Source organism: Lysinibacillus antri, from assembly GCF_003977595.1.
GTDB classification, from domain to species: Bacteria; Bacillota; Bacilli; order Bacillales_A; family Planococcaceae; genus Ureibacillus; species Ureibacillus antri.
The window spans coordinates 114,661-172,331 of the sequence record NZ_RYYR01000002.1 but is presented as its reverse complement, the minus strand read 5'-3'; the positions used below and the strand labels follow the sequence as shown (position 1 = coordinate 172,331).

Here is a 57,671-nt window from a genome sequence, read left to right as displayed (position 1 = left end):
ACTATTTTTTTTTCAAATCCTCATGTAAAATTAAAATAGTGGTAGTAGAGGATAGGGGTGTTTTAATTGGCTCAATTAGTAAAACTTCAAGATTATATTTCAAGATATCAAATCGATTTAACACGGTATCCAACGCAATTTGTTCGCTTAAAGAAAAATCAATGGGATCGAGTGAAGCATCAATGGCAAACAGGTGAAACACTTCCGGATTGGGAGCATATTGAAACGCAAGAGGATGTTGTCGAACCAAAAGAAAAGGACCGTTTTTCCTTCTTTAAAAAACTAATATTTAAACGTGAAAGCCCAACAATTGAGGAAGATCTTGAAGAAATGGATGTCTCTAATGAATTGACGAATGAGGATGAAATACCAGAAGAAGAAACGACACTATTTTTTGAGCCAAAAATAGTGTATCAACCTCAAACATTAGACGAATTAAAACGAATGTTTATCGATCAATTTTTTCATTTTCAACTTAAGTGGGCGAGTTCAACATTAAGAGAAAAATCCTATGTTGATCCTAGATTTCTAAGAGATTCCCTTTTGAGAAATATGCTGCAGCAATTACCGGATAGTTATCTTGTTTTTTATTATCCAATTATCAAAGTGAAAAAAGCACCGGTTGAATTAGATATTGTCCTATTGACGCCAACCGAGTGTATCTGTATTACAGTAGTGGAACAAGAAAATATGGCAGTTTATGTTGGGAATAGTGAACGTTTTTGGATTAAAAAAGTGGGTAAAGAAGATAAAAAGATGTTAAATCCTTTAATCCAGTTAAATCGAATGGAATCCATTATTTCGCAAACGTTTGTATCGAACAATGTTGAAATGCCCATTCGAAAAGTACTTCTAACTAGAAATGGCTATATCGATTACCCAGGAACGGTTTATAATATCCAATTTACAGATAAACGAGAATTTCCTAAATGGTTTATGCAATTAAAACGATCCTCATCCCCAATGAAGCATATGCAAATACGTGCTGCTCAAGCGATTTTACAAACGGTGCAAACAACATCCTTTAATCGTGACATTTGGAATACAGAAAAACATGAGGAGTAATTGAATTGAATTTACAGTTCATTGTGAATGAATTTGCTGGCAATGGGAAGGGGAAGAAAGTTTGGCAAGAGATTCAAAAAAACTAAAAATCCCTTTTTCGTATCATGTGACGCAATATAGTGGCCATGCAACGGAAATCGCCCAAACAGTATCACAACATTCCCGATTAAAAAATGAAGATTTACTTATTATTGCCATTGGTGGGGATGGCACAATCCATGAAGTCATCAATGGTGTCATCGGGTTTTCTAATGTTTTTGTGGGTTCTGTCAGTGCAGGCTCCGGCAATGATTTTTCACGAGGATTTGCTACATTTCACGATGTAAATCAAATCGAACAATTTGTATTAAATTCAAACAGAACCATACAACAAGTAGATAGCGGTGTCATGGTTTTAAATGAAACGATACAAAAAAGTTTTATGAACAATAGTGGAATCGGATTCGATGCTTTTGTTGCCTATCAAGCCAATCTTTCTAACTTCAAACGTCGCATGAACAAAATAGGGCTAGGAAAGCTTAGCTATGTCTATTATGTAGTATATAGTTTGGTAAATTTTAAATTATTTGATTTAAAAGTGAGCGTAGATGGAACTATAAAACGTTATGAAAATGTTTGGTTTGCTACAATTAGTAATCAACCGTATTTTGGTGGAGGTATGAAAATATCACCGAATTCCATTACGAATGATGGACTGTTGGAAATGACAATCGTGTCCAATCTTTCAAAAGTTAAGTTTTTATTATTGTTTCTTTCTGTATTTTTCGGTGCGCATACACGATTAAAAGAAGTCCACCAAATAAATGGAGAAAAATTTATTCTCCATGCACAGGGAGAAACGATGTGCCATACAGATGGCGAAACAATTACGATGGAAACAAATGAAACTACCGTCGAATATGAAGTACGTAAAAAAAGCTGGAATTTAGCAAATTAATAGAGCAATTATGAAAAATCTAGATATTTCAGATATAATAAAAGAAAATTTTCAACAAGTGCAGAAATGAGGAGACAGCAAGTGAGATTACGAAATAAACCATGGGCAGATGAATTTATTACAAGTCATCCAGAAATCATTATTCCAAACCCAGAAGAACATAAAGGCAATTGGCAACAAGTTTTTGGTAATGACAATCCATTACATATTGAAGTAGGTACAGGAAAAGGACAATTCGTCACAGGTATGGCACAAGCAAACCCCGATATCAATTATATCGGAATCGAATTATATGATAGCGTGATTGTATGTGCGTTAGAAAAAATTTTAGAAGCAAATACGCCTCCGAATTTACGTTTATTAAAAGTAAATGGAGCAGATTTAAATAAATTTTTCGCTAAAAACGATGTAAGTCGTGTTTACTTGAATTTCTCAGATCCATGGCCAAAAACGAGACATGCAAAGCGTCGTTTAACACACGAAGGATTTTTGAAATTATATGAGTCAATTCTAATTGATAACGGTGAAATCCATTTTAAAACAGACAACCGCGCATTATTTGAGTATTCATTAATCAGCATGTCTGAATATGGGATGTTGCTAAAATACGTATCCCTTGATTTACATGCGAATATGCCAGAAGATAACATTATGACCGAATATGAAGAGAAATTCTCCGCAAAAGGTCAGCCGATTTATAGGTTAGAATCTCAGTTTTTATCTAAGTAGTATTATACTAAGGGGGAGAAATTTATGGATCAACTACAATTTCACAATATGTCATTTACATGGCTTGATGGGGGCGTTACATCACTAGATGGCGGAGCAATGTTCGGGGTCGTACCAAAACCATTATGGTCACGGAAATACCCTGTAAATGACAAAAATCAAGTGGAGCTCGCTTGTGAACCTATCCTTTTACAATATGAGGGGAAAAATTATTTAATTGATAGTGGCGTTGGGTTTAATAAGTTAACAGAAAAACAACTGCGCAACTATGGGGTAACAGAAGAGTCAAAAGTTTTAGAAAGCTTAGAACAGCTAGGATTAACAACAAATGATATTGATGTTATATTAATGACGCATTTGCATTTTGATCATGCAGGTGGACTAACACGTTGGGAAGGCGAAGAACTTGTTTCTACTTTCCCAAAAGCAAAAATTTATACAACTGAAATTGAATGGGAAGAAATGAGAAATCCAAATATTCGTTCAAAAAATACGTACTGGAAAGAAAACTGGGAGCCAGTACAACACCAAGTGGAAACCTTTACGGACGCGATTACGATTGCTCCAGGTCTGGAAATGATTCATACAGGCGGCCATAGCAATGGGCATGCAATCATTAAATTCGTACAAAACGGAGAGACAATCCTTCATATGGCAGACATTATGGCAACACATGCTCACCAAAATCCGCTATGGGTAATGGCATATGATGATTATCCAATGTCAAGTGTCTTTGCTAAAGAGAAAATCATGAAAGAGGCCCTTGCGAATAATTATAAATTTATTTTTTATCATGATGCTTATTATCGTATGATTCAATGGGCACCAGATGGTAAAGAAGTGGTGGCATCATTAAAACGTAGTAAACAAGCAGAAATTCAATTCCAAACAAATGCATAAAAAAATGGAGGCAAAGGGAAATTCTTTGTCTCCATTTTTATTTTCCATCTTACTTAGGATTTAATTAATTCGACAATTACCCCTGAGCGTGCGTCTGCGGCAAACTCGAATGTTTCCATCTCGCCTTCGATGACTCTTGAAATTCCTCCTCGATATACAGGAATGGTTGAAATGCCATTACTAAAATCTTCAGGTTTCATATAAATCCACGAGCCATCAATAGGAGTTTCTTTTTTAAATTCTAATTTTACATTATTTAGTACTTGATTAGCAGGTATAAATGGTGAAATTCTCTCTGAAGCTTCTTTAATAACTACGGCTGCAGCAAGGCCTGTCGCTACCCCAATTAAAAAATCTCGTAATTTCATGTGCCATCCTCCTTTGAATTATTCCTTATTTTAACACCAAATATAAAAGAAGTCTTGTACTTCAGTAGGGTTTTACTTACATATTCATGAACGTAGAAGATGATCTATACAATTGAAAGTGATAAATTAAATCTCTTTTTGATGATTTTCAATATTGTAAATTTATACTATATTAATTTTATATAGTAGATTTTTATATTATAATAGATAACAGTTGAAAGTAATATAATTTTAGGATTTTAAGTAGAACTTACGAATACACTTTTTATACAGTCTCTTTGTAAATAACATGAGCGAGGTGATTGAATGACTATTAAAATTGGAATTATAGAAGATGATATAAAAACGATTGAAATATTGAAACTATATTTGGAGAGAGAACAATTCAATGTAAATGTTGCATTAAATGGACAAAACGGTTTGGAACTAATTCATAATATTTTGCCAGATGTTTTAATTTTAGATCTTAATTTACCTGATTATTCTGGCTTTGACCTTGCGAAAAAATACCGTTCACAATCAAATGGTATTTTATTTTTTATTACGGGCGAGAAATCTAAAGATAAATTAATATACGGTTTTGAAGTTGGGGGTGATGACTATATTACGAAGCCTTTCGATCCTGCTGAAGTTATTGTAAGAATTAAAGCGAATTTAAAAAGGTTAGAAAATAGTAGTTTTGATATTCTGAAAATTGGCAATTTGATAATAAATTTTAATGATGCGACAGTGACAAAAAATGGACAACTGCTCGACCTTTCAGTAAAAGAAAAAATGCTCCTGTTTTATATGGTGAAACATAAAAATCAAGTTTTGTTAACCGAATCGCTTTATGATGCAATTTGGGGATATGATGCTGTGTCAGATCTGAAGACAGTAACAGTTCATATAAGTACGCTAAGGAAAAAAATTGAAGAAGATAAGAACAATCCAAAATACATTCAGACAGTTCGAGGATTTGGTTATAAATTTGTAATCGAATAGAACTGAGGGGAAAATTATGAAAAAACAATGGATAATATTTATGGCGGTAGTCGTAGTAATAGTAATAATTTTCTTACCGCGATCTCCCGTTGCTTATGGCTCTTCTAGTAACGCTGAAAAAGGTGTTCTAGATCTTTCTAACAATGATGGAGGACCTTATAAATTAAACGGTAAGTGGGAGTTCTATTGGAATGAGTTGTTAACCCCTGAAGATTTTCAAAATAGATCAGTGTCCAAAATGTATACACAGGTTCCTCATCAGTGGAAGGATGTTGTCCATAACGGAAAACAACTTTCGAGCTTTGGATTTGCTACGTACCGGTTAACAATTTTACTTTCGGAAAGTTCAAAGGGAAGGGTAAAAGCGATTGCGCTCCCCAATATTGCATCCTCCTATAAACTATGGATTAACGGAAATGAAATGGAGGGATCGGGAACGGTTGGGACGACTGAAAAAACATCAGTCGCTTCAAATTCATTAAACCTAGTTACCTTTATCCCGGAGCAAGAAAAGGTTGAAATTGTCATTCAAGTATCAAATTTTTCACAAAGAAAAAGCGGGATTTGGTCAACTGTTGAATTTGGAGATCAACAAGCGTTAGTAAATAAAAACAAGAATTATTATATTACAAACGGTTTAATTGTTGGTGGATTGCTCTTTATAAGTATTTACCATTTCGTTATGTATTTCTTTAGAAGAAAAGAAAAAATAAGTTTATTTTTCAGCCTATCCTGTTTTGGATTAGCAGTGAGAATGCTATTTTTAGAAGGGCATATGACGAGTTTTCTCCTTACAAGTCCTTCGTGGGAAGTAATGCAAAAGGTAGAATATATTAGTACGTACTTTTCTTTAACTTGTTTTAATTTTTATCTGTATTATTTCTTAGGATTACAACATAGAAAAAAATATTTATATTTAGTTGTTGTCATCCATACTTTACTAACGCTTTTCGTATTAATGACTCCAGGTAAAATTCATACATTAATATTTCCGTACTATTCACTCATCATTATTTTAATCTTTCTTAATTTAGCGATAAAATCATTTTATGCAATAAATCGACAAGAAAAAGCTTATATCTATAATTTTATTGCGATCTTACTATTTTTTATTTTAGTAGTAAATGACATATTGTACTATTTAAATTTTATACAAACGATGGATTTAACGCCACTCGGTTTACTAATCTATGTATTTTTACAAGCGCTATTATTATCAGCTAGAATATCGTTTACATTTAATCAGGAAGAAATGTTAAAGGAACAACTAAAAAAAGCAAACGCAAGCTTAGAACAAAAAGTAGAAAGTCGTACGAAAGAAATTGTTCAAATAAACCATCAATTACAACATGCTCTTGATGCGCGGTTAGAGTTAATTAGTACAATTTCCCATGAAATGAGAAGTCCTTTAACGACCATTAAGAGTTACTCTAAAGGAATGATTGATGGTGTCATTCTAGATGAACAAAATAAACATACAAAACTAATCTATGATGAAACAACTTTTATGGAAAGAATGTTGGATGATTTATTTGAATTGTCCTTGTTAGAACTAGGCCAATATAAATTTTATTTTGAACAAGTAGAACCCGTTTCATTTTTTAGGAAATTATTTCAAAAATATCATTATGAAGTGACCCAATTAGGACTAGAATTTTTCTTTAAAGAAACAAATTGCGAAAACGTCCTTATACAAATTGATCCGATTCGAATAGAACAAGTATTTATTAATTTAATTCGCAATGCAATGAAAAATACAGCGACTGGTCATATTACCGTTGAAGTTAATTGTGAGCCATATGTATCAGTGTCGATTATTGATACTGGTAGAGGAATCGAGCCGCATCTAATTCAGAACTTATTCACAAAATTTTTTAAGGGGAATGACAGTACAAATAGTAAAAGTACAGGCATAGGATTATCTATATGTAAAGAAATCATTAAAAGTCATTACGGGGAAATCTTTGTTACAAGTGAAATAGGGAAAGGAAGTACTTTTACTTTTACTATCCCGACAACTCGTGCAATGGGAATTGAAAGGGATAATGCGTCTAATTTAGAACATGCTTAAAGGATAAGTTAGAGGAAGATAATTCGTGTTCCGAACTTTATCTATGGTAAAATAAAGAACATATTAAACTTGGAATAGGGAGTGTTCTTCGTGAATACTGAAACTTTACAATTATTTAAGACATTAACTGAATTACCAGGTGCGCCTGGGGATGAAGGCGTAGTACGACAGTTTATGCGTCGTGAGCTTGAAAAATATTCGGATGAAATTATTCAAGATAACCTTGGTGGTATTTTTGGAGTACGAAAAGCGAAAGATGCCAATGCGCCTAAAATTTTAGTTGCAGGTCATATGGATGAAGTTTCTTTTATGGTATCAAACATTACCGAAAATGGAATGATTCGTTTTCAAACGTTAGGTGGCTGGTCTAATCAAGTATTGCAGGCACAAAGAGTAACAGTTTATGCAAAAGAACAAGAAATTTCTGGTGTGATTGCGTCAATTCCACCTCACTTATTAAGAGGGACTGACAAAAATAAAACAACCGAAATAAAGGATATGTTAATTGATGTGGGTGCGGATAGTAAAGAGGATGCCCTAAAAATGGGAATACGTCCAGGCCAATCCATCATTCCAATCTGTCCGTTTACGATTATGGCGAATCCTAAAAAAATTATGGCAAAAGCATGGGATAACCGCTATGGATGTGGACTTGCAATTGAATTGTTAAAAGAATTAAAGGATGAAGAAGTAGTAAATCATCTTTACTCAGGTGCAAATGTAATGGAAGAAGTGGGACTTCGGGGTGCGCAAGTTTCAGCGAATATGATCAAACCCGATATCTTCTTTGCCTTGGATGCATCAGCGGCAAACGATACAACTGGAGATAAAACACAATTTGGTCAGCTAGGAAAAGGACCATTATTACGAATTTATGATCCAACGATGGTGACACATAGAGGGTTACGTGAATTTGTCCTAGATATAGCTGAATCAAACGACATTCCATACCAATATTTTGTATCCCAAGGTGGAACAGATGCAGGACGTGTACACGTATCGAATGAAGGGATTCCAAGTACAGTGATTGGTATTTGCTCTCGCTATATCCATACGGCGGCCTCTATTATTCATGTGGATGATTATGCAGCTGCAAAAGAATTACTGGTAAAACTAATCAAATCCCTTGATCGAACAACGGTTGAAACAATCATCAAGAATGCTTAAAATAGAGAGAGTAAAAAGATGCCGTAACTGGCATCTTTTTTATTGCGGCGGACGTCCTATTATACGCTTATTAAAAATATGAATAAGAACGTATGCTTTTTAAAATTTCAATGAGGCTTTCTAAAAAGTAAATAAGTTTACCATTAAGTGTCAAAAGGCTAATAATTTTTTGCATTACAAATTTGTTTAATTTAATAGGAAACAGTAAAATACGTAACGCTTAGGAAGTCAACTAAAGTTAGAAAACGCGACCTACCACTGTAAGCCGCGCACTAGGCAATACTTTTTAAAGTACTAATAACAATTATCTGTCTACGTAATTGGAGCAGTTCATTATAAGGAGATGAATGTTTTGCAAGTAGCAATTGGAACGAAAAATAAAGCAAAAACAGCAGCTATTCAAAATATAGTTAATACATATTTTGATCATGTTCATTTTGAGCAATACACAGTCTCGTCCAATGTTTCCGAGCAGCCCTTTTCAAATGAGGAAACGCGACAAGGAGCAATCAATCGTGCGCGAAATACATTACAGGTTGCTCGGGCAGACTTGAATTTTGGATTAGAAGGTGGCGTCCATGAGATTGATGGATTAATGTATTGTTGTAATTGGGGGGCTATTGCCTTAAAAGATGGTACAGTCTTGACATGCGCGGGTGCACAATTTTTACTGCCAGAAGAAATCGCGAACGAATTGCGGTTAGGCAAAGAGTTAGGACCGGTTATGGACGAATATACAAATAAAACAGATACAAGACATCATGTTGGCGCAATTGGCGTGTTTACAAAAGGGTTAGTGGACCGTACAGAAATGTTTGAGCATATTGTCAAACTGCTAATTGGACAATATTTATTTTATAAAAATATATGATGATCGTATTGATTGAAAAGTAGAAAGAGAGGACGAGCTATGAAACATAAATGGTTATTAGCATGTACGATGATGGTAATTTTTGTTCTTAGTGGTTGTGGTAAAACGGTTGAAGAACAAATTGATAGCGGTATAGCAAATGCAGAAAACGTATTTAAAGCAGATGCCGAAGAAACAAATAAAACGATTGGCGAAATAAAACTATATGTACCAACAAGATATAATGTCAAACAAAGTGATGATTTAAATGATTCAAATAATTTAATTCTTACTAAGGGGAAAGACCAATATCTTCTTTTTGTCAATGAACACGAAAAAGCAGATAGTAAATTGCATTACGAGCTACTAAAAAAAGACCAAACGAAAAAAATAATAAAAGAAGAAATTATTGAAGAAGACGAGGCTTTTGGATTTACTGCTATTGTAGAAGCGGATGAAGAGCACTATGAACTCATTGTGTCTAGTGGTGGGGCCAAAATATCTACCATTACGGAACAGAAAAAAATCGATACAAAGCTTGAGGATATGATGGCCATTGTTCGATCTGTTCAGTTGAAAGAGTAAGATTTCTAAAAGCAAGCTAAACTAATCGACGAAAAAAGAAATGTTTTGGTACAATGATTTACATATATAGTTTCCATGCGGTTCACTTTTTCGTGTGAGCCGTTTATTTTTGAGTGTAAATTTAAACAGTGTATAGCTACAGGGGCTTTCGCTTTTCTTTAAGAATAAGAAATTATAAAATTTTGGACTTAGAACAGTGTCTAGCTTCAGCACCCTAGCCCCTCGGAAATTTCAACTTCCTCCTACGCATGCAAGCATGCTTGTCGGAAGTCTCCAATTTCTTTCGGGGCTGAGCGAGGGTGCTTCCGCTTTTCTTTAGAAAGGAGTGAAATAATTGAAATTAAAACAATTAGTTGAACAATTAAAATTAAGACTAGGTACGGATCATTTTGAATATATTTTTGATAAAGAAAAAGATAAATTACGCTTGGAATTTAAATCGTTAAACAAAGGCATGGACATTTCTTTAGCAGATATTTTAGCAAAATATCACTCCATTAAGGAAAAGGCAATTGATGAGGTAGTTTATACAATTGGACAAACCTTTGAGGCAATGAAAAAAGAACAAACTGAAGGGTTCCAGGATTTATCGCATGTCTTTCCGGTCATTCGTTCTACGTCATTTCCATTAACATCAAATGAAGGACAACCTTTTCTTACGTCAGAGCATACAGCAGAAACGCGAATCTATTATGCATTAGATTTAGGGACAACTTATCGATTAATTGATGAGTCCATGCTTCAAAAATTATCTATATCTGAAAATCAAATAAAAGAAGCTGCTCGATTTTCTGTACGGAAATTACCAACTAATACGAAAAAAGATGAAGTTGCGGGTAATATGTTTTATTTTATTAATGAAAACGATGGATATGATGCCAGTCGAATTTTAAATGAGTCTTTCCTAAAAGAAATGGAATCTAAAATTGAAGGGGATATGACCTTGTCGGTTCCTCATCAAGATGTATTAATTATTGGTGATATTCGGAATGAAGTAGGGTATGATGTACTAGCCCAAATGACGATGCACTTCTTCTCAGTAGGTGCGGTACCTATTACATCGTTATCATTTGTATATGAAAAAGGCGAATTAGAGCCGATATTTATTATGGCAAAAAATAAAGTAAAAAAGGAGCAAGATGAAAAATGATGATTTCATACAACAAGCAATTCGTTGGGGACGTATTACTAGTTCAATTAGCTACAGAAAGTATTGTTAATACAGAGGTTGAACAAGTTGGCGATTTTGCCATTTTAAAAGAAAAAGCTACAGGTGAAGTAAAAGCATTTAATCTATTTAATGCGAGTAAATATGTAGATTTAGATGTACAAGGGAATGTTGAAGTTAGCCCTGAGTTAGTTGAGAAAATTGAAGCGGCTATACAAGAAAATGGTGTTAATCTTTCATTAGATATCGATTTCACACCGAAATTTGTCGTTGGTTATGTAGAAGAAAAAGAGAAACATCCAAATGCTGATAAGCTAAGCATTTGTAAAGTAAATGTTGGGGATGAAATACTACAAATCGTTTGTGGCGCACCGAATGTAGAGGCGGGACAAAAAGTAGTCGTTGCAAAAATCGGTGCCGTTATGCCATCTGGATTGGTAATTAAACATTCCGAATTACGTGGAGTAGCGTCAAGTGGAATGCTTTGCTCAGCGAAAGAATTAGCCATTCCAAATGCACCTTCTGCAAAAGGCATTTTAGTACTAGATTATGATGCAGAAGTTGGTACACCATTCGAAATTCCTTCAAAATAAAAAGGTAGGGGATGTCCAGAAAGCACTACACTTTCTGGACATCTAAGCTTCTAATAATAAAATATCGCTAAAAAGCTGTGCTCCTGCGGTAGTAACAATAAATTGTCACGACCCTCGTCGCAAAGGAGCCGTCCAAAATGACTTTTTGGATGGCTCCTTTTTTATGGACTAAATTTGGAAAATGACTCTTTTCTTAAGGAAATGTCGCATCATTGTTATAATATTGCAATGTAAGTGTGGTATTATTTTGCTATATAGTTGAAATTTAATAGAAGACGATAGAAAATAGTAAATTTATGAAACGAACATACATATAATTTAATAAATGCAAATGTCATGTTTAATAGAAAAGAGTGATATAAATTGAATTGGTTTAAGAAACAGTTTAATAAACTATTTAGTAGTGATATAGAAGAGGAAGAATATTACGAGGAAGAACAATTTGACGAAGTACCAATTAATGAGCATACCAAAGAACAAAAGCGTTCCAGTTTCCGTTTTCCATTAATTGAAGATGGTGTAAGTGTAAGACAGGACCTTCCACCAAAACAAACCGATGTAATCGAAACATATGAAGAAACAACAAAAAGAAATAGACAACAGGAATCATATTTTTATCAAAAAGGCGCAACGTCGAAAGTGTATGATGTAGAATCATCTGGCTTACGCGAACTATTAGAAAACCGACAACGTAATAAAGGGCGATCAACAGACGTAAAAACCTATCCATCCCCAATTCGAAAAAGTGAAAAACCGAAAGTAGAAGCACCTGTTCATAAAATAGAAACTAAATCAACGAGCCGAGTACAACAAAAGGAAACAACAAGTGTACAGGTAAGTAAAAGAAGATTTGTTCCTACTAATGTTCCGTCACCAATTTATGGCTTTCATAAACCTAGTAATATAAATGATTTATTATCAAAAAAGCAAGATCATGTAGAGAACGAAAAGAGTCAATTAGACGTTCAACAAAGTGTGACAGAAACACAAAATGAACAAGCTATAGAGAATCAGGCTCAATTGGAGATTGAACAAACCTCTAAAGAAATTGCCGCTACGGCTGAAGTGATTGAAGTGGTTGAAGAGGCATCGTTACCTGCAGAAAATCCTACTGAGAGCCAAATAACACAAGAGGACAAGCCTAAAAAAGTAGATGAAAGCGCGTCATTACCTATAAAAATTTCAGGCAATTTCATCCTAGAGATTGAAGAGATTGACGAAGGAAAAATAGAGGAACGACCAATTGAACTAAAAGAGGAACTTTACAGCAAAGTTGAAGATTTTCCGATTCTAATCGAGGAAACAGCTGAAATAGTAGAAGAAAAATTGGTGAATGATGAAGACGTAAATGACCAAGCTACAGAACATACAGAATTAACCTTAGATTCAAGTCCGCATGTAATCGTGAATCCACAGATTGTTGAAGAAAAAGTGGAAGAAGTTGTTGAAAATGTAAAAGAAGAAAATGATGAAGAACCATTAAACAATGTAGAAGTAAACGAAGTGCAAAAGGGTGGTATCTTACCTTTTAACGTACTAATGTTAAAATCCGATAAAGAAAAATACGCAGCAAAATTAGCACAAAAACAACTGCAGCAACATAATGATGATATTAAGGGAAATTCTAGTCATTCAAATAGTATTGAAAAATTAATTAACGTAGCGGAATCCGATGTGGATGAGACTCAATTGGCAGAAGAAGAAAAAGAACAAAAAACATTACAAAATGAAAATCAAACTGGTAGTGAACCTATAAGCGACAAGCAACCTGTTGAAATAATTCAACATGAAAATGGATCGACTCCTGTAGCAGAAATAGAGGGAAAACCGGTCCGACGCTATGTCAAACCATCCTTTGATTTTTTATCACCGCCGGAAGAAAAAACGCAAGATTATGAATGGATGGAATCACAGGCTGATATCTTAGTAGAAGCATTATCCCATTTCCAAGTAACTGCCCAAGTCGAATCCATTATGCAAGGTCCAGCCGTTACACAATTTGAAATTACAGTGGGTCATGGTACAAAAGTAAGTAAAATTCGGAATTTGGCGGATGATTTAAAATTAGCTTTAGCTGCGAAGGATATTCGTATTCAAGCTCCGATACCAGGGAAAAGTTCGATTGGCATTGAAATACCAAATCGGATTTCACGGGCAGTTCAGTTATCGGAAGTAACAAATAGTGAATCTTTCATTGAGTCTGAATCCCCGCTTGAGGCAGCATTGGGACTCGACTTAACTGGAAAGCCAGTTACAATTGATTTGCGTAAAATGCCCCATGGTTTAATTGCGGGTGCTACTGGTTCAGGGAAGTCCGTATGTATTAACTCCATTTTAGTCAGCTTGTTATATAAAGCAGACCCACATGAATTAAAACTCATGCTCATTGATCCAAAGATGGTCGAACTGGCACCATTTAATCATATCCCGCATTTAGTTAGCCCAGTTATTACAGATGTAAAAGCGGCTACTGCAGCATTAAAATGGGCAGTTGAGGAAATGGAAAGACGCTATCAATTATTTGCCCATGCAGGCGTTCGTGACCTTCCACGATTTAATAAATTAGCAGAGTCGAATGGAGATTATGGTCACAAACTACCGTATATATTAATTGTTATTGATGAATTGGCTGATTTAATGATGATGTCGCCTGCTGATGTGGAAGAAGCGATTTGTCGTATTGCACAAAAAGCACGAGCTTGTGGTATCCATTTAATTGTTGCAACACAACGCCCTTCAGTGGATGTAATAACGGGGTTAATTAAATCGAATATCCCGACAAGAATTGCATTTGCGGTCTCTTCACAAGTCGATTCAAGAACGATTTTAGATAGCCAAGGTGCAGAACGACTTCTTGGAAGAGGGGATATGCTTTATTTAGGTAATGGCATGAGTGCGCCAATTCGTTTACAAGGGACATTTGTAACCGATGATGAAATAGAAGAAATTATTGAACATGTTCGCGGGCAAGGGGAGCCAGATTATTTCTTCCAGCAGGATGAATTGTTGAAGAAAACAGAAATGATTGAGGAACAAGATGAACTGTTTGAAGAAGTTTGTCGCTTTGTCTATGAACAAGGCACAGCGTCTACATCCTCTATCCAACGAAAATATCATATTGGTTATAATCGGGCAGCACGTTTAATTGATCTGTTAGAAGGTCAAGGATTCATCTCCGAACAACGTGGAAGTAAGCCGAGGGAAGTGTTCATTACAGAGGCGGACTTATCTAATTTATTTGATTAGTTTACTTCTTATCAAGATTACATTGAGGGGGAGGGTCCCTCTCATTTTTTTTCGATGAATAGAAGGGAAAATTATTCAATTTATACGTGTTTTGTTTTTTAAAATTAGTGCTATAATGGGGTAGGTTTTAAAAAATGGCACAAACTAACTAAAATTACAATTGATAATTCAATTTCTCTTTCCTTTCATAAATTGTGGGGTTAGCCACGTATATAGAAGTTTATTTTATTGGGATTAAGTGATCCCGGGAGGTTTTTAATTATGGCATTTTATCATTTTACTGGAATAAAGGGCTCAGGTATGAGTTCGCTTGCTCAAATTTTATTTGACTCTGGAGAACAAGTGCAAGGTTCGGATGTTGAAACATATTACTTTACAGAAAAACCTTTACGAGACCGAAATATCAATATATTCCCTTTTAATGCAGAAAATATTAAAGAAGGAATGACTGTGATTGCAGGAAATGCGTTTCCTGATGAGCACCCAGAAATCGTACGTGCAAAAGAAATGGGTGTAGAAGTTATTCGTTATCATAAATTTTTAGGGGATTATATAAAAAAGTATACGTCTATTGCCATTACAGGGGCTCATGGGAAAACGTCAACAACAGGGTTAATGAGTCATGTTGTTGGAGGGTTTATGCCAACTTCTTTCTTAATTGGGGACGGAACAGGTTCGGGAGAAGAGGATGCAGCCTTCTTTGTGATGGAGGCTTGTGAATATCGCCGTCACTTTTTAGCATACCACCCAGATTATGCGATAATGACAAATATTGATTTTGATCATCCAGATTACTTCCAAGATGTAGAGGATGTGTATTCTGCCTTTCAACAATTGGCTTTACAAGTAAAAAAGGCAATTATTGCATGTGGTGATGATGAACATTTACAAAAAATACAAGCAAATGTCCCAGTCGTCTATTATGGATTTGGTGCTCATAATGACTTTGCAGCTCGTAATGTAGAAAAAACAACAGACGGTACAACTTTTGAAGTGTATGTACGAAATGAATTCTATGAAAAATTCTTCATACCGCTATACGGAGATCATACGGTGTTAAATTCATTAGCCGTAATATCCTTATGCCACTACGAAGGTGTACCTGCTACGATCATTCAAGAACGATTAAATACGTATAAAGGTGTAAAAAGACGTTTTACAGAAACAAAAGTTGGTAATACTGTACTTGTAGATGATTATGCACATCATCCAACAGAAATTAATGCGACAATTCAATCAGCAAGACAAAAGTACCCAGATCGTGAAATTGTAGCTATTTTCCAACCGCATACGTTTAGCCGCACACAAGCCTTTATTCAAGAATTTGCAGATAGCTTACAAAAGGCAGATGCCATTTACCTTTGCGATATATTTAGCTCAGCGCGTGAAAAGCAAGGCGATTTATCGATTGAGGATTTAGCAAAGCTAATAGAAGATAGTAAAGTGATTCAGGTAGAAAAAGTCGAAGTATTAAAAGATCATCAAGATGCAGTATTCTTGTTTATGGGTGCAGGTGATGTTCATAAATATCAAGAGGCGTTTGAAAATAGTTTGAAAAATGGTGGAAAAACAGCTTAAACGCCAAGTTTAGGCTGTTTTTTCTAAGCAATTGGGAAAGATAGATTTATAAAAGAACTAAAGGTAATCATTTCTGTTTTTCATTATTAAAAGAGGATTTACCATGTTTTTGTCGAATAATAAACTAAACAAGGCGCAGGAGGTTTATCATCATGGAAATCGTATTATATATCGCCGCACTTATTGCAGCTATTGGGTTTTTAGTTCTTTGTATAAGTGTAGGAATGACATTATTCTCGCTAAAAAATACATTGAATAGTATTGCCGGAACAGTTGCGGGAATTGAAGGGCAAATGGAAGGAATTACGCGTGAGACAACCTCCCTTTTAGCTAAAACAAATACATTAGCTGAAGACATTACGGAAAAATCTGAAAAGTTAAATTCCGTTGTAGATGCAGTAAAAAATATCGGTACTTCCGTGACAGGTTTGAACAATTCCATTAACCAAATTACTTCATCCATTACAAAAGAAGTTAGTAAAAATGAAGAAAAGATCGCACAAGTTGTACAATGGAGTAATGTGGCGATGGACATTGCTGAAAAATGGAAACAGCGAAAAGTAATTAATCAAGATGAACTTGAAGAAGAAAATGTATCGAAAATGCGAGGGAAGAAATAAATAATTATACAAAGGGGATGAACGAATGAGCGGGGAAAAACAAAATTATAACGAAGTAAAAAATGAAGTAATGCAACATTTACCTCAAGTATATACAGGAACTCATGATGCGATTTACGAGGAGGATACTTTAAATATGAAAGATTTTGTTATTGGTGCTTTAGTTGGTGGTATTGTTGGAGCAGCAGCTGGTATGTTGTTAGCGCCTAAAACAGGAAGAGATTTACGCAGTGATGTGGCAACACAGGCTGTCCAATTGAAAGATAGAAGTGTCACACTTTCTTCTACTGCGAAGGAAAAGACAGTCCAAATTTCGAATCAGTTAAAGGAACAATCTACTCAGTTAGTGGATAAGGTGAAGGCGAAAACTACGAAAGTACCACCTGTTTTTGATGATGGTACGGTTAACTATGAAGGTGAAGAACCGTTAGAAGACACATATGAAGGTGTAGATATGGCGGAAATTGCACGACCATCTTCTATCTAAATAAAAAATGGCTTATCCTATTTAGGACAGGCCATTTTTTTGTTGTTAAAAGATATCTTAGGGAGATTTTAATGGTTATTCTTATTAGAGTATTGTTTAGTGAGCGGGCTTAGCACACAAGCCGCAAAGCCACGTTGTACGTGTCTTTACGACTTGTCTTCGTGCTTTGTGAAAGGCCCGCTCACATTAGTTAATACCATTAAAGGGTTCTAGATATAGTACGCGGCTTACAGTGGTAGGCCGCGCCTATTTAGTTTGGGTGTACTACTGTATGTTTATCAAAAGGTCCATGGAAAAACAGTTTAGTAAATAAATTACTATATCGTTATTTTTATAAGATATAGCTGAAAAAGCAGTTTTTTTAAAATCTATTTTTTTGAAGTGGGATTCACGTAGACTCCTACGGGAACAGCTTGAGCTGAAGACCCCGCAGGAGCGTAGCGACGAGGAGGCTGAAGCCAAGCCCGTGGAAAGCAAAGTGAATCCCACTTCATAGTTAAGTGCTTGGGCAAATTTAAATTTGTTCCGGATATTCAGACAAAATAATCTGTAATTGATCGCCACCGAATATTTCTTCATCAAAGGAGGAAGGATTTCCGTTTTTTAGTATTGTAAAATGGCCTTTGAAGTTGGTTGGTATTTGCCAATTTGAGAATCTAAAGACATCTTGGAAGATCCAGCGATTTGTATCTTTTTCGACTATTTGTAGTGTCGATCCATTTAATACGGTCGTTGTTGGTTGCACCACGACCCCGTTAATTAAAACTTCTCGACATACTTTGTTTAATTCAATTCGTTCATTTTGGAAGGTTACCACCACTTTTTCTTCCAGTAAAAGATCTAAATTATTTGCAATTGCTTGAACAGTTGGTAAGGATGCATCCTCTATTGTTAACGTATCCCCGTTATGAATTGGGTATTGAAGTTTACCAAGCTTGCCATTAATGAATAATTTTGCACTGAATTCTGGTAAAAACATAGGTTGTCCATTGATGTGTACGAAAAATGATTGTAATTTATGCAGTAAATCTAACCGATTAATGGCTTTTAATAATTCGTCAACTGTTTCTACGGTTTCGATTTGGATATGATCTCGATCTTTCAATTCTAAATCTAACGGTGTCGTTTCTCCATTGACTTTTACTTTTGGTTCGACAATATACATTGTGGAACAGATCGTTACCGTTTTAACAGAAGCACCATCTACAATATCGCGAACAGTCGCTTTTGCATCTGTTCCATCAATGCCCTCTATTAATGAAATACTATCTCCATGATGGATGATTGTTTTAGTAGAGCCCACTTCACCATTAACAAGAATCGTTGCGGCTTGTCCATGCTCACCAGGAATAAAAATATCTTGGTTATTGACTGTAATAGAGATGCCTTGTCCAGGTTTGCCGTATAATTGCTTTGCGCGAATATTTGCAGCTAAAAATGCATCGGCAACGGTCATTTCTTTCATTTCAAATAACCGAACGATTTGTTCATTGACTGTTACGGTCATGTATTGAATAGGTGCTTTTTTTGCGGCAATGGCAATTCCAATCGGCGTAACGAGCTCTGGTGTTGCAGGAATTGATTCTTCTCTTGTTAACTTTTGAATGGCATCTAAACCACGTACTGCCACACGATTAGCAGGGATTTGCAAAACATCACAAAGTTCTGTAGTTAAATTCGGTGTTAAACTACCTCCACCTACTAACATAATGGCTTTTGGAGATATGTTGTTATTTAATCTTAATATTTCATCACCAATCGCTACGGCTAAAGTGTGGATTGCTGGTCGAACAGCTTGTAATACTTCTTCTTTTGACAATTCTTGATCAAAACCTAAAATATCCTGAATTGTAATCGTTTCTTCTGTATTTAATTGGCGTTTTGCTATTTCAGCAATGGGGAAATCCAGTAAAAAGTGATCGCTTAAAGCTTCTGTTATTTCATCGCCAGCAGTTGGAACCATTCCATAAGCTACAATTGTCCCTTTGTCTGTTATAGCAATGTCGCTTGTTCCAGCACCAATATCCACAAGGGCGACGTTAAGTCTTCTCATAGTGGGTGGAATCAACACGTTTATAGCAGCAATGGGTTCTAGGGTTAAAGCTTCCATTTCTAAATCTGCTCGCTTTAACGCTGCGATGAGGGATTCTACAACAACGCGCGGTAGAAATGTCGCGATAACTTCAATCGTTGCCTCTTCTCCTTGTTGATCTAAAAGACTTCCTATTTCTTCGCCGTCCAGTTTGTAATAAAGAACAGAAAAGCCTACGCAATAATAGTGACTTAATTTGACATCATCTTTATATTGAAGTAACTTCTCTTGCGCCTTTTGAACAGCCTGTAATTCAAGTCGACTAATGTCTTCTTCCGTTAAAATGGGACGATTTCGAATATTCACTGTGATACTAGCTTGTTCTGTTTTTAACGCACGCCCTGCAGCAGCGACACTCACTTTTGTTAAAGGACCATGTTTTTCTTCAAGTTCTAGTTTTATTTCCTTTATTAATTCTGCTACGTATAAAACATTATGTATTTGACCATCGACCATAGCACGTTCTTTATGTTCTTTTACGATAATATCTACCACATGAAAATGATCATTTTGCTCTTCTAAAATGATACCTACAACTGAACGTGTACCAATATCTAGAGCAAATAGTTTAGAACTCATGTAACCGCTTCCCTTCCGAAAGATATACTAAAACACTTTAGCGAGTTGAAGCGCTAAATTAAAATGCGTGACATTCTGAAAATTCTTTATTATAATGTGTTTATTAACTTAAAATGTATCACAAAATTCAGTGTTCTGAAAGAGTCGGTACGATGGAGAGGGGAAAAGGGAATGAGTGAGCAAAATTTAGAAGTGTTACGTAGCCAAATCGACGCTTTAAACTTAGAAATTTTACGTCTAATTAACGAACGTGCTGAGGTTGTCAATGAGATTGGTAAAATAAAAGAAAAGCAAGGGGTTAACCGATACGATCCTCTTCGTGAACGACATATGTTAAATTTATTAAAAGCAAACAATAAAGGACCGTTAAACCAAATGACGGTCGATTATATATTTAAACAAATTTTTAAAACGGCTCTTAAACAATTAGAGGCGGATAAGAAAAAAGAATTACTTGTATCTCGTAAGAAAAAATCCGAAGATACAGTAATTGAAATAAACGGAGAACAAATCGGAGCAGGTGCACCAACATTCATCTACGGTCCATGTTCAGTAGAATCCTATGAACAAGTAGCAGCAGTAGCAGCATCTATTAAAGAAAAAGGTTTAAAAATTATTCGTGGTGGGGCATATAAACCACGTACGTCTCCTTACGATTTCCAAGGATTAGGATTAGAAGGATTAAAAATTTTAAAACGAGTTTCTCAAGAATATGGTTTATCAGTAATCACTGAAATTGTAACACCTGCTCATATTGAAGAAGCATTAGATTATGTTGATGTTATTCAAATTGGTGCACGAAATATGCAAAACTTCGAATTATTAAAGGCTGTTGGTGAAACAAATAAACCGGTATTATTAAAACGTGGTTTAGCAGCTACAATTGACGAGTTTATTCACGCGGCTGAATATATTATGTCTAAAGGTAATGAAAATATCATGCTATGTGAACGTGGAATTCGTACTTACGAAAAAGCAACTCGTAATACGTTAGATATTTCTGCTGTTCCTATTTTAAAACAAGAAACGCATTTACCTGTATTTGTGGATGTTACGCATTCTACAGGTCGTCGCGATTTACTATTACCATGTGCGAAGGCTGCAATCGCAATTGGTGCAGATGGGGTAATGGCTGAAGTACATCCAGATCCATCTGTCGCATTATCCGATTCACAACAACAAATGGATATTCCACAATTCAATGCTTTCTATGATGAAATTCAAAAATTCATGAAGCAATATGAGTTAAAAGCGTAAACGTTCGAGCCGATCAGTATACTGGTCGGCTTTTTATCTTCATTCAGTGGGGGTTCAAACCCCGACTGAATGAAGATAAAGCCCAAGGCGGATGTCATAGATTTCGTAAAGGAGTGGACTCGTGTAAACACGAGTCCGAAATCTGGACGCAATTACGCCGAGGCGTAATTGATTAATTATTGTGGTAAATTTTGTTAACTAGATGTATACTTATTTGTAAACTTTAAGACAAATAATGCTTTATATTGAAATAGAAATAGGAATTGTCGTATGATGAAAAAAGAATATCTAAAAAGGAGGCATATCCTTTGACTGTAACGATTTATGATGTAGCACGTGAAGCAAATGTTTCAATGGCAACGGTATCACGTGTAGTTAATGGAAATCAAAACGTCAAACCAGCTACAAGAAAAAAAGTATTAGAAGTAATTGAACGTTTAGAATATCGTCCTAATGCTGTAGCTCGTGGACTTGCAAGTAAAAAAACAACAACGGTTGGAGTTATTATTCCGGATATCTCAAACAATATTTATGCGGAAGCAGCACGTGGAATCGAGGATATAGCCACGATGTATCGCTATAATATTATTTTAGCTAATTCAGACCAAAATGAGGATAAAGAAATAACATTGCTAGACACAATGCTTAGCAAACAAGTAGATGGTATTGTCATGATGAGTGATGAAATAACGTCAAATATCCATCAGGCGATGAACCATTCCCCAGTACCTATTGTACTTGCCGGTTCAGTCGATGAATCAAATCAATTTGCCTCCGTTAATATTGACTATTTTCAAGCATCCTATGAAGCTGTCCAAATGTTACTTAACAATGGGCACAAGCGAATTGCTTTTGTATCAAGCCCATTAAACAATACCGTTTCGAAATATAAACTAAATGGTTATAAAAAGGCGTTAACAGATGCTAATATTGAAATTGATGAACAATTGATTCTTCCAGAAGAGGGTTCTTATGATAGTGGAATGGAAGCATGGGAAGCAGCGAGCGCACTTGAACAACCACCGACAGCTTTCTTTGCAGGAAGTGATGAGTTGGCTATAGGAATTATCCATGGTGCACAGGATAACGGGAAACATGTACCAGAGGAAATCGAAGTGATTAGTTTTGAAAACTCGAAGCTTGCCCGCATGGTTCGCCCTCAATTAACGAGTGTGGTATTGCCGCTATACGATATTGGTGCTGTGGCAATGAGGTTATTGACGAAACTAATGAATAAAGAAGAAATTGAGAATCAAGAAATCATTATTCCACATCGAATTGAAATACGAAATTCGGTAAAATAAAATTAGATAAATATTAAATGGAAAAGTCGCCTCAATCATTAGTTGAGACGACTTTTTTATTGCCACTAAGTAAATAATAAATTTCGGTCTGTAGATAGCACTTTAAAATATACTAAATAAATGTCTTAAAAAGAATTGCTTGGCGAGCGGGCTTAGCACACAAGCCGCAGAGCCAACTTGTAGTTGTCTCTACGGCTTGTCTTTGTGCTTTGTGTAAGGCCCGCTCACAGATGATAGTGCCTACTAAATTTCTTTGGATATAGTACGCGGCTTACAGTGGTAGGCCGCGTCTTCTTAATTTGAGTGATGCTACTAAAACGAGTTATATCCTATTATTTTTATTATTTGTTAGCTGGAGCTATGCCTTGGATATGCGTCTATCTGAATGGGAAACCACTAGCCTTTTAAATACAATATTTTGGAGCTGGGCGAGCGCCTTTTACTTTTCGTTATTTCCGTTCATTTCGAATTATATGTAATGCTTTCGTAAGCATTTGTGCATTCTTTTCTTCAATTTCTGCTTTTCTTGGTATTGCTTCGTAAAGTGGATTTGGATCTTCCCAAGTTGGGATAAAGGGAACCGGAGCTTCGGTTTGCCACTTTTCTAGCCATTCTTTTGGTAGTGGGCCTGTTGGTAAGGGCAGATCATTCATCTCCGTCCAAATGAGGCTCCAAGCGCGCGGTACGACTCTCCATATATCATAGCCACCACCGCCTACCGCAATCCACTTACCGTCACAATATTCATGGGCAAGCTTATGGGCAAGTTTCGGAATCTCTTGATAGATTTTCATCGTTCCATATAAATGCGTTAAAGGATCAAAATAATGGGCATCTGCACCGTTTTGTGTGAAAACCACATCAGGTTTGAAAAATTCAAACACTTCGCGCATCGCTTGTTCATAAACCTCTAGAAAACTTTCATCCTCTGTAAAAGCATCTAATGGAAAATTAAATGACGTACCGTATCCTTGTCCATTGCCTCGTTCGGTTACATTGCCGGTGCCAGGAAATAAATAGCGCCCTGTTTCGTGAATGGATAATGTACATACGTTTGGATCGTCATAAAAAGTCCATTGAACGCCATCACCGTGATGAGCATCTGTATCCACATATAAGACACGGGCATTATATTTTTTCTGCATATATTTGATTGCTACACTACTATCATTGTAAATACAAAATCCACTAGCTCTACCATGAAAACCGTGATGCAAGCCGCCGCCTAAATTTAAGGCATGGCGACTTTTCCCTTGCATGACATAGTCTACCGCTTGAAGGGTACCGCCTACTAATAGACTACTAGCTTCATGCATATTTGGAAATATTGGTGTGTCTTCTGTACCTATGCCGTAGCTTTCACATTGCGCAGGAGTGAGCAGACCATGACCAGCCTGTTTTACAATATCAATATATTTTTCATCATGGGCAAGAGCAATTTCTTCATCTGTGGCCATTCTTGCAGGAACTATATCGTCGTCGCTTATGGAATCAATTTTTCTTAATAGGTCCATCGTGAGTAATAGTCGTTTGTGATTAAATGGGTGTGATTCTGAAAACTTATAGTCGAGTTGTTCTGGTGAATAAACGAATACTGCATTTTTAATCATAAATCGACTCCTGGTAGATGTGGCCAAAGTACATCAAAGCCTTCATTTCGTAAATCATTAATAATTGAAAGAGGATTCATCATTTGAACTCGAATACTTAGAATACGACTATTTTCGTTTTTAGAATCAGGAAAAACTAAAACACTTAATACATTTGCTTTATGCTTTTTAATAATTGTTGTGATGGTTAATAACGTGCCCGGTTTATCTGATACGCGTATGTCGAGTTTTGATGATGGCTTATGGGCACCTGTTAATTCAATATACGTATATAATAAATCCGTCGTTGTGACAATACCAATAAGTTGTCCACCAGATACAATTGGAAGGCAACTAATTTTAGATTCGTAAAAAGTAACAGCAACTTCTTCCACAAAATCAAGTGGATGCCCGATAATTGGGTCCTTTATCATAATGTTTTCGATGGGTGTACTATTGACGGCAGAGCTTTGTTCTTCTATTAAACAAGAAGGAAGAGCATTTTTTATGTCATATTCTGTCACAATTCCTACTACGCTTCTATTTTCATCGACAATCGGTAAATGGCGTATTTTCTTTTCACGCATCAATTTTACTGCATCATTTACAGTATTCGTTGGCAATAGTGAATACACTTCACTATTCATAATTTCTTCCACAATCATTACAATGTCCTCCTAGCTAATACATAAATCGGTTTCTGAAACGGAGCTTGTCGAACCGTTCAATGGTGTCACTTTCTACACGGCTACCTACACGAGCCATTAAACAATTTGCCGGGTGAGAAGTGATTTCGGGATCATCGGTTGCGTAATATTCAAAGCCTACAACCTGCATCATTTTTTCCATCATTTTACGATAATCCCAAACATTTAAGCCAGTTCCCTTCAAATCCCAGTGCCAATAATACTCCGTAGTGATGACTAAATAATCTTCCATTGCGTCATCCATAAAAGAGACTTGTAATAGTTTTTTTCCTACACCACTTCCACGATAATCGGGGATAACCTCGATAGCCCCAAGTTCAATCATATTTTCAATAGGATCCTCAGCCCATCTTTCGAGAGGATCCGGATACAAATAGGTAACGTATCCAACAACGGTTTCATTATTTCGAATGATAATGATACGGCCTTCTTCAAGTTTTGCAATTTCTACTAAAGCCTTTTTTTGCTGCTGAGGTGGCCTAAAAGCTACTAAATCATCATGAAAATCATATTGTTCTAACTTTTCAGAAGAAACGGGACCTTCAACATTGACTAACCCATGCCTCGTTTCTATTTCGATACTGTGATAGGTTTTCGTATGCTTCATTTTTATCGCTCCACTGTTATATAATAATTCCATTATATTATATTTTATGTAAAAAAAAGCTCTTTTTTGCGACAATTATGTTAATTTTTAAAATATTAAAAAATTTATATTTAAAATGTTTTGATTATTGTAGAATGTATATATGTTTTAATTATAAACTGTTGTATGACAAGTTTATAGTTAAAGTCTCGGTTGAAAAATTGGATTAATAAATGTAAATTAATAACATACAATTTTTCTTGTTGTATAACACCGAGTCTTATTTGATTGAAGGGGGTAATTTTTATGGGGATGAAAATTGCAGAGAAATTAGCAGTTGTTACCGGGGATCATCATTTAAAGAGTTATGATGAAACAGTTGCTACATTTAGTTGGGAAGAGACGGAAAAAGCTTTTAGTTGGTATACTACGGGGAAAGTAAATGCCGCATATGAAGCGATTGATCGTCATGCAGAATCAAGTCTCAAAAATAAAGTCGCACTTTATTTTGATGATGGCGAACGAAAAGAGACGTATTCATTTTTCGACATGAAACGCAAAACAAATCGAGCTGCAAACGTCTTTAAACAAAATACAAGTCTAGAAAAAGGCGATCGCTTATTTATTTTTATGCCACGCTCACCTGAACTTTATTTTGCTCTATTAGGAGCAATTAAAATGGGTGTCATTGTTGGTCCTTTGTTCGAAGCCTTTATGGAAGGGGCAGTTTATGATCGCCTTTCAGATAGCGAAGCAAAGGTTTTAGTAACGACTCCAAGTTTACTAAGTCGTGTGCCAGTCGACAAGTTACCAAAACTAGAGAAAATTTTCTTAGTTGGCGAAAATATTGAAGAAACAGATAAAATTATTGATTTTAATAAACAATTAAAAGTGGCATCTAATAAGTTCGAGATTGAATGGGTAGACCGTGAAGATGGCATGCTACTGCATTATACATCAGGTTCTACTGGTGCTCCAAAAGGTGTTTTACATGTTCATAATGCCATGATTCAACAATACCAAACTACAAGATGGGTACTAGATTTAAAAGAGGATGATGTATTTTGGTGTACTGCAGATCCAGGTTGGGTGACAGGTACAGCATACGGTATATTTGGTCCTTGGTTAAATGGTGTAACAAACTTAATTGTGGGCGGTCGCTTTAGTCCGCAAAGCTGGTATGGCGCTATTGAAAAATATGGTGTAACAGTTTGGTATAGTGCACCAACAGCGTTCCGTATGTTGATGGGTGCGGGTTCAGGCAGTTTAGAACAGTTTGACCTTTCTACTTTACGCCATGTACTATCAGTAGGTGAACCGTTAAATCCAGAAGTAATCCGTTGGGGAATGGATGAACTTGGCTATAGAATCCATGATACATGGTGGATGACGGAAACAGGCGGTCATATGATTTGTAACTATCCAACAATGGAGATTAAACCGGGTTCAATGGGGAAACCTGTACCAGGCGTTTATGCGACAATTGTTGATGATGAAGGAAATGAAGTGCCTCCGTATACAATGGGGAACTTAGCAATCCGTCGAGGCTGGCCAGCGATGATGCGTCAAATCTGGGGCAATCCTGCACGCTATGAATCTTACTTCTTAAAAGGTGAATGGTATGTATCAGGAGACTCAGCATATATGGATGAGGATGGATACTTCTGGTTCCAAGGTCGAGTAGATGATGTAATCATGACGGCAGGGGAACGTGTAGGACCATTCGAAGTTGAAAGTAAACTTCTTGAGCATCCAGATGTTGTTGAAGCAGGGGTTATTGGGAAACCAGATCCTGTGCGCGGTGAAATCATTAAAGCATTTGTTGCGCTTCGAGAAGGTGTAGGACCAAGTGACGCACTAGCTGAAGATATTCGGAACTTTGTAAAAACAGGTCTAGCAGCACACGCAGCTCCACGTGAAATTGAATTTAAAGATAAACTTCCAAAAACACGAAGCGGTAAAATTATGAGACGCGTATTAAAAGCGTGGGAATTAAATTTACCAACGGGTGATTTATCAACAATGGAAGACTAAAAGCTTAATATATAGCTCAGTAGAAAAAGGGGGTGTTCAATTGCTAAATCGATTGAGCATCCTTTTTTAGCACATTTCAGTTTTCTATTAATATTTTGTAAAAATCTTAAAATTATATAAAAATACAGTTGACTAAATATTTATGCAGTCTTATACTAGCGTTATCTTATTTTAGGGGTGAAGGAATTGAAAGTTGGAATAATAGGGGCAACTGGATATGGTGGACTAGAATTAATTCGTTTTTTGCATAACCATCCAGAAGTAGAGAAACTGGATTTATTTACATCCTCGGATGAAGGCGCAATCTTTTCTTCAAAATTTGGCCATTTATTATCGATTCATGACACAGCGTTAAAGAAAATTGATACTGAAACGCTATCAAATTTTGATGTCGTGTTTACAAGTACTCCATCTGGGGTAACAAGTAAATTACTTCCACCTTTAGTAGGGGTTGGACCGAAGTTAATCGATTTATCTGGTGATTATCGCATTAAAGATTTAAGTGAGTATGAAAAATGGTACAAAAAAGATCCAGCACCAGAAGAAATTGTAAATATGAGCGTTTATGGATTAACGGAATGGAATGCAAAAAATATAAAGAACGCAAAAATAATTGCTAATCCAGGTTGTTATCCTACAGCAGTATTACTTTCGATTTTACCTTTAATCAAGGAACGTTTAATTGATCCGCAATTTTTAATTATTGATGCGAAAAGTGGTGTTTCTGGAGCAGGAAATAAGCCTTCACAAACGACACACTATAGCGAAATGAATGAAAACTTCTCAATCTATAAAATGAATGAACATCAACATATTCCTGAAATCGAACAGGCGATTGCAATGTTCGCAGATGCCAAAACAACGATAACATTTAATACACATCTAGTACCTATGACTCGAGGAATTTTAGCTACATCTTATGCACCAGTAACACCAGGTGTAACAGAGGAACAATTATATAATTGTTTAAAAGAAACATATAAAAACCACCCATTTGTACGTGTGGTAGAAAATGTGAATTCTTTAGGAACAAATCGAGTAAAAGGTTCTAATTTCTGTGATATTTGCATAAAACTAGATGAACGAACAAATCGTGCAACCATTGTGGGTGTCATCGATAATCTCGTAAAAGGTGCAGCGGGACAAGCAATCCAAAACATGAACGTACAATTTAATCTACCAGAAACTATGGGACTTGACGTAGTACCGTTATTTATTTAAGGGGGAAAAGGAACCGTGTCAAACATAATCTATGAATTAAGAAAATTATCAAGTAAAAACATAGTATCACCTAAAGGATTTTCAGCTGCAGGAATCCATTGTGGTATTAAGCATAAAAAGAAAGATTTAGCAATTTTAAAAAGTGAAGTTCCTGCGAGTGTAGCGGGTGTTTTTACAACAAATGCAATTCAAGCGGCTCCATTAAAAGTAACAAAAGAAGTCGTTTACAATACGGGTAAAATGCAAGCGATTATTGTAAACTCTGGAAATGCCAATGCATGTACAGGGAAACAAGGGATTGCCGATGCTTATGAAATGCAACAATTAGCAGCTGCTAAATTTGATATCGATCCATCTTTAGTAGGCGTTGCGTCAACAGGAGTTATTGGTGAAATTATCAAAATGGAGCCAATTCGCACGGGTGTAACTCAATTAAATCTTGGAAACGCACTTGAAGATGGGATTGACTTTGCCCAAGCGATTTTAACAACAGATACGGTTATGAAAAATACAACGTACAGTACGATTATCGATGGCAAAGAAGTAATCATCTCTGGTACTGCTAAAGGTTCAGGTATGATTGAACCAAACATGGCGACGATGCTTGGATTCATTACAACTGATGCAAACATTGAATCAGATGTATTGCAAAAGGCATTATCAGAAATTACAGACTTAACATTTAATGCCATTACAGTAGATGGTGATACTTCAACAAATGATACTGTGATTGTCATGGCAAATGGCTTAGCTGGAAACGAAACATTAACTCCTGCACATCCAGAATGGTTTAACTTCTTTAGCACATTACAAGCAGTTGCTGAAGACTTAGCGAAAGCAATTGCAAGAGATGGTGAAGGTGCGACAAAATTAATCGAAGTAGAAGTAAATGGAGCTGTTTCTGATGAAGAAGCACGTAAAATTGCAAAAACAGTTGTAGGTTCACCATTAGTAAAAACAGCTGTTTTCGGTTGTGACGCAAACTGGGGACGTATTATTGCAGCAGTTGGTTATAGCGGTGCAACGGTGGATCCAGAAAAAATTACAATTAAAATTGGAAATGCTCTAATGGTTGAAAACGGGGAGCCAGTTCGTTTCTCAGAGGACGAACTAATTAAAATATTAAAAGCGAACGAAGTAAAAATTGATGTGTCACTAGGTCAAGGTGAAGGACACGGATTAGCATGGGGGTGTGATTTAACTTATGACTACGTTCAAATCAATGCATCCTACCGCAGCTAAAAAAATTGTCATTAAACTTGGTGGCAGCACATTAGAAGGCTTGAATAAAGCCTTTTTTTCCAATTTTAAAAACTTACAACAACAAGGGTACGACATCATCATTACGCATGGTGGAGGACCTGCTATAAATCGAGAACTTGAAAAACAAAATGTAACATCAAGTACTATTAATGGTATACGCGTTACAAGTGAGGAAGCAATAAGTATCGTTCAATCAACATTAATCGGCAAGGTGAATCCTGCTCTTGTTCATGAATTAAATGAAGCTGGAATTGCGGCAATCGGCTTAAATGGCTTTGATGGACAGTTGCTTCAAAGTGAATTTTTAGATCAACATACGTATGGATACGTTGGGAAAATTAAAAAGGTGAATACAGACCTTATTCATCTATTAACTGAAAATAATATTGTTCCAGTAATTGCTTGTATCGGAGCTACAGAAGATGGACAGGCATTAAATATTAATGGCGATACGGTTGCAAGTGAAGTAGCTTTAGCTGTAGGAGCAGAAAGTCTACTACTCGTAACAGATGTTTCGGGTATTCGTATTGAAGGGGAATATCAGGCGCAAGCGACAGAAGAATTAATTCATCAATGGATTGAAGAAGAGCATATTTATGGCGGCATGATTCCAAAAGTACAAGGTGCTTTACAAGTCCTAAATGCTGGGATTCCTTCTGTGCAAATTGTAGATGATCGTTTATCTGGAACAACTATTTTATCTAAGGAGTTAGTCAAATGAACGCACTTTTTAATAACTACGCAAGAAGACCAATAAGCATTATTGAAGGTAAAGGTACAATTGTAAAAGATAGTAATGGCAAAAGATATTTAGATTTTACAAGTGGAATCGCGGTTTGTGCTCTTGGACATAGCCATCCTGCTTTAGTTGAAACAATTAAAGAGCAAAGTGAAAAGATTTGGCATACAAGTAATCTTTTCGAAAGCCCTGGTCAGGTAAAGTTAGCTGAAAGTTTAATTCAAGATAATCATTTAGCCCATGCATTATTTTGTAACAGTGGTGCAGAAGCAAATGAAGCAGCAATTAAACTAGCACGTAAACATACAGGAAAACACCATATTATTACTTTTGTAAATTCATTCCATGGACGTACATTTGGGGCAATGTCAGCGACAGGACAGGAAAAAATTCACCAAGGATTCGGTCCATTAGTAGATAAGTTTACGTATTTACCATTTAATGATGTGGAAGCCCTAAACAATGCAATTGATGATTCTGTTGCAGCGATTATGCTAGAGGTCATTCAAGGTGAAGGTGGAGTGAATGGTGTAACAGACGAGTTTGCTAATGCTATTCAAGATATTTGTGACCAAAAAGGCATTTTATTAATAATTGATGAAGTACAAACGGGCATTGGCCGTACTGGTACTCGCTTTGCATTCGAACAAACTCCTTTAAAACCCAATATTGTGACAATGGCAAAAGGACTTGGTGGAGGATTCCCGATTGCAGGGATTCTTGCAACTTCTGAATTGTATGAAACATTTGGTCCTGGTTCCCACGGTACAACATTTGGAGGCAATCCATTAGGGGTAGCCGTAGCGCAAACCGTCATTGATCTAGTTTTCCAACAAACATTTTTAGATGAAGTAAATGAAAAGTCAGCGTACTTAGTCGAAAAGCTAAGCGAAGTGTTACCAGCTGATCAATTTACTATTCGAGGTAAAGGTTTACTGCTTGGTATTGATTGTGGAACAGAGGTTGCGTCGCTTGTTGCAAAAGCGGAAGAAGAAGGATTACTTTTAGTGGCAGCAGGTCCTCAAGTTCTTCGATTATTACCACCATTAACTGTAACAAATGAAGAAATCGACGAAGCTGTTGAGATATTGAACAAAATATTAGTAAAAGAAAGAGCAGTCTCTTAATGAGACCGCTCTTTTTTTACTGAATAAGAAAGTATAAGTTTTTAGCGTTAGAATAGTGTCTAGCTGCGAACGCTAGCTCCTCGACAACTTCGGTACTGCCTACGAGGACAAAGAGCGTCCTCTTTTCAGTCCCTCCAGTTGTGTTCGGAGCTAAAAGGGCGTTCTTCGCTTTTCTTAGTTACTGTTGATTTTCATTTGGTAATGGAATTGGGTTGATTGGTGGATTTTCACTACCATTCCCGTTGTTGCCATTTCCATTATTACCACCGTTTGGATTCCCGTTTGTACCATCATTCCCGTTTTGAGGATCGCCATCAGTTGGTACTTCAGGTTCAGTCGGAATAACTGTATTTCCAGATATCGTATTAGAATGAGCAGATTCCAGACCAGTAATATCTACGGCAACTACCGTAAAGATACCAGCAGGAGGTAATGAAATTTGGCGACTAGCTCCATCTCTTATTGTGGCAATTAGTGAACGACCATTCGAAATGTCGTATACACGATAGCCGATTACATCGTTAGATCCGGATTTTGACCAAGTGATTGCATTGCCTTCAACGGATGCTGCAACTGCTTGTGGCGGGCTTCCATCTGCATTGAAAGCTGTAGAGGAAATGACTTTGCTTGAATTTAATAATTTCGAAGCATCCCCACCTAATCTACCTAACATCTGTTTAGCAAATTCAGCTTTTAGACCAATTCCACCCGCCGTTATAAATTCACTTGGAGTAGAACTTAATGCTTGATATGCTTTTCCATCGATCAAAACAGATGAAGAAGTAATTAAACTATCATCCGGTTGAGAAGGGACAAACACATTTCGATTGAATAAGTCTGAACGTACATATCCGGCATTTGAACAAGCTGCTGATGGTGCAAGTCCTGAGATTCCACAAAATGAAGCATTGATGACATTTTCAGGTCGTTTAAATTGTTCCTTTGTACCGATTAGTTCAGGATCCACATCATAAATGGAATTCATAAGGTTCGCCCATAACATGTTAACACGTGTACTTGGTTGATAGTACGTATTGTTAAATTGGTAAAGTGTTCTAGGTTTGTCGTATCCCATCCATACACCTAACGTAACATTAGGGTTATACCCTACAAGCCAAACGTCTTTGTAATCTTGAGTTGTACCCGTTTTAGCTGCAAAGTCTGATGAGAATTTAAGTGAACTTTTTGCTCTTGTACCCGTTCCATAATCTAAAACATCTCTCAGCATATCTGTTACGATATAGGCTGTTTCTTTTGAAAATACTTCTACTGGTTCAGGTGTATGTTCATATACTATATTGCCGTCTAAGTCGACAATTTTTTCAATCATGTAAGCATCGATAAATTGACCACCGTTTGCAAAGGTTGCAAACGCATTTGTGTTTTCTTCAACAGTTGTTCCATTTGTTAAACCACCAATGGATGTTGCTAAATTGACATAATCTCCTTCAGCTAATTTAGAGAAGCCCATCTTTTCTAAAAAAGTAGCAGGTCGTCTGTCTAATATCGAATCATATAATCGTAAAGCAGTTAAGTTTTGAGAATGGGCTAACGCTTCACGTGCAGGCATTAGTCCTCTTTCTTCACTTTCAATATAATTGGAAGGGCTATACCCATCAAAACTACGTCTAAATTTCACATCGACAACTGGGCTACCTGCACCGATGACACCATATTCTACAGCGGGTCCATATGCTAGTAACGGTTTCATCGTTGAACCATTTGGACGGTAAGCTTGTGTAGCGTGGTTCACTTGTTTTAAGGCAAAGTCTCTACCACCGACAAAACTTAAAATTTTCCCTGTTGTATTTTCAATGACGATACTACCGACTTGAACAGGTAAATCAACTTCTTTTTCTTCTTTTGTTTCAGGGTCAATTTCGGTCCCTTTAAATGTATGTCCATAGTATTGGAAGTTTTTAGCGGCTTGTTGCATTGCTTCATACATTTCTTTATCAATTGTGGAATAAATGCGATAGCCACCTGAACGAACGTTACGATCTGCTAAAATCATATATTTTTCTTTTAAGTTTTCTTCTTCTGTTAAGCGTTCTTTATCAATTCCGTCTTTTTCCGCTAAAATTCCTGCAATAATTTCTTTTGCGCGGTATTCTAGCTCAAAAGTTAGCCATGGATAATTATCAGTAGCCAATTCTTCTGGTTGGCGGAAATCCTTTGTAATGTCATAGGTTACTGCTTCATTATACTCGGCTTCCGATATGTATCCTACTTCTAACATTCTACCTAAGACAGTTTTCATTCGGTCAATTCCTGGTTGTAATCCGTCTTGATCTTTTAACACACCCTTATTAGTAAAAGGTGTATGTGCAAAGGGCGCTTGTGGAATCCCTGCAATATAGGCAGCTTGCGATAAATTTAAATCTGCAGCCGATTTACCGAAAATCCCTTGTGATGCAGTTTCAACACCGGCAATATTTTTACCCGATGCATTTCGACCATAAGGAATAATATTTAAATAGGCTTCTAATATTTCTTCCTTCGTCATGAATTTCTCTAGACGCAATGCGAGAAGTATTTCTCTTGCTTTACGCTCATAAGACACTTCATTCGTCAAAATTTGATTCTTAATTAATTGTTGTGTTAATGTCGAACCACCTGTTTGAGTGGAAGAGTTTGTAAAGTCTTGTAACAGCCCACGTAAAACCGCTTTTGGAACAATTCCATTATGCTCACGGAAATATTCATCTTCTGTAGCGAGTACAGCATCTAAAAGAATGGGAGATACAGCATCAAGTGAAGTTTCTCGTCGCTCCAAGTCTGTTCGAAGCTTCCCAATATAGATATTATTGGCGAAGTAAATCTCACTGGTTTCTTCATAGCTATAAATTTGTTCTCTCATTGCTTCTTTTGATGCTAGAGGATCTTCTCTCACAAGAGAAGCGAAATAACCTGCACCGATAGCTCCTACAAACACTAAGGATGTAACTATAAATATTAAAAAAACTAGCGTTAGATTCCATAGCACACTACCAGTAATTCGTAGTTTACTATAACGTTCTGAAGAGGCTAATTTTTCTATTTTTTCATTAAAGTGTACGATTCGTTGCTTTAATTGCTCTAACCTTTCTCTCACTTAATCGACCTCCTAAAATCTCGTCTATTATAGCATATTTCTCTCTTGTACGAATATATTTATTGACATTGAAATTAGTTCAAGTACAATAATCATTATAGTTTTTCGAGTGTTGAAAAGATTGAAGTAGTGTTTTTCATTCCCTGTTTAGAGAGCTAGCGGTTGGTGCAAGCTAGTCATAGTGAAACACGAATTACGTTCTTGGAGCTTGAACGTTCGTCACGATAGACGTTAAACGAGTGGAAGGGTATTTGTATACTCTTCAAGCTGGGTGGTACCGCGTTAATCATTAACGTCCCTGCATGCATTTATTTGTATGCAGGGACTTTTTTATGCAAAAAATCGGCCTTGTATGCAAATTTTAATATTTTTATAATAGGAGGATTTTTCAATGACTAATGCACTAATAGAAGATTTACAATGGCGTGGTTTGTTATATCAACAAACAGATGCTGAAGGAATGGAAAAATTATTAAACGAAGAAAGTGTATCTTTATACGTTGGCGTGGACCCTACTGCAGACTCGATGCATATCGGGCATATTGTACCGCTATTAACGTTGCGACGTTTTCAACAAGCGGGGCACCGTCCAGTTCTTTTAGTTGGTGGAGCTACTGGGATGATTGGAGATCCATCTGGTCGTTCATCAGAGCGTAATTTACTTAATGCAGAGCAAATTAATCAAAATGTTGCTGGTCTAAAAGCACAAATGGAACGAATCTTTGACTTTGGTGAAGGGGAAACTGGCGCAATTCTAGTGAATAACTACGATTGGGTAGGGGAAATGAGTGTCATCGATTTTTTACGTGATTACGGGAAACTTGTAAACGTAAACTACTTACTAGCAAAAGATACAATTGCATCTCGCCTTGAAACAGGTATTTCGTTTACTGAATTTGCTTACACGATTTTACAAGGCTTAGATTTTAACCATTTATATGATCACCACAATGTGCGTATCCAAGTAGGGGGATCGGATCAATGGGGGAATATTACAACAGGTCTTGAGATTATTCGTAAAACACACGATGAGGAAACAAAAGCTTTCGGTATTACAATTCCGTTAGTAACAAAAGCAGACGGTACGAAATTTGGAAAAACTGCTGGCGGTGCGGTTTGGTTAGATGCAGTAAAAACATCACCATACGAATTCTATCAATTTTGGGTAAATACTGCGGATGCAGATGTCATTAAATATTTAAAAATCTTTACTTTCCTAACGCGTGAAGAAATTGAGGCATTAGAAGTAGCTGTTCAGGAAGAACCACATCTTCGTAAAGCACAAAAAACATTAGCTTCTGAGATGACAAAATTGATTCATGGAGAAGCGGGATTACAACAAGCGGAGCGTATTACGGCAGCTCTTTTCTCAGGTGACTTAAAAGCTCTTTCTGTAGATGAGATGAAAGTTGCATTTGCAGGAGTACCATCAGTTGAACTTGCGAAAGAAGATCAAAACATTGTGGATTTGATTGTTGAAGCAGGAATTTCATCTTCTAAACGTCAAGCTCGTGAAGATGTGACAAATGGTGCAATTTCTATAAATGGTGAAAAAGTGACGGAGCTTGACTATACAGTGGATGCAAAAGATCGTTTAGATGATGCATTTGCGATCATTCGTCGTGGTAAGAAAAAATATCATATGGTGAAATTTAACTAATAAAAAAAAATGACCTGTAAAGTAGACGTTTACTTTATAGGTCATTTTTTATGTAGGTAATAATTATGTTTAATTTATTAACCTTTTATACTATATTTATAATGGTAAATTTAATATGTAAACGCTAGAAGAAAACTGGAGGATTATTACTTGGTAAAAGGTAAGGGTAGAATATTCTACATAGAGATATTAAGGGCAATTTCTATTATTGCTGTTATTATCATTCATATTTCGGCATCAGAAACTTTAGTTAGTTTTACAACAACAAATATTAAGTATTGGTGGATTCAAAATATTTTTGATTCTTTAGCAAGATGGAGTGTGCCGGTATTCGTGATGATTAGTGGCGCCTTGTTATTGAATCCAGCCAAACAAGAACCAATTGGAATGTTTTTGAAGAAAAAGGGCTTAAAAATGTTAATTCCATTTTTTGTTTGGGGCTTATTCTATTTGATTTTATCAGCTAGTGTAAACTTGGATAGTTTAACGGTTAAGTATATTATTCGTGGATTTATTGAAGGTCCTATGTATTATCATATGTGGTTTATGTATATGATCATTGCGTTATATGCAATTACGCCATTATTAAAGAATATTATTTTAAATTCAAATCAGGATAAGATTTTATATCTTTTGCTTATTATTTTTATTAGTGTTAGTTTAATCGATTTAATTGAAAAGTTTACTTCCCTTCGTGTGAATAACTTTTTCACAATTAAACCACTTGGAGGTTTTATCGGGTACTTTATATTAGGTTACTATCTTCATACGTTTAGTTTTAGTAAAGTAGCACAAAAGGCGATTTACTTCGGAGCAGTAGTGAGTGCGTTAATCATTCCGATCGGGACATACTATCTTACGAGCAAAAATAACGGTCAATTAGATGTTTATCTTTATGATTACACAAACCCATTTGTCTTGTTAATTTCGATGGCCATCTTTTTAGCAATTAAAAATGTAAAATGGGCTCCTAATCCAAAAAATTATGGAACAAAAATGATTTTAGCTGTTAGCAGTACAAGTTTTGGAATATATCTTGTCCATCCATTCGTCATGTACTGTTTGAATAGATTCAATCTGCATATCTTTAGTGAAGTGTTCAATCCTTTAATCAGAGTTCCGCTTGTAACACTCATTGTTTTAGTCATTAGTATTGTGGCGGTTAAAGTATTAAAGAAAATACCTTATATAAAAAATATTGTTCCTTAATCAATAATATCCTTTTAGGGAAATAGTTTCCTGTTCCTTCCATAGAATCTTTGTGGAAGGTTTTTTATAGTAATAATCCAAAGAGGTAATAAAAAACCCCCAAAACCTTGATTTAAGGTTTTTGGGGGTTTGTTTTGCAAGAAACGAAGATTAACGAGAGAAATGTTCTACAATTCCTAAACCTTAGATATATCAATAGTTTGATAGACTTTCAGAACGATGTTCCCCCAAATCCTCCCCCAAAACACTATTTTTCCGCCACTTTTAGAGCAGAAATGAACTGATCCACCGTTTTACTTTTGCTCTCAGAAATGACATGTGCATATGTTTCCCAAATAACTTTTGGAGTGTTACCTAATCGATCAGCAACAACGGCAACATCAGCACCACTTGAAAGTAAAATAGAAGCATGAGTGTGCCGTAGGGTATGAGGTTTTACAGTAAAGCCAATTTTATCAGATAACCGTTTGAAAGAATAAAACAAACTATTGTCCATATATGGTTCGGCAGTTTGATACGAAATAAAGATGAATAGATCCTTAAATTCTTCATCTTTAAAACGTTTACCAAACGATAGGTATGTTTCTACACACCAGGTGCGGTACTTTTTGAATAGTTCTGCTAAATTTCCGTCGATATCGATTGTACGATAACTATTCAATGTTTTGGGTGTACGAAAACCTTTTCGATCACGAGTTGCTTCTATTGTAATTGTTAGTTTATCCGTATCGATATTTTTCCACTTTAAAGCGAGAGCTTCACCGCGGCGTATCCCAGTAAAGGCTAATGTGTTAATGATAAGTTGAGATGTAAAAGGTTCATCGTTTTTAGCAGCTTCTAAAAATCGGTTCAATTGCTCAATGCTCAATACATTCGGCAACTCACGTTCCTCATCCGCTATTTTGATTTTCGTAAATCGATTACGTGTTAAAATTTCTGCATCTACTGCTGCATTAATTGCAACCTTAAATACACGATGGAATAGGCGTACCGTTGATGGTTTATAATCCTTTAAAAGGGGATTAATAAATTTGCGTTTATACGTCTCCTTATCTAAAGTAGAAAGTCTTAACTTACCAATCAACGGTTCGATTTGGTACTTAATAATATTTTTGCGTTGCGTTTGAGTTGTGATTTCCCAATCGCATTCATGTGTTTCGTACCAAATGTTCAACCATTGGCCAACCGTCATTTTGTCGTGTTCAACTTCAATACTGTTTCCAGTCGCTAATTTTGCTCGAACTTCACACAAAGCACGATAAGCAGTTGCTTCACTGGTGAAACCTTGTTCACTTTTCTCCTTACGTTTATTAAAGAGATCATAGTAACGATGTCTAAAGGACCAACGTTTTTCACCTTCGGCGTTCAGGTACCAGTATAATTCTTTATCCTTTTTGCATTTATTCATCTTAGGTTTTATTCTTTTTACCATTAGTAATCCCTCAATTCGTTCATGGGCAGATGTACGGGGCTGAGAGATTATTTTTGCATCACTCCCTTCAAAGATTAATTAATGTGAGCGTATATTTTATCAAGAATTAAATTTGTAGTTATTTCATCAACCTTCATTCCAAAATCATCGTGAAAACTAATTACTTCTGCATAAAGATCGTTATCTACGAATTTAATAGTATCTATTAATGGAATAGCTAAATGGTTCCCGTCCTCATCCTGGCAAGCTGAGGTAACAAGGCTTAATTTTACAAATAACTTCTCTTTCATCATTTTTACCTCTTAAAATAGGAATGTACGTTCTTTTAACAGTTAAACAAAAACCATTCATGGAAACAGAATGGTTTTTAGTTGTTTACACGGGAATATTTTCTTGTTCTAAACTTTTTTCCCTTAGGGACCTAGATTCGCGATACTCTTCAGCAAGTGCTGTAAGAGTAAATTCGACTGTTTTATCATGATTATCTTCAATCACTCGTTTAATTTCTTGCAATGGTACTCGGAAGAACTCTTTGCGATCGTTAATAAGGTTCATGCGATTATTTGTAAAAGTTTTGTGAAGGATATTCTCAAGTGTCGGTGCATCTTCGCTAAAGATCATTGCGTGAACATCAAATTTAAATGGTACTGATGCGTCACCAAGTTCCTTAACGCGGTCCATAGGTTCTAGACGTCTAGTCATACCAATTTTATAAACATCTTCACCAAACGATCCGATATTTGAGATAACGTATACGTATCCAGCACGAGTATTTCTCTCACGATTTAAAACATCTTCTTTTTGTTCTAATACTTCATTTAATTTATTTTGTAATTCAAAAATTTTAGCTTCTAATTCTGCTAATTGATCTCCGGTAGCATTCGTTTTTTGTTCTTCTAATTTTGAAATTGCTTGAGTAAAGTGTTTTTCTTCTTTTTCCACTTTTTCCTTTAATTTCTCAATTTCACGTCTTACTTTTTCTTCTTCACGCATTTGTTCTCTAATTTGGCGTTGCTCTTCTTTTTCAGTTTCAAGTTTTTGAGCATATTCTAAAGCTAAATATAATTCCTCAATCTTTAAATCAAGATAGGCTTTTTTGATTTCAGTACTTGTCACTCTGTTTAATTTGTTAATGGTTTCAAATGCCTTTATGATTCGCTTTTCTGACGAGCTTATATTAGCAACTGTTACTTTTGAAATCGTGGCATCACATTCATTATTAAATGAACGGATAGCTAAATTAACGGCATCAGTGACCATTTTTTTACCTTCAGATTTACTTCCGTTAACTGTCCAATTATGATTAAAAGTTGTTGCAACTTTGCTTTTAACCATTTCTTTTTGTCTTCTTCTTAAATCTTCTAAACGATTTTTGTATGCTTCAGAACTTTCTAAATCATATTTAGGATTATAAAAACCGAAATCTTGCATTAATACTAACTCTTCTTGTTCGATGTACTGATCCTTTAATTTTTTTATTTCATTTTCTTTGGCTTGTATTTCATTCTTCTGGTTAGCTAAAGTGTTTTCTAGTTTTAATAATTCGTCTTTTTGATTTGCTATTAAATCACTTAACTCAATAGACTCGTCGAAGCCGTTGCTTTTTAAATTATTTAACTGTAGAGCATTCAAAGAGAGTTCTTTAACTTTTTTAATATGCAAGAAAATTAGAACTAAGGGTATGATGATTAAAGGGAAATAGAATTGTGATATAAAAACTAATAAAGCAATAAACCAAGCGCTAAGATACCAAGATAATTTTTTCATATGTATCCTCCGTTTTTTATTAAACTTTAATTCAACTAACTCTACAGGCAAATTATATAATTCTATCTAAGTTCCAATTTAGTTTTATCAAATAGAAATACAATTTTATTTGTATCATTAACAACGTCTTCTTTAATGGATCTAATTTGCGATTTAAATATAGGTTTGTTTTGTCCGATAAATGGTGTATCAAATAAGTTGTACATAATATCGGGATCGAACGCCTTAACTTCTTTTGGAATTCTTCTAAATGGCTCATTTTTATTGAACTTATAATTCTCGTTAAAATATACTAATCTTTTATAAGCAAACTCTTTAGTAACATTAAAATAATCAGCAATATCTTCAGCGATGATGTATGTAGTATTTAAATCCGGAAATACCTCTATATTTAATAATTCTTTCGAGGGCATAAGTATATTTGAAGCAAGTTTGAAAGCTTGACTTTCCATTTTATCAATCATTAAAGAAGATTGAGAGAGTTGACTTATTTGATGGATGTATAAGTGCGAAAATTCATGAGTAAGGGATTCTCTTTCTTCTTGTTCTGTTTCGCGGACACATAAATTAATAACTCCTCTGCGCCCCTTCTTGTGAGGTATAGTGTAATTTATATCTTCTGGTATTAGACTATAGTTAACTTTCATTCCGTATAAACGACATAATTGGTAAATATCGATTTCGGAAGGGACATTGTATTCAATATTACTTAATATATCCTTGCTCATTTTTTCAAAAGGATCAATCCTTTTTCTAGCCATAAAATCCCCTAATACCATTGAATCACTCCAAATAATCTGAATCGTCATCGTCGATTTCTTTTAAAGCTTCCTGCATTGTTTTCCAAGATTTAACCATTTGCTTTACTTTCTTTTCTGGATTGCTTTTTAGGTTTTCAAAAGCAATTGCGTGTTTTTTTAATTGGTTAAGCACTTCGAACTCTTCAGGTGTAAGAGAAATTTTTTCACCTGCAACATCTATTTCAATGACGTTACCATTATCCAAATAACCAGCGATTCTCATCAGTTCTTCGTAACTACAATTATAAGCATTTGAAATAAGTTTTAAGGTTTCGGGTGTTGGATTGACATTTTTACCAGAGCGTTTGTCATATCCTTTTTCAATTGTATCTAAATAAGTATGACTTATCCCTATTCGTTTACTAGCGTCACGTAGGGATTCTTTTCCTCTTAGTTGTTTAATGAATTCTCCTAATGTCTCCATTTATTCTATCACCACCTGTAATACATACTTTACATTATAGATAAAAAAATATAAATAAATAGAATGTAAATCATTGTTGACAATGTTGTTACTCTTGTATTACTATATTTACAAGGAGGTGTTATACATGACTTACAAAAATAATTTGAGAGAAATTCGTAAAGAAATAGGTATGCCAATATCAGAGTTGGCAAGGAGAACTGAAACTTCTCGTCAAACAATTACAAATATAGAATTGCATGGTCAAGAACCATCCGTGACACTTGCTCTAAAGATAGCGAAGGAATTACGAAGTGATCCTTACGATATTTTTTTTACCAATGATGTTATACAAGGTTTACAAAATGAAAATAAAATTGCATAGGAGGCTTTATCATGAATCGATTACCAAGAAATATTTCGAGTGTAGAAGTAGCGGAAATGGTTGAACGTCGTCACGACCAAGTGATGCGCGATATCCGAAATATCATCGATCAACTAGGTGACCACACTTTTGTGGAGTCCTATTTCATCGAATCTAGTTACACAAATACTCAAAACAAAGAGTTACCTTGCTTCTTATTAACAAAGAAAGGTTGTGAATTATACGGCACTCGTATGACTGGTGAGAAGGGTACACAATTTGCCGTTAAGTACATCGAACGATTTAACGAGATGGAAGTTCAAATAACTGAACAAAACAACTTACCACAAGATCCAGTCGAACTAGCGTTACAAACATCTTTGAAAAATTACCAAGAAATTAGATCAATTAGAAATGATATAGATTTTCTAAAAGATTCGATGCGTATCGATGGAAAGCAAGAACTGGCATTAAAAGAACAAGGCAAAGCGAAAGTTTTTGAAGTCCTTGGCGGGTACGACTCTGCTGCATATAACAAAATGGGTAAAAAAGTTTTTGCTAAGTTATGGGGCGATTTTAAACGCCACTTTTTATTACCACGGTCAATGGAACTGGCTAAGAAAGATTTTGATGAAGGTGTGCGTTTTATTGCAATGTGGCGACCAGATACAACGATGATGATGGAGATCGATACATGTAACCGTCAAGCACAACTGAAATTAGTTAAATGAGGAAGGCTGTATCAACAGCCTCTAGGTAAGGAGGGCTTTTATGATTTCGCAACAACCTAGTGAAAGCTTAGTCATTCAAATGCTTCTTGAAAAAGCAGGAATCACAAAAGAAAAGTTTGAGAAGCAAATCGAGGAGCTTATTAACGAGGCTACAAGAACAACTCTTCTTTATTGGGACATCGATAGAATGTCCGAGCTCACATGTATGGAGCCATCTTATTTAGATAAACACGTTCTCCAAGATCATCGCATGAAAGTTTTTGAACGTAGACGTGGTAAAGGAAAACGCTACTGGATATATGAGGGCAGTGTACAAGCACTCAAAGAAATTGTTGATGAATGGTACTAACTAAAAAATACATTGGGCAGATGTACGGGCAAAGAGAAGTACCATTCATTAAGTTAAGAGGTCGGGCATTACCTCTATAAATCTATTATAACTTTGCTAGAAGTTTCTAGTGGTCTTATACAAGTCAACTTCTTAATGAAATGTGACTTGAAATTAATGGAAAGGGTGAGAAAAGTGACTCAAGTTGGAGCAGTTTTAAAAGAACTAAGGGGAGAACAAACGCAGCAACAATTCGCTTTTGAAATGGGGGTGGTGAGAGAAACCGTCTCCAAGTATGAAACAGGTAGATCGCATGTGCCGCAGGATATAAGCAGAAAAATTACTAAGGAATACGACAATCCCAAGTTCGCGATAACAGTTCGAAATGAGTACACGGGTACAGGTCCGAGGTGGTTGGATGGTCCGAATGTAGATTTACATCGGTCCAGCGTGAAGGAAAAAACGATTGAGGAATTACAAGAAGCATTAGAAGCAATAGCAAAGATCAGGTTGGCCAACCCGCTTAAATTATTCGATTTCCAGCACGTTGAAGAAATGTTACTCGAAGCAGCAGAGGCAATAACCGCACTAGATCATTTTATAGCGGTGATATGTACAGAAACAAAAATAAGTTATACAGGGTTGTGGGACAAGCACTACAAAGAACTGGCGAGTGCAGGGTACACAACGATTTAGGGAGATATAGATTATGGGCATTTTAACATCATTGAACAACGAAATATGGAAAGAAAAAGCGTGCATCGAGGACTTAACAAAAGAGTTTGTTATGCATGTGCAAGAAAACCGCTTTGAACTTGCTGCTACAAAACACCAAGACATACATAAGTCGATCAAACGAGTTCAGCATTTGCATAGGCAAAAACAGTTGTATTCAATCGCGGTGAAATTTGAAAGAGAGGCGAGGCGATATGCTGAAAAAGTTTGATGATTACTTCTTAGGAGAGGAAGCGCACTGGACAGACAAAGCGTGGTTCTACGGGTTTTATGCAACCGTTACTGTTCTTGTATCAATCGTAATTTTCGCATAAAAAAACCGCTAATCAGTGCGAATGATTAACGGCTAGACAAATAAAATCGATTAACACGATTATACCATAAATCGTGAGGAAAGGAAGCGTTGGAATGTTCGGCACTTTGTATGTATGGGGTACGGATGGAAATGGATTTTGGAAGAAACGTATTCAGTGTTATCAATCAGAGGTTCATATTTATTTAGCTAATATCAACAATTACGAAGATTACGATTTCGATATTAAATGTTAGATTTTTAACCAAAATGTAGCTGGTAATTATCAAATTATTACTAAACGATTGCGAGCCAGTCTCGCTCTCGTCAAGCAGTTCATAATATCAATTTCCTCCCTAATCGATGTTCTGGCGATTATGAGCTGCTTGATGGGATTCCGTCGGGAAGGTGGTGAGAAAGGTGAAAAGTATTCAAATGGATTCAATGGAAATCGAACAACGTTTTCCAAACTTTGAAGTAATCAGTGAATTTACTGGATCAATCTACACAATGGTTGCGGTTAAAGATGGCGTTCGTTACTGGGATTACATCGGCAAACATTACGGTGAATTCTTATTAAAGGAAAGAAGGGGTAGAAATGCAAGTTGAAAATCCAATGGTGCTAGGTCGCATTGAACATTATTCAAGACCAAGATTAGTAGTTATCGATACATGCGATAAAAATGATTTTGAAAATCCAACATATGACATTTTTGAATCATTCATTGCATCGAACGATGATTACTACGTATTTGGTGAACACGTGGTCCACATGGATAACTTACCGCGGTATTTTGAAGATTATCTAAAAGCGGAATGCAGGGTGAAAAAATAAACCACTGCTCGCAACAGTGGTCAAAACAATTATATTTAGCGCAATTATAGCGCATAGGAGGAGAAATTTCAATGTATGGATTAACTGAACAATTTAATAACCCACAAGTTGGACAACCATCATTTCAAAATAACGGAGGGGCACTAGCGATGGCTAGCGCTTCCCGTGAAATGGAAGAAGTAAAAGGGCAAATTTTTATGGCGAAGCAGTTCCCTCGTAATGTATTCCAAGCGGAGCAACGTATTTTAGACACTTGCAAGCGTCCTGCACTAGCTCAAACAGCTATGTACAGTTATCCGAAAGGTGGAACTAAAGTAACTGGGCCGTCTATTCGTTTAGCTGAGGCAATCGCTCAAAACTGGGGCAACTTATCATATGGTATTCAAGAGTTAGAACAGAGAAACGGTGAATCGGTGGCTAAAGCTTTCTGTTGGGACCTTGAAACGAATGTTAGACAAGAGAAGGTGTTTACAGTTAAACATTCAATCAAAGCAAAGGGTTCTCTTAAACAACTTACAGATCCACGTGATATCTACGAAAAAGTAGCAAACGATGGAGCGCGCCGTTTACGTTCTTGCATCCTAGGTGTTATCCCTGGTGATATCGTAGATAAAGCAATTGCACAGTGTACCGAAACATTAGCAGGTAATAGCAAAGGTCCATTAAAAGATCGCATTGCACATATGTTAAAAGGTTTCAAAGATCTCTACCGTGTTACACAAGAAATGGTCGAAATGAAATTCGGTTACAATGCTGATTCTTTCAGTGAGTATGACTATGTAGAACTTTTAAACATCGCCAATAGCTTGAAAGATGGAATGTCTAAAGTTGAGGATTGGTTTCCGAAAGAAGATATTAAACAACAATCAAGTGGATTGGCTAATGACTTCAAAGAGCAGGAACAGAAAGCGGAGGTGAAGCTAGATGCAGCACCAACAGGCAACGTTCCAACTGAACAGCCAGAACTATTACTCTAGAGAATCAAACATTCATTATATGAGCGTTTCCCAATTTAAAAGTGCAATGGAATGTGAAGCGCGCATGATAGCTGAGTTGAAGGGCGAGTTTACTCGTCCTCAATCTACTGCTTTATTAGTGGGGAGCTACTTGCATGCAGCAATTGAAAGTGACGAAGCATTTAATCGGTTTGTCGAGGAAAACCATAAATGGATTTTTGGCAGTAGAGGGGCGAAATACAAAGATTTCGAAAAAGCTGATGACATGATTACAACTATCAAAAATGATCGTTTTTGTCAGTTTGCTTTACAAGGTGAAAAAGAGGTCATTTACACGGGTGAATTGTTCGGCGTCCCTTGGAAAATCAAGGTCGATAATATCAATCATGAAAAGTGTTATTTCAGCGATTTAAAGAGCACTCAGGAGCTACGTAAACGCTATTGGAGTGAGAAGTATAGTACATGGGTTTCTTTCGTACAAGCCTACGATTATGTACTTCAAATGTGGGTGTATCGTGAAATTATCTATCAAAACACAGGTCGTTATTATGAGCCGTACATTTTAGCAGTCACGAAGGAAAATCCGCCGGACAAAGCTGGTTTACATTTTGATCATTCACGCTTTGATTTTGAGCGCGAATATGTGCAACAGATGCTCCCATCGATCATTGAGGCAAAACAGGGCAAAAAGGAGCCTCATCGTTGTGAGAAATGCGAATATTGTAGGTCTACAAAAGTGTTAAAGGGCACGTTTGAGATTGAGTTTTTACTAGATTAACTGTTGGGGAGTAATCCATTTGTTTGACAATAGGAGGATGCGGATTGAATTTAAAGGAGTTCAAAAATAGAGAATCTATTCTCAATCATGAGATTAAAGATGTTGAAGTGAAGATACAAAAGTTGATTAATGAAATTGATGGTTTTAAACAAGAAAAGAATGTCTTGAGTAAAAAAATAAAAGCAAGCAAAACAGACGCACTTCTAACTGGCGCATGGCGAAATAGTGTTATTCAAATGAAAAACAGAGAAAAACGACTGTCAGCCATACTTACAAAAGCCAATGATGAATTAATGATTAATCGTTCTAAATTAAAACAATTACGAAAAGAACTCAATACTTTAAGAAATAACTCTTATGAACGAGCGTTTGAAAATATAGCTCATTCAATACTACCACCTGAGTTGTTTTGGGAAATCAGTTTTAAAGCTCAACAAAAAAGTGGCGTTTGGCTAAATGAATCTAGTAGTTAGATGAAGCTACAAAGATGATTTATATGCCGTAGTAGGTAAGTGAGGAGGGCGGGCAATGGCTAGCATCAGTTGGATCAAACTAAAAACAGATATGTTTGATGATGAAAAAATTAAACTAATCGAACGAATGCCAGAGGGTGACACGATTTTAATTGTGTGGATTAAATTACTAACTTATGCAGGGAAAGCGAATTGTAATGGTTATATCATGATCGCAGAAGATATTCCTATGAACATCGAAGAAATGGCCATTATTTTTAATAGACCGCTAGAAAAAGTAAGGTATGCAATCCAGGTGTTACAGAGATATAGAATGCTTGAAATTGATGAAAATGAGCAATTTTATATTTCAAATTGGGAAAAACATCAAAACATCGATGGCATGGAGAGAGTTAGAAAACTAAATGCGGAGCGTAATAAAAAATATCGCGAACGTAAGAAACAAGGGGCTTTGCAAGCTCCTGCTGAAGAACCTCAAAAACATGATGACGTTAGCGTGACGTCACGTGACGAAACAGACTTAGACAAAGACTTAGATTTAGACATAGACATAGATAAAGAAAAAGAGACAGACATAGACAAAGACAAAAAAGACATTAAAAAAAATGTCTGTCTGTCGTCTAGTCAGTCTCCATCCATTGATATGAATTTTTTATTAATACAAGATACGTTTCGAAACCTCATTCGAGAACCAAAGCCTCAAGATTTATCAAAAATGGATGAAGCGCTTGAATTCTATGAAACAAGTTTGATTTTAGAAGCAATTAAAGCTGCTAAAGGTAAAGGTAAAACTTTCTCGTACGCATTAGGTATTCTAGACAATTGGCGTACAGAAGATGATATCAAAACCTACGATGATTGGAAGGTGAAAAAAGGTGCAAGAAGTCAAAACGGTAAACAGTCAGTTCGACAAAATCATGAAGAAACTTCAAGCTCGCTCGATGAATTCTACAGACAACTCGAACGAGACAAGCAAGCCTGGGGTGGATAAATGCCCTTTATGCCGTGGTACCGAGTTTGTATTTTCACATTACGAAGAAAAGAATGGCATTAAATACGAGTACGAAAAACCATGCTCGTGCCGTGAAAAAAATGCATGGGCACGCCGCTTTAAAAACGCATTGATTCCTGAAGAATTTAAAAATGCAAAGCTTGATAACTATGAGCAAAAAACAAAAATGCAACAAGCCATGTATGCGTTGACGATGGAATATTTAAAATCGTTTCCTAAGAATCGGAAACAGTTAGATGAAGATGGTGCCCCTAATTTCGGATTTATAGCAACGATCGGTGAACAACGATTGAGACAACTACCAGCAGACCAACGTACTGAAATTAAGTATAAGCACAATAATTTTGGAATCGGAAAGACTCACTTACAAATTGCGGTAGCAAAGCAACTTATCAAAAATGGATTCTCGGTATTAGTCGTGTCGGATGTGTCATTTATGGACGAAATGATGAACGCAAAACGAATGAGCGATGAGGGTGAAATGTATAACTCTATGCTAAATACGGCATTATCGGTTGATGTGCTTGTGTGGGATGACATTGGCAAAGCAAAGCCAACAGAAGCGAAAGAAGGGCTTTACTACAACATCATTAATGAGCGCTACAAGAAACGTAAACCGATAATTTTCAATAGCAATGAGGACAAGTCTACTCTTGCGGATCGCATTGGGTATGCAGCAAATAGTAGATTATTAGAAAAGCGTGAGGATGAACAATATTACGTAGTTGATACAGAAGGCGTCGATTATCGATTGAAGGGATGAATGTACATGACATCGGAAGAAGTAGCACAAAAAATTAATGACCTGGTAGGGGAATATGATTTCCCCCTACCAGTCTTGCAAGATGTCGATAGACGGTTAAGCGATTGCCAAGATCCATATTATGCAGCTCAACAATTACGGTACCTAGAAAACAATATTCATGCGGGCATTGCAAAGAAGAAGGTGAACAAATGAACGAGGAATTCATTCTAAACATGCTTACACTCCACGGAATCAACTACAACAAGTACGGCAACGAACAGGACAAACAAGCATTTACAAACTGGATGAACAAGCTACAACATCATAAGAATTTCAGCAACCTAGAAGAAGCTTGCAATTATTTTATTGCATGGGGTGAGAGGGATGAAAAACTTTCAGCATAGTTTTAAACGCATGTTTTACATTGAGCAGCTAAAACAAGTTGGCATTACAGAAGTTAATAAGGTACCAGTGCAAAACTTATCAGATCGTGACTTGTTGCATGCTTTAACAATTGCTCGTATAAAGGCAGGTGCTTAAGGTGCAAACAAATAGAAATGGTATTCCATTAGACGTCCCAAGGCAACGAAAGAAAGTAACAAAAATCCAAATAACTAAAAATCTACAAAATGATTTTAACCAGTTTACTAAGTTTGTGACCATGCAAGGCAAAGAGGATGGTCATGTAGTAACGGTGATTGTTCCTAAAGCTCATCCGGAATATCAGGAACTTAGAGCTAAAAAGTTTAGAAAAATCGAGGAATGGGATTGGAGGGAGACTTCGTGAAACGTAAGGTAGCCTCTAGAAGATTAAACCGCACTTGTATATGTTGCAATAAGTCGTTTGTAAAAGGTGAAATTTATTATATCGAACGAAATGTATTAAAAGAATTTGGTGAAATATTCGCTTGTGAATATTTGGTGTGTCCTCGCTGCAAATATGAAAATGAACGCAAAGGCGAAAGACGTAAGCAGTTTATAGAATCCGGGAAATGTCATCATCCAATCACTGATGAGATTTGGAAAACAATTGCTGGAGAAGATTATGTAAAAGAGCCATCCCATACAGAATGTTGCATATGTGGTGAGGTGGTTTAAAAATGAACGCAGCATTAAACATTATCTGTGCTGCAGTCGTGTTATGGGGCGCAATTATATTAATTACAGCCGAATGGGAAGGGATGAGGAAGAAGTGAAGAAAGTGGCATTACTGATTGTGTTGTTAATCGTTTCAGTGATTTTAATAGCTTGCGAGTTTCAGGAACAAGAAATCTACTACAACGGTCAGCTTCGACCAGTATCGCAAATAGAAGAAATCATTGCAGATACGTTGGAGGTTGAAAATCCGGATATGGACCTAGAAATTAGCATCTATGAGGAGGAAGAAGATGATTAATCGTGTCGTATTAGTCGGCCGTCTTACAAAAGATCCTGAACTTCGATATACACCCAGTGGAGTTCCAATGACAAGGTTCACAGTAGCGGTAAATAGACCATTCAAAAACGAAGGTCAAAATGAAGCTGACTTTATTGGCTGTATTGCTTGGAGAAAACAAGCGGAAAACTTAGCAAACTTTCAGAAGAAAGGGAATTTGATAGGTGTTGAAGGTCGTATTCAGACAGGCAGCTTTGAGGGGCAAGATGGGAAAAGAATTTTTACTACTGATGTTATCGCAGACTCAATTCAATTTTTAGAGCCGAGAAACAACGCAGATAGCTCAAATTCAGCTCCAAACTATCAACCTAGTACAAATTATCAATCTCAACCAAATAACGCAAATACAGGGCAATATGGCGGTCAGAATCAACAGTATGGAAATTCAGGACAGTTCAATTCTCAACAAAATTATTCGAGGGTAGATGAAGATCCGTTTGCAAATGGTAGGTCGATTGAAGTGAAAGAAGATGATCTCCCTTTTAATTTCCGGCAAGTGGGATAGCTTGCCGTCTGAATAATAAAATTTAGGAGCGTAAATATGGAATTACAAAAATTGTTCAAAGCACAACGAGTTCTGGACGAGCACATTGTCAATACACAAGGTTTAAAAGATGTGCCGCTAAATAATATGATTCTTGCTTTAATCGTTGAATTAGGTGAAATGAGTAACGAATGGCAAGGATTCAAGCATTGGAAAGTGAATAAACAATCTAAACCGGGGTTACGTGGTGAAATAGCAGATGTTTTAAGTTTCTTGTTAGCAATCGGTAACATGGTTCATCACCGTAAAGGTTTAGAAAGTATCTGTATTTTTGAAAAAGAAAGTATTGAAAGAAATCAATATTGCATCTATGACAGCATTACTGATCAAATAATTGCCTTAATAAGTGATTTCACTGATTTATGGAATTATGGCGAAATCGATGAAGGCTACAGCGTGGTAATGACTAGGTTTGCTGTTTTAACTGAAATGCTAGGTTTCACTTGGGACGAAATCGAAGCTGCATATTTCGAAAAGAATTCAGAAAATCACAGAAGACAAAACACTGGTTATTGAGGTGATTACATGTCACACCTAAAATCATGGACACAAGAAGATATTGATTATTTAGAAGCTCACTTTGGAAAATGTCATGTTTCGAAAATCGCTAATCATCTTGAACGTACAGAAATAGCGGTTATTGGTAAAGCAAGGAGACTTGGTCTAACTATGTTAACGGCAGGCGGTTATATAACGCTCCATGAACTCTCTAAATTTCTAGAGGTAAATAATCGCACGATTAAACGTTGGTTTGAAGCCGGCTTAAAATATCGTCAAAAAGCAATCCTTTCAAAAAGTTATTATTTTATCGATGTTGGAGAGTTTTGGTCATGGGCAAAAAATCATAAGCAATTAATTGATTTTTCAAGAATGGAACGGGGTGTACTAATACCCGAACCGAGTTGGTTAGATGAAGCCTATAAAAATTCTCAAAAAGCAGCAATTAAACGTCATCATGTGATTTGGAGACCAGTAGAAGATCAATTCCTTTTATCCAGTCTAAAGAAGGGTGATGCGTACGAAACTATTGCTTCAGCATTAGAAAGAAGTGTCAGAGCAGTAAAAGCCCGCTACCGAAAGTTAGTCTCCGAGGGTGTGGCAGAACGAAAACGCTACCGATTGCCGTGGACTCAAATTGAAATTGATATGTTAATGGATATGGATAAACAACGATTGCCAGATAAAGAAATCGCTGAGGAATTAGGTAGGGAAATTCACGATATTCGTTATAGGCGAAAACGCTTGAGAGAAAAAGGTATTCATAATTTTCGTAAAAGGAAATCTAGCTGAGGTGGTTTTGATTTGGGACGTAAACAATTGGAATATGCACTTTACAAAGGTGAACAACTAGTGGCAATTGGAACGATTCGTGAAATTGCTAAAGACCGCGGTGTGCTCCCAGAAACGATTCGCTTTTATCAATCAGGTGTTTATCGACGTAGGGCGAAAAAAGGGGTCGATAATCGGTTGCAGTTGATTAAGTTGGATGAATAGTTGAGACAAATTGTTCAGGAAGTAGGTGAGGATTTGGAGCTTAATAAAATCTATCAAGGACATTGTCTTGAGGTCCTAAAAACCATGCCTTCACAAAGTGTGAATACCGTAGTTACCAGTCCACCGTATTGGGGATTACGTGATTATGGAGTAGATGGCCAAATTGGGCTTGAAAATTCAGTTGAAGAATATGTAGTGGCTCTTGTAGATGTATTCCGAGAAGTTAAACGAATTCTAAAAGACGATGGCACTTTATGGCTCAATTTAGGGGATGCATACGCAGGAAGTGGGAAGGGTGCATGGTCCGAAAAGGATAAACAAAAGCATGTATATGTACCAGATCCTAAAGGTGTAGAAACAAAGATTAATAATGTTCCTACAGGATTAAAACCAAAAGATTTAATTGGATTGCCGTGGAGAGTGGCGTTTGCATTACAAGCTGACGGATGGTATTTACGACAAGACATTATCTGGAATAAACCAAACGCAATGCCTGAGAGTGTTACTGATCGGCCGACAAAATCTCATGAGTATTTATTTTTACTAAGTAAAAATCAAAAATACTTTTATGATAACGAATTAATTAAAGAACCGGCTATTTATGGAACTTTAGATGTTAGAGGTTCAGAAGGAGCTTTTGGACCATCGCAAAAGGCGAAAAGAGAGGATAAACCTAGAGGTTCGTTTGAAGGTAAGTATGGTAATGAAGCATTCAGAGCAATTCGGGATAAACGAAATAAGAGGTCTGTTTGGACAGTATCAACAAAACCCTTAAAAGAAGCTCACTTTGCAACATTTCCGGAAGATTTAATTGAACCTTGTATTTTAGCAGGATGTCCAACTGATGGAGTTGTAATGGATCCATTCTTTGGTTCGGGAACTACCGGATTAGTAGCATTGAAACATTCTCGAAATTTTATTGGTATTGAGCTTAATGAAAAGTATATTGAGATTGCTAAAAAACGATTAAGTGAAGTTCAGCTGGAGCTCATACATGAATTAAGTTGCTGAACACTTGGGAAAGAGCCAAATTGTGCAGTAAAAAAGAGAGGAGAGAATTTTTTGGATAAACCGTATTTTTTAATTTCAACAACTTCTGGTAAATCACAAGTCCTGATAGATAGAAGAGTTCAAAGCGATGAAGAATCAAAGGCAATGAGAGGACGCTTAATTAACATCGGTTGTGTAGTAAAAGAAATAACAGTAGAAGAACGTAATGAAATTATTAAAGATGGAGCATGGATTTAATGCACACTTCGACCAAAGTACACCAAAACAAACACCCTTGCACGTAACTATCTTACTAATAGCTTATGTGTAAGGGAAGGGAGGGCAACATGGGCAAAATACAATTCGAAATACCAGGAGACGTTCAAGCGCAACAACGACCAAAGTTTTCTCGAGCTGGTAATGGTGTGAAAGCAGTGGATCCACAAGAAAGTCGAGACTATAAATCGTTTGTTCGACTAGTTGCATCACAACATGCTCCAGATGTACTTATTACTGAGCCAATCAAATTAACAATCGACGTTTATCGAAAGATTCCAAAGGATAAACAAACAGGACCAAAGATGAAATTAATTGGCGAAGGAAAATTAAGACCAACAACCAAACCAGACATCGATAACTTAGCAAAGGGCATTAAAGACGGGCTGAGCAAGGTTTTATGGCATGACGATAGCCAAGTTATTGAGTTAGTAGCCCGTAAATGGTATAGCGAAAATCCTAGAGCAGTAGTGACGGTTGAATGGGTGTTATAGACATGCCGAGGCGACTAAAAGCCTGCAAGCGACAAAAGATGCTTTTTACCATCCATTGCAAAGAATGTATCAATAAAAACGCCAAGAATGATGTGAAGGTGTGCACTGGTTGTGCGATTTATGATGAGTTCCAACAGATTGGGAAGGTCTTGAATGAAACGGTCAGAGGGCGAGTGGTTGGTATATGACGAATGATGAAATATTTGCTGAGATGACATCGATCGGTAATCAAATGCGCGAATTTGAAAAAGTACGAAATTATCAGGAACGCAATAAGTTAGTTCCAAGATGGAGTGAATTGCATGCTGCATACGATTTTGGTTTTTCAGTCGGTGAAAAGGTTGAAACAAAGGTATGGGGGCATTGGCAAATAGCAAAGATTATACAAATCGAAGGCACACAATTTCACATTCGAAATGAAAAAGGATGGGAGATCATCACATCAGGATTTGCTTTGAGGAAAATTACGGATAGTCCAGTGGTGGAACAAACTAATATTTTTGAATTTCTGTAGCAATAAAAAGAGCTGCAGCCTATGCCACAGCCCTCAAATATATGCGCAAATATATTATACCAGGAGGGCATGGTATGGGCAAAGGGCAAATTTATTACAGTTCAGAAGAGGTATTAGAGATTATAGATAGTTATTTCAACATGAAAAGGGCAATAGGGCTACATGTAGAAAGTCCATACAGTTATAGCGTTACTGCGGACTATGATAATTTAGGAATGCCAAAAGGGAATGGCACTGGTGATCCAACATTTAGACAAGCTTTTTCTGGGGCGCATAAAATTTTGTCGGGTGTTATGGAAAAAGACTTTATGAAAAGAATTAATTTTATAGACGAACGAGTACCGTATATTAAAAAACGCAGAGAAGTTAATGTTTTGCATTGGAAGTTATCGGGCATGAGAACCAAACACATTGCTGAGCTTGAAGGTATTACCGATAGACAGGTTAGAAATATTTTAAGGAAAATAGCGAAAAGCATTTCCGAAATTTCCGCTATTTCCGATATTTCTAATGTTTCGTAGAATCTATTAAAAATTTGTATACTGTGAGGGAGGACGGTGCGGTAAATCATTCGGTCTTTCCATAATTTTCTTCAATGAAAAAAGAGAAAAAGACGACCGACGACACGCGATGAAATCGTACATCGCAGAAGCGACAACACGGCCGTCCCAGTATTTGAGAGGGGTGATTTTTATTAAATAATCTCTTTAAATATATTAGTTATATATATAAATACGAAAAATACAAAAAATAAAATGCATTAATATATCTAGGATATGGTTTTTAATTTAATTACAAATTTACGAAAGGCTCAGTTGCCTTTATTGCTATAACGGTTTTTACCACAACACAAGAAAGCGACCACTTATGAGGATGGGTGGTTGCTTTTTATTATGCCTTTAAAGTGAGGGAGTTCTATGAGATATGTATTGCAATGTAAAAAGTGCAAACGTCCTGCGGAGTTAGATCATGAGAAGAGCAAACCGGGTACCAAGGTTTATAAAAACGTATGTGAATGCGGCGGCAAGATCAAATCCATGCTCGAATGATTTATTTTGAGCAGTGAGCATTATCGAGTGTTTTATTCCTTTGCCACTCATGTCCAAAGATAGTGCTTACTGCTGAGACTAAAAGTTGTGGAAGATATATAAATACACAAAACGAATGACTTACATGCGATGAATTATGGAGGTGGTGTTATGAGAGGTGGCTAGACCTAGAGACCCTAGAAGGGATAAAGCTAAAAATATTTGGTTAAAGAGTCAGGGTGAAATTAAATTAGTTGATTTGGCTGAACAATTCGAGGTAACTAGTAGCACTATTCGAAAATGGAAAGCCACTGACAAATGGGATGATGAATTGAAAGGGAGCGCTCCTAAATCGAAAAAGAGCGCTCCTAATAACAAAACGGGCAGTTCCAAGAATATTGAAACGAAAAAAGAAGTCGTTGAATCGGTAGAAGTCATTGAGCTAGAGAGTGACGAATTTACCGATAAGCAACGACTTTTTATTAGTTATTACGTGAAGTATTGGAATGCTACAAAGGCTTATAAGAAAGCATACGGTTGTGCATATGATACAGCTAGAACTGAAGGCTCTAAACTCCTTGCAAACCCTAACATTCGTGCAGAAATAGTAAGGGTGCGAGATGGGTTAACGGAAGATGCGCTCTTAGACGAGCGAACACTCATACAAAAGTGGATTGACATCTTGTTCGCCGATATCACTGATTACGTAAAGTTTGGTCGTCAAGAAGAGATTGAGTACCAAGAGGATGGGCAACCAGCATTGGATATGAACGGGAACGTCAAAACTTATTCGTTCAACTACGTTCACTTAAATGAGTCGGATGAAATCGATGGAACACTCGTTACCGAGGTCAAACAGGGTAAGGATGGTATAACCGTCAAATTAGCCGACAAAATGAAGGCGCTTGAATATTTATCGAAGCATAAGGATTTATTAAATGAGCGTGAGTTGAAGCAGTTACAAACTGAACAAGCCAAATTAAACATTGATAGAACAAAGGCTGAAATTGAATCCTTAAGCGAAGGTAACGGTGAAGAAGAATCAGTCGAAATCGTTATCCGTCGTAAGGAGGCGAGAGATTGATGGTTGTTATCGATAAGGAAGTGAATCCTCATTTCGAGGATTTTTTATTTGATTGGAACCAAAAGTTTCAGTTTCTTGTTGGTGGTTATGGCTCCAGTAAGTCGTATCATGTAGCGCTTAAACTAGTGCTTAAAGCAATACAAGAGAAACGCAAAATATTAGTTATCCGTGAAGTTTACGATACTCATAAAGACAGTACCTTTGCGCTATTCAAAGACATTTTAGAAACTTTGGATATGTTGGACGAATCTGGCCGCAAAAAAATTGCTAAAGGTAAAGCGAGAGCGAAAGAAAGTCCTTATGAGGTTGTGTTTTCGAATGGATCTCGAATCATCTTTAAAGGGATGGATAA

General features: G+C 36.3%; 63 protein-coding genes and 1 other annotated feature (1 of these 64 running past the window's edge). Of the genes, 52 read left to right on the top strand and 11 right to left on the bottom strand.

Annotation, left to right across the window (positions count from 1 at the left end; all coding sequences use genetic code 11):
• The first annotated feature begins 66 nt into the window (after window positions 1-66).
• The 4 genes from EK386_RS02550 to EK386_RS02535 all read left to right on the top strand — a co-directional run bounded on the left by EK386_RS02550 (window position 67) and on the right by EK386_RS02535 (window position 3,631).
• A complete protein-coding gene (locus tag EK386_RS02550; RefSeq protein WP_126657443.1) occupies window positions 67-1,065 on the top strand; it encodes a nuclease-related domain-containing protein in 999 nt (332 codons plus the stop codon).
• 61 nt (window positions 1,066-1,126) lie between these two features.
• Window positions 1,127-2,002, top strand: a complete 876-nt coding sequence (locus EK386_RS02545; RefSeq protein ID WP_246027561.1) for a diacylglycerol/lipid kinase family protein — start codon at window positions 1,127-1,129, stop codon at window positions 2,000-2,002.
• 81 nt (window positions 2,003-2,083) lie between these two features.
• A complete protein-coding gene (trmB, locus tag EK386_RS02540; protein ID WP_126657442.1) occupies window positions 2,084-2,731 on the top strand; it encodes a tRNA (guanosine(46)-N7)-methyltransferase TrmB in 648 nt (215 codons plus the stop codon).
• A gap of 24 nt (window positions 2,732-2,755) precedes the next feature.
• A complete protein-coding gene (locus EK386_RS02535; protein WP_126657441.1) occupies window positions 2,756-3,631 on the top strand; it encodes a YtnP family quorum-quenching lactonase in 876 nt (291 codons plus the stop codon).
• Between the two features lie 53 nt (window positions 3,632-3,684).
• On the opposite strand, the gene EK386_RS02530 is transcribed toward EK386_RS02535, so the two are convergent.
• Window positions 3,685-3,999, bottom strand: coding sequence for a hypothetical protein (locus tag EK386_RS02530; protein ID WP_126657440.1), 315 nt, complete (start codon window positions 3,997-3,999; stop codon window positions 3,685-3,687).
• A 306-nt stretch (window positions 4,000-4,305) separates the two neighbouring features.
• On the opposite strand from EK386_RS02530, the gene EK386_RS02525 reads away from it, so the two are divergent.
• The 11 genes from EK386_RS02525 (at window position 4,306) to EK386_RS02475 (ending at window position 17,348) form a co-directional block, all read left to right on the top strand.
• Window positions 4,306-4,983: a response regulator transcription factor gene (locus EK386_RS02525; protein ID WP_126657439.1), complete on the top strand. Its 678-nt coding sequence runs from the start codon at window positions 4,306-4,308 to the stop codon at window positions 4,981-4,983.
• Window positions 4,984-4,999: 16 nt separating this feature from the next.
• Window positions 5,000-7,054, top strand: a complete 2,055-nt coding sequence (locus EK386_RS02520; protein WP_126657438.1) for a sensor histidine kinase — start codon at window positions 5,000-5,002, stop codon at window positions 7,052-7,054.
• A gap of 90 nt (window positions 7,055-7,144) precedes the next feature.
• A complete protein-coding gene (locus EK386_RS02515; protein WP_126657437.1) occupies window positions 7,145-8,221 on the top strand; it encodes a M42 family metallopeptidase in 1,077 nt (358 codons plus the stop codon).
• Window positions 8,222-8,573: 352 nt separating this feature from the next.
• Window positions 8,574-9,092, top strand: coding sequence for a DUF84 family protein (locus EK386_RS02510; protein ID WP_179965988.1), 519 nt, complete (start codon window positions 8,574-8,576; stop codon window positions 9,090-9,092).
• 39 nt (window positions 9,093-9,131) lie between these two features.
• Entirely contained in the window at window positions 9,132-9,656 is a 525-nt protein-coding gene (locus tag EK386_RS02505) for a hypothetical protein (protein ID WP_126657435.1), read from the top strand.
• A gap of 334 nt (window positions 9,657-9,990) precedes the next feature.
• Window positions 9,991-10,806 carry a DUF1444 domain-containing protein gene (locus tag EK386_RS02500; RefSeq protein ID WP_126657434.1) on the top strand — a complete coding sequence of 272 codons (816 nt, stop codon included), beginning with the start codon at window positions 9,991-9,993 and terminating at the stop codon, window positions 10,804-10,806.
• A complete protein-coding gene (gene ytpR, locus EK386_RS02495) occupies window positions 10,803-11,417 on the top strand; it encodes a YtpR family tRNA-binding protein (RefSeq protein ID WP_126657433.1) in 615 nt (204 codons plus the stop codon). The genes EK386_RS02500 and ytpR overlap by 4 nt, the downstream gene beginning before the upstream one ends.
• A gap of 363 nt (window positions 11,418-11,780) precedes the next feature.
• Window positions 11,781-14,663 (top strand): DNA translocase FtsK, encoded by a 2,883-nt coding sequence (locus EK386_RS02490; RefSeq protein ID WP_126657432.1) that lies wholly within the window; start codon window positions 11,781-11,783, stop codon window positions 14,661-14,663.
• Window positions 14,664-14,924: 261 nt separating this feature from the next.
• Window positions 14,925-16,241 carry a UDP-N-acetylmuramate--L-alanine ligase gene (gene murC / locus EK386_RS02485; protein ID WP_126657431.1) on the top strand — a complete coding sequence of 439 codons (1,317 nt, stop codon included), beginning with the start codon at window positions 14,925-14,927 and terminating at the stop codon, window positions 16,239-16,241.
• A gap of 152 nt (window positions 16,242-16,393) precedes the next feature.
• On the top strand, window positions 16,394-16,861 hold the full coding sequence (locus EK386_RS02480; protein ID WP_126657430.1) for a DUF948 domain-containing protein: 468 nt from the start codon (window positions 16,394-16,396) through the stop codon (window positions 16,859-16,861).
• A 25-nt stretch (window positions 16,862-16,886) separates the two neighbouring features.
• On the top strand, window positions 16,887-17,348 hold the full coding sequence (locus EK386_RS02475; RefSeq protein WP_126657429.1) for a YtxH domain-containing protein: 462 nt from the start codon (window positions 16,887-16,889) through the stop codon (window positions 17,346-17,348).
• Between the two features lie 514 nt (window positions 17,349-17,862).
• Here EK386_RS02475 and pilM read toward each other — a convergent pair.
• A complete protein-coding gene (gene pilM / locus EK386_RS02470) occupies window positions 17,863-20,019 on the bottom strand; it encodes a pilus assembly protein PilM (protein ID WP_126657428.1) in 2,157 nt (718 codons plus the stop codon).
• A gap of 171 nt (window positions 20,020-20,190) precedes the next feature.
• Between pilM and EK386_RS02465 the strand changes: the two genes are divergently transcribed.
• Both EK386_RS02465 and ccpA read left to right on the top strand, forming a co-directional pair.
• Complete coding sequence (locus EK386_RS02465; protein ID WP_126657427.1) at window positions 20,191-21,276, top strand: bifunctional 3-deoxy-7-phosphoheptulonate synthase/chorismate mutase; 1,086 nt, start codon at window positions 20,191-20,193, stop codon at window positions 21,274-21,276.
• A 308-nt stretch (window positions 21,277-21,584) separates the two neighbouring features.
• Window positions 21,585-22,580: a catabolite control protein A gene (ccpA, locus tag EK386_RS02460; protein WP_126657426.1), complete on the top strand. Its 996-nt coding sequence runs from the start codon at window positions 21,585-21,587 to the stop codon at window positions 22,578-22,580.
• Between the two features lie 449 nt (window positions 22,581-23,029).
• Here the strand turns inward: ccpA and EK386_RS02455 are convergent, their stop codons facing one another.
• The 3 genes from EK386_RS02455 to EK386_RS02445 are packed head-to-tail and all read right to left on the bottom strand — an operon-like array spanning window position 23,030 to window position 25,483.
• The gene (locus EK386_RS02455; protein ID WP_126657496.1) at window positions 23,030-24,187 is read right to left on the bottom strand and encodes an acetoin utilization protein AcuC; all 1,158 of its coding nucleotides are present in this window, start codon (window positions 24,185-24,187) and stop codon (window positions 23,030-23,032) included.
• Window positions 24,187-24,834, bottom strand: coding sequence for an acetoin utilization AcuB family protein (locus EK386_RS02450; protein WP_126657425.1), 648 nt, complete (start codon window positions 24,832-24,834; stop codon window positions 24,187-24,189). Before EK386_RS02450 ends, EK386_RS02455 begins: the two co-directional genes overlap by 1 nt.
• A gap of 16 nt (window positions 24,835-24,850) precedes the next feature.
• Complete coding sequence (locus EK386_RS02445; protein ID WP_126657424.1) at window positions 24,851-25,483, bottom strand: GNAT family N-acetyltransferase; 633 nt, start codon at window positions 25,481-25,483, stop codon at window positions 24,851-24,853.
• A gap of 285 nt (window positions 25,484-25,768) precedes the next feature.
• Between EK386_RS02445 and acsA the strand changes: the two genes are divergently transcribed.
• The 5 genes from acsA (at window position 25,769) to argD (ending at window position 31,846) form a co-directional block, all read left to right on the top strand.
• Entirely contained in the window at window positions 25,769-27,496 is a 1,728-nt protein-coding gene (gene acsA / locus EK386_RS02440) for an acetate--CoA ligase (protein ID WP_370512008.1), read from the top strand.
• A gap of 186 nt (window positions 27,497-27,682) precedes the next feature.
• Window positions 27,683-28,717: an N-acetyl-gamma-glutamyl-phosphate reductase gene (gene argC / locus EK386_RS02435; RefSeq protein ID WP_179965986.1), complete on the top strand. Its 1,035-nt coding sequence runs from the start codon at window positions 27,683-27,685 to the stop codon at window positions 28,715-28,717.
• Between the two features lie 15 nt (window positions 28,718-28,732).
• Window positions 28,733-29,959 carry a bifunctional ornithine acetyltransferase/N-acetylglutamate synthase gene (argJ, locus tag EK386_RS02430; RefSeq protein WP_281274239.1) on the top strand — a complete coding sequence of 409 codons (1,227 nt, stop codon included), beginning with the start codon at window positions 28,733-28,735 and terminating at the stop codon, window positions 29,957-29,959.
• Complete coding sequence (argB, locus tag EK386_RS02425) at window positions 29,922-30,701, top strand: acetylglutamate kinase (protein WP_126657422.1); 780 nt, start codon at window positions 29,922-29,924, stop codon at window positions 30,699-30,701. The genes argJ and argB overlap by 38 nt, the downstream gene beginning before the upstream one ends.
• Window positions 30,698-31,846 (top strand): acetylornithine transaminase, encoded by a 1,149-nt coding sequence (argD, locus tag EK386_RS02420; protein ID WP_126657421.1) that lies wholly within the window; start codon window positions 30,698-30,700, stop codon window positions 31,844-31,846. The genes argB and argD overlap by 4 nt, the downstream gene beginning before the upstream one ends.
• Before the next feature lie 178 nt (window positions 31,847-32,024).
• On the opposite strand, the gene EK386_RS02415 is transcribed toward argD, so the two are convergent.
• The gene (locus EK386_RS02415; RefSeq protein WP_126657420.1) at window positions 32,025-34,940 is read right to left on the bottom strand and encodes a transglycosylase domain-containing protein; all 2,916 of its coding nucleotides are present in this window, start codon (window positions 34,938-34,940) and stop codon (window positions 32,025-32,027) included.
• Window positions 34,941-35,043: 103 nt separating this feature from the next.
• Window positions 35,044-35,243, top strand: a binding site (T-box leader).
• A gap of 88 nt (window positions 35,244-35,331) precedes the next feature.
• Here EK386_RS02415 and tyrS point away from each other — a divergent pair.
• Together tyrS and EK386_RS02405 are read left to right on the top strand one after the other, a co-directional pair.
• Window positions 35,332-36,600, top strand: a complete 1,269-nt coding sequence (tyrS, locus tag EK386_RS02410; protein ID WP_126657419.1) for a tyrosine--tRNA ligase — start codon at window positions 35,332-35,334, stop codon at window positions 36,598-36,600.
• A 150-nt stretch (window positions 36,601-36,750) separates the two neighbouring features.
• Complete coding sequence (locus tag EK386_RS02405; protein WP_158674364.1) at window positions 36,751-37,809, top strand: acyltransferase; 1,059 nt, start codon at window positions 36,751-36,753, stop codon at window positions 37,807-37,809.
• Window positions 37,810-38,056: 247 nt separating this feature from the next.
• Here EK386_RS02405 and EK386_RS02400 read toward each other — a convergent pair whose 3' ends face one another.
• From EK386_RS02400 to EK386_RS02380, 5 genes are all read right to left on the bottom strand, one after another.
• Window positions 38,057-39,241: a tyrosine-type recombinase/integrase gene (locus tag EK386_RS02400; protein ID WP_126657417.1), complete on the bottom strand. Its 1,185-nt coding sequence runs from the start codon at window positions 39,239-39,241 to the stop codon at window positions 38,057-38,059.
• 74 nt (window positions 39,242-39,315) lie between these two features.
• Window positions 39,316-39,531: a hypothetical protein gene (locus EK386_RS02395; protein WP_126657416.1), complete on the bottom strand. Its 216-nt coding sequence runs from the start codon at window positions 39,529-39,531 to the stop codon at window positions 39,316-39,318.
• Window positions 39,532-39,616: 85 nt separating this feature from the next.
• Window positions 39,617-41,008: an SNIPE associated domain-containing protein gene (locus EK386_RS02390; protein ID WP_179965985.1), complete on the bottom strand. Its 1,392-nt coding sequence runs from the start codon at window positions 41,006-41,008 to the stop codon at window positions 39,617-39,619.
• Window positions 41,009-41,070: 62 nt separating this feature from the next.
• Window positions 41,071-41,817, bottom strand: coding sequence for an ImmA/IrrE family metallo-endopeptidase (locus EK386_RS02385; protein ID WP_126657415.1), 747 nt, complete (start codon window positions 41,815-41,817; stop codon window positions 41,071-41,073).
• Window positions 41,792-42,232, bottom strand: coding sequence for a helix-turn-helix domain-containing protein (locus EK386_RS02380; protein WP_126657414.1), 441 nt, complete (start codon window positions 42,230-42,232; stop codon window positions 41,792-41,794). The genes EK386_RS02385 and EK386_RS02380 overlap by 26 nt, the downstream gene beginning before the upstream one ends.
• Window positions 42,233-42,359: 127 nt before the next feature.
• Here EK386_RS02380 and EK386_RS02375 point away from each other — a divergent pair, with 127 nt between their 5' ends.
• The 28 genes from EK386_RS02375 to EK386_RS02240 form a co-directional block, all read left to right on the top strand.
• Window positions 42,360-42,596 carry a helix-turn-helix transcriptional regulator gene (locus EK386_RS02375; RefSeq protein ID WP_126657413.1) on the top strand — a complete coding sequence of 79 codons (237 nt, stop codon included), beginning with the start codon at window positions 42,360-42,362 and terminating at the stop codon, window positions 42,594-42,596.
• Between the two features lie 11 nt (window positions 42,597-42,607).
• Entirely contained in the window at window positions 42,608-43,306 is a 699-nt protein-coding gene (locus tag EK386_RS02370) for a Rha family transcriptional regulator (protein ID WP_126657412.1), read from the top strand.
• Window positions 43,307-43,346: 40 nt separating this feature from the next.
• A complete protein-coding gene (locus EK386_RS02365; protein ID WP_126657411.1) occupies window positions 43,347-43,655 on the top strand; it encodes a hypothetical protein in 309 nt (102 codons plus the stop codon).
• 174 nt (window positions 43,656-43,829) lie between these two features.
• On the top strand, window positions 43,830-44,330 hold the full coding sequence (locus EK386_RS02360) for a helix-turn-helix domain-containing protein (RefSeq protein ID WP_246027560.1): 501 nt from the start codon (window positions 43,830-43,832) through the stop codon (window positions 44,328-44,330).
• 13 nt (window positions 44,331-44,343) lie between these two features.
• Window positions 44,344-44,580, top strand: a complete 237-nt coding sequence (locus EK386_RS02355) for a hypothetical protein (RefSeq protein WP_126657410.1) — start codon at window positions 44,344-44,346, stop codon at window positions 44,578-44,580.
• 501 nt (window positions 44,581-45,081) lie between these two features.
• On the top strand, window positions 45,082-45,270 hold the full coding sequence (locus EK386_RS02350; RefSeq protein ID WP_126657409.1) for a hypothetical protein: 189 nt from the start codon (window positions 45,082-45,084) through the stop codon (window positions 45,268-45,270).
• Entirely contained in the window at window positions 45,260-45,496 is a 237-nt protein-coding gene (locus tag EK386_RS02345; protein ID WP_126657408.1) for a YqaI family protein, read from the top strand. The genes EK386_RS02350 and EK386_RS02345 overlap by 11 nt, the downstream gene beginning before the upstream one ends.
• 71 nt (window positions 45,497-45,567) lie before the next feature.
• A complete protein-coding gene (locus EK386_RS02340; RefSeq protein ID WP_126657407.1) occupies window positions 45,568-46,473 on the top strand; it encodes a hypothetical protein in 906 nt (301 codons plus the stop codon).
• Window positions 46,421-47,230, top strand: a complete 810-nt coding sequence (locus tag EK386_RS02335) for a PD-(D/E)XK nuclease-like domain-containing protein (RefSeq protein ID WP_246027559.1) — start codon at window positions 46,421-46,423, stop codon at window positions 47,228-47,230. The genes EK386_RS02340 and EK386_RS02335 overlap by 53 nt, the downstream gene beginning before the upstream one ends.
• 44 nt (window positions 47,231-47,274) lie before the next feature.
• Entirely contained in the window at window positions 47,275-47,703 is a 429-nt protein-coding gene (locus EK386_RS02330) for a hypothetical protein (protein WP_126657406.1), read from the top strand.
• A gap of 55 nt (window positions 47,704-47,758) precedes the next feature.
• On the top strand, window positions 47,759-48,694 hold the full coding sequence (locus EK386_RS02325; RefSeq protein ID WP_126657405.1) for a phage replisome organizer N-terminal domain-containing protein: 936 nt from the start codon (window positions 47,759-47,761) through the stop codon (window positions 48,692-48,694).
• Window positions 48,687-49,478: an ATP-binding protein gene (locus EK386_RS02320; protein ID WP_246027558.1), complete on the top strand. Its 792-nt coding sequence runs from the start codon at window positions 48,687-48,689 to the stop codon at window positions 49,476-49,478. The genes EK386_RS02325 and EK386_RS02320 overlap by 8 nt, the downstream gene beginning before the upstream one ends.
• A 6-nt stretch (window positions 49,479-49,484) precedes the next feature.
• Window positions 49,485-49,673 (top strand): DUF6877 family protein, encoded by a 189-nt coding sequence (locus EK386_RS02315; protein WP_126657404.1) that lies wholly within the window; start codon window positions 49,485-49,487, stop codon window positions 49,671-49,673.
• Window positions 49,674-49,844: 171 nt separating this feature from the next.
• Window positions 49,845-50,000, top strand: a complete 156-nt coding sequence (locus tag EK386_RS20160; protein WP_158674363.1) for a hypothetical protein — start codon at window positions 49,845-49,847, stop codon at window positions 49,998-50,000.
• 1 nt (window position 50,001) lies between these two features.
• Entirely contained in the window at window positions 50,002-50,247 is a 246-nt protein-coding gene (locus tag EK386_RS02305; RefSeq protein ID WP_126657402.1) for a hypothetical protein, read from the top strand.
• A complete protein-coding gene (locus tag EK386_RS02300) occupies window positions 50,244-50,558 on the top strand; it encodes a hypothetical protein (RefSeq protein WP_126657401.1) in 315 nt (104 codons plus the stop codon). The genes EK386_RS02305 and EK386_RS02300 overlap by 4 nt, the downstream gene beginning before the upstream one ends.
• Window positions 50,559-50,652: 94 nt before the next feature.
• The gene (locus tag EK386_RS02295; RefSeq protein WP_126657400.1) at window positions 50,653-50,856 is read left to right on the top strand and encodes a hypothetical protein; all 204 of its coding nucleotides are present in this window, start codon (window positions 50,653-50,655) and stop codon (window positions 50,854-50,856) included.
• A complete protein-coding gene (gene ssb, locus EK386_RS02290; RefSeq protein ID WP_126657399.1) occupies window positions 50,849-51,400 on the top strand; it encodes a single-stranded DNA-binding protein in 552 nt (183 codons plus the stop codon). The genes EK386_RS02295 and ssb overlap by 8 nt, the downstream gene beginning before the upstream one ends.
• A gap of 36 nt (window positions 51,401-51,436) precedes the next feature.
• Complete coding sequence (locus tag EK386_RS02285; RefSeq protein WP_126657398.1) at window positions 51,437-51,955, top strand: dUTP diphosphatase; 519 nt, start codon at window positions 51,437-51,439, stop codon at window positions 51,953-51,955.
• Between the two features lie 9 nt (window positions 51,956-51,964).
• A complete protein-coding gene (locus EK386_RS02280) occupies window positions 51,965-52,729 on the top strand; it encodes a hypothetical protein (protein WP_126657397.1) in 765 nt (254 codons plus the stop codon).
• Window positions 52,730-52,741: 12 nt separating this feature from the next.
• Window positions 52,742-52,933, top strand: a complete 192-nt coding sequence (locus EK386_RS02275; protein WP_126657396.1) for a helix-turn-helix domain-containing protein — start codon at window positions 52,742-52,744, stop codon at window positions 52,931-52,933.
• Between the two features lie 33 nt (window positions 52,934-52,966).
• A complete protein-coding gene (locus tag EK386_RS02270; protein WP_439331222.1) occupies window positions 52,967-53,944 on the top strand; it encodes a DNA-methyltransferase in 978 nt (325 codons plus the stop codon).
• A gap of 51 nt (window positions 53,945-53,995) precedes the next feature.
• The gene (locus EK386_RS02265; RefSeq protein WP_126657395.1) at window positions 53,996-54,181 is read left to right on the top strand and encodes a hypothetical protein; all 186 of its coding nucleotides are present in this window, start codon (window positions 53,996-53,998) and stop codon (window positions 54,179-54,181) included.
• 89 nt (window positions 54,182-54,270) lie between these two features.
• Complete coding sequence (locus EK386_RS02260; RefSeq protein ID WP_126657394.1) at window positions 54,271-54,693, top strand: RusA family crossover junction endodeoxyribonuclease; 423 nt, start codon at window positions 54,271-54,273, stop codon at window positions 54,691-54,693.
• A gap of 184 nt (window positions 54,694-54,877) precedes the next feature.
• Window positions 54,878-55,207 (top strand): hypothetical protein, encoded by a 330-nt coding sequence (locus EK386_RS02255; protein WP_126657393.1) that lies wholly within the window; start codon window positions 54,878-54,880, stop codon window positions 55,205-55,207.
• 74 nt (window positions 55,208-55,281) lie between these two features.
• Complete coding sequence (locus tag EK386_RS02250; protein WP_126657392.1) at window positions 55,282-55,728, top strand: helix-turn-helix domain-containing protein; 447 nt, start codon at window positions 55,282-55,284, stop codon at window positions 55,726-55,728.
• A gap of 685 nt (window positions 55,729-56,413) precedes the next feature.
• Window positions 56,414-57,319, top strand: coding sequence for a terminase small subunit (locus EK386_RS02245; protein ID WP_126657391.1), 906 nt, complete (start codon window positions 56,414-56,416; stop codon window positions 57,317-57,319).
• Window positions 57,319-57,671: the beginning of a PBSX family phage terminase large subunit gene (locus tag EK386_RS02240; protein ID WP_126657488.1), read on the top strand. The gene runs 961 nt beyond the window's last position; only the first 353 of its 1,314 coding nucleotides appear in the window; its start codon is at window positions 57,319-57,321; its stop codon lies off the right edge, out of view. The genes EK386_RS02245 and EK386_RS02240 overlap by 1 nt, the downstream gene beginning before the upstream one ends.

Excerpts from the sequence above, each read along its gene's own strand:
- EK386_RS02535 (WP_126657441.1), top strand. The coding sequence starts at position 2,756 with ATGGATCAACTACAATTTCACAATATGTCATTTACATGGCTTGATGGG.
- EK386_RS02530 (WP_126657440.1), bottom strand. The coding sequence starts at position 3,999 with ATGAAATTACGAGATTTTTTAATTGGGGTAGCGACAGGCCTTGCTGCA.
- EK386_RS02525 (WP_126657439.1), top strand. The coding sequence starts at position 4,306 with ATGACTATTAAAATTGGAATTATAGAAGATGATATAAAAACGATTGAA.
- EK386_RS02520 (WP_126657438.1), top strand. The coding sequence starts at position 5,000 with ATGAAAAAACAATGGATAATATTTATGGCGGTAGTCGTAGTAATAGTA.
- EK386_RS02505 (WP_126657435.1), top strand. The coding sequence starts at position 9,132 with ATGAAACATAAATGGTTATTAGCATGTACGATGATGGTAATTTTTGTT.
- ytpR (WP_126657433.1), top strand. The coding sequence starts at position 10,803 with ATGATGATTTCATACAACAAGCAATTCGTTGGGGACGTATTACTAGTT.
- murC (WP_126657431.1), top strand. The coding sequence starts at position 14,925 with ATGGCATTTTATCATTTTACTGGAATAAAGGGCTCAGGTATGAGTTCG.
- EK386_RS02480 (WP_126657430.1), top strand. The coding sequence starts at position 16,394 with ATGGAAATCGTATTATATATCGCCGCACTTATTGCAGCTATTGGGTTT.
- EK386_RS02475 (WP_126657429.1), top strand. The coding sequence starts at position 16,887 with ATGAGCGGGGAAAAACAAAATTATAACGAAGTAAAAAATGAAGTAATG.
- pilM (WP_126657428.1), bottom strand. The coding sequence starts at position 20,019 with ATGAGTTCTAAACTATTTGCTCTAGATATTGGTACACGTTCAGTTGTA.
- EK386_RS02465 (WP_126657427.1), top strand. The coding sequence starts at position 20,191 with ATGAGTGAGCAAAATTTAGAAGTGTTACGTAGCCAAATCGACGCTTTA.
- EK386_RS02450 (WP_126657425.1), bottom strand. The coding sequence starts at position 24,834 with ATGATTGTGGAAGAAATTATGAATAGTGAAGTGTATTCACTATTGCCA.
- EK386_RS02445 (WP_126657424.1), bottom strand. The coding sequence starts at position 25,483 with ATGAAGCATACGAAAACCTATCACAGTATCGAAATAGAAACGAGGCAT.
- acsA (WP_370512008.1), top strand. The coding sequence starts at position 25,769 with ATGGGGATGAAAATTGCAGAGAAATTAGCAGTTGTTACCGGGGATCAT.
- argB (WP_126657422.1), top strand. The coding sequence starts at position 29,922 with ATGACTACGTTCAAATCAATGCATCCTACCGCAGCTAAAAAAATTGTC.
- argD (WP_126657421.1), top strand. The coding sequence starts at position 30,698 with ATGAACGCACTTTTTAATAACTACGCAAGAAGACCAATAAGCATTATT.
- tyrS (WP_126657419.1), top strand. The coding sequence starts at position 35,332 with ATGACTAATGCACTAATAGAAGATTTACAATGGCGTGGTTTGTTATAT.
- EK386_RS02400 (WP_126657417.1), bottom strand. The coding sequence starts at position 39,241 with ATGGTAAAAAGAATAAAACCTAAGATGAATAAATGCAAAAAGGATAAA.
- EK386_RS02395 (WP_126657416.1), bottom strand. The coding sequence starts at position 39,531 with ATGAAAGAGAAGTTATTTGTAAAATTAAGCCTTGTTACCTCAGCTTGC.
- EK386_RS02390 (WP_179965985.1), bottom strand. The coding sequence starts at position 41,008 with ATGAAAAAATTATCTTGGTATCTTAGCGCTTGGTTTATTGCTTTATTA.
- EK386_RS02385 (WP_126657415.1), bottom strand. The coding sequence starts at position 41,817 with ATGACGATTCAGATTATTTGGAGTGATTCAATGGTATTAGGGGATTTT.
- EK386_RS02380 (WP_126657414.1), bottom strand. The coding sequence starts at position 42,232 with ATGGAGACATTAGGAGAATTCATTAAACAACTAAGAGGAAAAGAATCC.
- EK386_RS02375 (WP_126657413.1), top strand. The coding sequence starts at position 42,360 with ATGACTTACAAAAATAATTTGAGAGAAATTCGTAAAGAAATAGGTATG.
- EK386_RS02370 (WP_126657412.1), top strand. The coding sequence starts at position 42,608 with ATGAATCGATTACCAAGAAATATTTCGAGTGTAGAAGTAGCGGAAATG.
- EK386_RS02365 (WP_126657411.1), top strand. The coding sequence starts at position 43,347 with ATGATTTCGCAACAACCTAGTGAAAGCTTAGTCATTCAAATGCTTCTT.
- EK386_RS02355 (WP_126657410.1), top strand. The coding sequence starts at position 44,344 with ATGGGCATTTTAACATCATTGAACAACGAAATATGGAAAGAAAAAGCG.
- EK386_RS02345 (WP_126657408.1), top strand. The coding sequence starts at position 45,260 with ATGCAAGTTGAAAATCCAATGGTGCTAGGTCGCATTGAACATTATTCA.
- EK386_RS02340 (WP_126657407.1), top strand. The coding sequence starts at position 45,568 with ATGTATGGATTAACTGAACAATTTAATAACCCACAAGTTGGACAACCA.
- EK386_RS02335 (WP_246027559.1), top strand. The coding sequence starts at position 46,421 with ATGCAGCACCAACAGGCAACGTTCCAACTGAACAGCCAGAACTATTAC.
- EK386_RS02325 (WP_126657405.1), top strand. The coding sequence starts at position 47,759 with ATGGCTAGCATCAGTTGGATCAAACTAAAAACAGATATGTTTGATGAT.
- EK386_RS02315 (WP_126657404.1), top strand. The coding sequence starts at position 49,485 with ATGACATCGGAAGAAGTAGCACAAAAAATTAATGACCTGGTAGGGGAA.
- EK386_RS20160 (WP_158674363.1), top strand. The coding sequence starts at position 49,845 with ATGAAAAACTTTCAGCATAGTTTTAAACGCATGTTTTACATTGAGCAG.
- ssb (WP_126657399.1), top strand. The coding sequence starts at position 50,849 with ATGATTAATCGTGTCGTATTAGTCGGCCGTCTTACAAAAGATCCTGAA.
- EK386_RS02285 (WP_126657398.1), top strand. The coding sequence starts at position 51,437 with ATGGAATTACAAAAATTGTTCAAAGCACAACGAGTTCTGGACGAGCAC.
- EK386_RS02280 (WP_126657397.1), top strand. The coding sequence starts at position 51,965 with ATGTCACACCTAAAATCATGGACACAAGAAGATATTGATTATTTAGAA.
- EK386_RS02260 (WP_126657394.1), top strand. The coding sequence starts at position 54,271 with ATGGGCAAAATACAATTCGAAATACCAGGAGACGTTCAAGCGCAACAA.
- EK386_RS02255 (WP_126657393.1), top strand. The coding sequence starts at position 54,878 with ATGACGAATGATGAAATATTTGCTGAGATGACATCGATCGGTAATCAA.
- EK386_RS02250 (WP_126657392.1), top strand. The coding sequence starts at position 55,282 with ATGGGCAAAGGGCAAATTTATTACAGTTCAGAAGAGGTATTAGAGATT.